This window comes from Oerskovia sp. NPDC057915, assembly GCF_042887685.1.
Taxonomy (GTDB): domain Bacteria; phylum Actinomycetota; class Actinomycetes; order Actinomycetales; family Cellulomonadaceae; genus Oerskovia.
The window spans coordinates 1-57,000 of record NZ_JBHVOS010000030.1 but is presented as its reverse complement, the minus strand read 5'-3'; the positions used below and the strand labels follow the sequence as shown (position 1 = coordinate 57,000).

General features: G+C 73.4%; 43 protein-coding genes and 1 pseudogene. 6 read left to right on the top strand and 38 right to left on the bottom strand.

Features of this window, described 5'->3' with window-relative positions; genetic code table 11:
* Positions 1-59: 59 nt before the first annotated feature.
* From ACFVQ3_RS17400 to ACFVQ3_RS17380, 5 genes are all read right to left on the bottom strand, one after another.
* A complete protein-coding gene (locus tag ACFVQ3_RS17400) occupies positions 60-860 on the bottom strand; it encodes an ABC transporter permease (RefSeq protein WP_387641703.1) in 801 nt (266 codons plus the stop codon).
* Positions 857-1,825, bottom strand: a complete 969-nt coding sequence (locus ACFVQ3_RS17395) for an ABC transporter ATP-binding protein (protein WP_387641716.1) — start codon at positions 1,823-1,825, stop codon at positions 857-859. The genes ACFVQ3_RS17400 and ACFVQ3_RS17395 overlap by 4 nt, the downstream gene beginning before the upstream one ends.
* Before the next feature lie 95 nt (positions 1,826-1,920).
* The gene (locus tag ACFVQ3_RS17390; RefSeq protein ID WP_387641701.1) at positions 1,921-2,226 is read right to left on the bottom strand and encodes a transcriptional regulator; all 306 of its coding nucleotides are present in this window, start codon (positions 2,224-2,226) and stop codon (positions 1,921-1,923) included.
* Positions 2,219-2,956 (bottom strand): hypothetical protein, encoded by a 738-nt coding sequence (locus ACFVQ3_RS17385; protein ID WP_387641699.1) that lies wholly within the window; start codon positions 2,954-2,956, stop codon positions 2,219-2,221. The genes ACFVQ3_RS17390 and ACFVQ3_RS17385 overlap by 8 nt, the downstream gene beginning before the upstream one ends.
* Before the next feature lie 194 nt (positions 2,957-3,150).
* Positions 3,151-4,281, bottom strand: a complete 1,131-nt coding sequence (locus ACFVQ3_RS17380; RefSeq protein WP_387641697.1) for a hypothetical protein — start codon at positions 4,279-4,281, stop codon at positions 3,151-3,153.
* Positions 4,282-4,487: 206 nt separating this feature from the next.
* Between ACFVQ3_RS17380 and ACFVQ3_RS17375 the strand changes: the two genes are divergently transcribed.
* On the top strand, positions 4,488-5,321 hold the full coding sequence (locus tag ACFVQ3_RS17375; protein ID WP_387641694.1) for a CPBP family intramembrane glutamic endopeptidase: 834 nt from the start codon (positions 4,488-4,490) through the stop codon (positions 5,319-5,321).
* A gap of 175 nt (positions 5,322-5,496) precedes the next feature.
* Here the strand turns inward: ACFVQ3_RS17375 and ACFVQ3_RS17370 are convergent, their stop codons facing one another.
* The 4 genes from ACFVQ3_RS17370 to ACFVQ3_RS17355 all read right to left on the bottom strand — a co-directional run bounded on the left by ACFVQ3_RS17370 (position 5,497) and on the right by ACFVQ3_RS17355 (position 11,266).
* Positions 5,497-7,230: a dipeptide ABC transporter ATP-binding protein gene (locus tag ACFVQ3_RS17370; protein ID WP_387641714.1), complete on the bottom strand. Its 1,734-nt coding sequence runs from the start codon at positions 7,228-7,230 to the stop codon at positions 5,497-5,499.
* A 17-nt stretch (positions 7,231-7,247) separates the two neighbouring features.
* Entirely contained in the window at positions 7,248-8,297 is a 1,050-nt protein-coding gene (locus ACFVQ3_RS17365; protein WP_387641690.1) for an ABC transporter permease, read from the bottom strand.
* A gap of 1 nt (position 8,298) precedes the next feature.
* On the bottom strand, positions 8,299-9,411 hold the full coding sequence (locus ACFVQ3_RS17360) for an ABC transporter permease (RefSeq protein ID WP_387641688.1): 1,113 nt from the start codon (positions 9,409-9,411) through the stop codon (positions 8,299-8,301).
* A 214-nt stretch (positions 9,412-9,625) separates the two neighbouring features.
* Complete coding sequence (locus ACFVQ3_RS17355; RefSeq protein ID WP_387641685.1) at positions 9,626-11,266, bottom strand: ABC transporter substrate-binding protein; 1,641 nt, start codon at positions 11,264-11,266, stop codon at positions 9,626-9,628.
* Positions 11,267-11,938: 672 nt separating this feature from the next.
* Between ACFVQ3_RS17355 and ACFVQ3_RS17350 the strand changes: the two genes are divergently transcribed.
* Positions 11,939-14,797 (top strand): flippase-like domain-containing protein, encoded by a 2,859-nt coding sequence (locus ACFVQ3_RS17350; RefSeq protein ID WP_387641683.1) that lies wholly within the window; start codon positions 11,939-11,941, stop codon positions 14,795-14,797.
* Positions 14,798-15,011: 214 nt separating this feature from the next.
* Here the strand turns inward: ACFVQ3_RS17350 and ACFVQ3_RS17345 are convergent, their stop codons facing one another.
* The 11 genes and pseudogenes from ACFVQ3_RS17345 to pdhA all read right to left on the bottom strand — a co-directional run bounded on the left by ACFVQ3_RS17345 (position 15,012) and on the right by pdhA (position 29,048).
* Positions 15,012-16,172: an acetyl-CoA C-acyltransferase gene (locus ACFVQ3_RS17345; RefSeq protein WP_387641680.1), complete on the bottom strand. Its 1,161-nt coding sequence runs from the start codon at positions 16,170-16,172 to the stop codon at positions 15,012-15,014.
* Positions 16,169-16,915, bottom strand: a complete 747-nt coding sequence (locus ACFVQ3_RS17340; RefSeq protein ID WP_387641677.1) for a 3-oxoacid CoA-transferase subunit B — start codon at positions 16,913-16,915, stop codon at positions 16,169-16,171. The genes ACFVQ3_RS17345 and ACFVQ3_RS17340 overlap by 4 nt, the downstream gene beginning before the upstream one ends.
* A gap of 1 nt (position 16,916) precedes the next feature.
* Positions 16,917-17,657 carry a CoA transferase subunit A gene (locus ACFVQ3_RS17335; protein WP_387641711.1) on the bottom strand — a complete coding sequence of 247 codons (741 nt, stop codon included), beginning with the start codon at positions 17,655-17,657 and terminating at the stop codon, positions 16,917-16,919.
* Between the two features lie 128 nt (positions 17,658-17,785).
* On the bottom strand, positions 17,786-18,691 hold the full coding sequence (locus ACFVQ3_RS17330; RefSeq protein WP_387641675.1) for an HpcH/HpaI aldolase/citrate lyase family protein: 906 nt from the start codon (positions 18,689-18,691) through the stop codon (positions 17,786-17,788).
* Between the two features lie 212 nt (positions 18,692-18,903).
* Positions 18,904-19,371: pseudogene (locus ACFVQ3_RS17325) on the bottom strand (MaoC family dehydratase); the annotation flags it as partial.
* Between the two features lie 100 nt (positions 19,372-19,471).
* Positions 19,472-20,653 carry an acyl-CoA dehydrogenase family protein gene (locus ACFVQ3_RS17320; RefSeq protein WP_387641673.1) on the bottom strand — a complete coding sequence of 394 codons (1,182 nt, stop codon included), beginning with the start codon at positions 20,651-20,653 and terminating at the stop codon, positions 19,472-19,474.
* Positions 20,650-22,926 (bottom strand): acetyl/propionyl/methylcrotonyl-CoA carboxylase subunit alpha, encoded by a 2,277-nt coding sequence (locus ACFVQ3_RS17315; protein WP_387641709.1) that lies wholly within the window; start codon positions 22,924-22,926, stop codon positions 20,650-20,652. Before ACFVQ3_RS17315 ends, ACFVQ3_RS17320 begins: the two co-directional genes overlap by 4 nt.
* 53 nt (positions 22,927-22,979) lie before the next feature.
* Positions 22,980-24,608, bottom strand: a complete 1,629-nt coding sequence (locus ACFVQ3_RS17310) for a carboxyl transferase domain-containing protein (RefSeq protein WP_387641706.1) — start codon at positions 24,606-24,608, stop codon at positions 22,980-22,982.
* 59 nt (positions 24,609-24,667) lie between these two features.
* Positions 24,668-26,857: a dihydrolipoamide acetyltransferase family protein gene (locus tag ACFVQ3_RS17305; protein ID WP_387641670.1), complete on the bottom strand. Its 2,190-nt coding sequence runs from the start codon at positions 26,855-26,857 to the stop codon at positions 24,668-24,670.
* Positions 26,857-27,885, bottom strand: coding sequence for an alpha-ketoacid dehydrogenase subunit beta (locus ACFVQ3_RS17300; RefSeq protein ID WP_387641667.1), 1,029 nt, complete (start codon positions 27,883-27,885; stop codon positions 26,857-26,859). The genes ACFVQ3_RS17305 and ACFVQ3_RS17300 overlap by 1 nt, the downstream gene beginning before the upstream one ends.
* Positions 27,882-29,048, bottom strand: coding sequence for a pyruvate dehydrogenase (acetyl-transferring) E1 component subunit alpha (gene pdhA, locus ACFVQ3_RS17295; protein ID WP_387641665.1), 1,167 nt, complete (start codon positions 29,046-29,048; stop codon positions 27,882-27,884). Before pdhA ends, ACFVQ3_RS17300 begins: the two co-directional genes overlap by 4 nt.
* A gap of 159 nt (positions 29,049-29,207) precedes the next feature.
* Here pdhA and ACFVQ3_RS17290 point away from each other — a divergent pair, with 159 nt between their 5' ends.
* Positions 29,208-29,681: an Lrp/AsnC family transcriptional regulator gene (locus ACFVQ3_RS17290; RefSeq protein ID WP_193719117.1), complete on the top strand. Its 474-nt coding sequence runs from the start codon at positions 29,208-29,210 to the stop codon at positions 29,679-29,681.
* 99 nt (positions 29,682-29,780) lie between these two features.
* Here the strand turns inward: ACFVQ3_RS17290 and ACFVQ3_RS17285 are convergent, their stop codons facing one another.
* The 7 genes from ACFVQ3_RS17285 to rpmB form a co-directional block, all read right to left on the bottom strand.
* Complete coding sequence (locus ACFVQ3_RS17285; RefSeq protein WP_387641662.1) at positions 29,781-33,938, bottom strand: SCO7613 C-terminal domain-containing membrane protein; 4,158 nt, start codon at positions 33,936-33,938, stop codon at positions 29,781-29,783.
* Between the two features lie 62 nt (positions 33,939-34,000).
* Positions 34,001-35,215, bottom strand: a complete 1,215-nt coding sequence (locus tag ACFVQ3_RS17280; RefSeq protein WP_387641659.1) for a YibE/F family protein — start codon at positions 35,213-35,215, stop codon at positions 34,001-34,003.
* 255 nt (positions 35,216-35,470) lie between these two features.
* The gene (locus ACFVQ3_RS17275; protein WP_030150363.1) at positions 35,471-35,752 is read right to left on the bottom strand and encodes an HU family DNA-binding protein; all 282 of its coding nucleotides are present in this window, start codon (positions 35,750-35,752) and stop codon (positions 35,471-35,473) included.
* Between the two features lie 298 nt (positions 35,753-36,050).
* Positions 36,051-36,356, bottom strand: a complete 306-nt coding sequence (locus ACFVQ3_RS17270) for a type B 50S ribosomal protein L31 (RefSeq protein ID WP_138822198.1) — start codon at positions 36,354-36,356, stop codon at positions 36,051-36,053.
* 23 nt (positions 36,357-36,379) lie between these two features.
* A complete protein-coding gene (gene rpsN / locus ACFVQ3_RS17265; protein ID WP_387641656.1) occupies positions 36,380-36,685 on the bottom strand; it encodes a 30S ribosomal protein S14 in 306 nt (101 codons plus the stop codon).
* Positions 36,686-36,695: 10 nt separating this feature from the next.
* The gene (gene rpmG, locus ACFVQ3_RS17260) at positions 36,696-36,863 is read right to left on the bottom strand and encodes a 50S ribosomal protein L33 (protein ID WP_387641654.1); all 168 of its coding nucleotides are present in this window, start codon (positions 36,861-36,863) and stop codon (positions 36,696-36,698) included.
* Positions 36,863-37,099: a 50S ribosomal protein L28 gene (gene rpmB, locus ACFVQ3_RS17255; RefSeq protein WP_387641651.1), complete on the bottom strand. Its 237-nt coding sequence runs from the start codon at positions 37,097-37,099 to the stop codon at positions 36,863-36,865. Before rpmB ends, rpmG begins: the two co-directional genes overlap by 1 nt.
* 117 nt (positions 37,100-37,216) lie before the next feature.
* On the opposite strand from rpmB, the gene ACFVQ3_RS17250 reads away from it, so the two are divergent.
* Positions 37,217-38,479 (top strand): CobW family GTP-binding protein, encoded by a 1,263-nt coding sequence (locus ACFVQ3_RS17250; protein WP_387641648.1) that lies wholly within the window; start codon positions 37,217-37,219, stop codon positions 38,477-38,479.
* Between the two features lie 128 nt (positions 38,480-38,607).
* Here the strand turns inward: ACFVQ3_RS17250 and ACFVQ3_RS17245 are convergent, their stop codons facing one another.
* From ACFVQ3_RS17245 to ACFVQ3_RS17225, 5 genes are all read right to left on the bottom strand, one after another.
* The gene (locus ACFVQ3_RS17245) at positions 38,608-42,942 is read right to left on the bottom strand and encodes an endo-alpha-N-acetylgalactosaminidase family protein (RefSeq protein WP_387641646.1); all 4,335 of its coding nucleotides are present in this window, start codon (positions 42,940-42,942) and stop codon (positions 38,608-38,610) included.
* A gap of 51 nt (positions 42,943-42,993) precedes the next feature.
* Positions 42,994-45,003 carry a beta-galactosidase gene (locus tag ACFVQ3_RS17240; protein ID WP_387641643.1) on the bottom strand — a complete coding sequence of 670 codons (2,010 nt, stop codon included), beginning with the start codon at positions 45,001-45,003 and terminating at the stop codon, positions 42,994-42,996.
* The gene (locus ACFVQ3_RS17235; protein ID WP_387641640.1) at positions 45,000-45,947 is read right to left on the bottom strand and encodes a carbohydrate ABC transporter permease; all 948 of its coding nucleotides are present in this window, start codon (positions 45,945-45,947) and stop codon (positions 45,000-45,002) included. The genes ACFVQ3_RS17240 and ACFVQ3_RS17235 overlap by 4 nt, the downstream gene beginning before the upstream one ends.
* Positions 45,944-46,897: a carbohydrate ABC transporter permease gene (locus ACFVQ3_RS17230; RefSeq protein WP_387641637.1), complete on the bottom strand. Its 954-nt coding sequence runs from the start codon at positions 46,895-46,897 to the stop codon at positions 45,944-45,946. Before ACFVQ3_RS17230 ends, ACFVQ3_RS17235 begins: the two co-directional genes overlap by 4 nt.
* Positions 46,898-47,048: 151 nt before the next feature.
* On the bottom strand, positions 47,049-48,356 hold the full coding sequence (locus ACFVQ3_RS17225; RefSeq protein ID WP_387641634.1) for an ABC transporter substrate-binding protein: 1,308 nt from the start codon (positions 48,354-48,356) through the stop codon (positions 47,049-47,051).
* A 314-nt stretch (positions 48,357-48,670) separates the two neighbouring features.
* Here ACFVQ3_RS17225 and ACFVQ3_RS17220 point away from each other — a divergent pair, with 314 nt between their 5' ends.
* Entirely contained in the window at positions 48,671-49,735 is a 1,065-nt protein-coding gene (locus tag ACFVQ3_RS17220; RefSeq protein ID WP_318244081.1) for a LacI family DNA-binding transcriptional regulator, read from the top strand.
* Between the two features lie 142 nt (positions 49,736-49,877).
* On the opposite strand, the gene ACFVQ3_RS17215 is transcribed toward ACFVQ3_RS17220, so the two are convergent.
* From ACFVQ3_RS17215 to ACFVQ3_RS17190, 6 genes are all read right to left on the bottom strand, one after another.
* Positions 49,878-50,891, bottom strand: a complete 1,014-nt coding sequence (locus ACFVQ3_RS17215; RefSeq protein ID WP_387641630.1) for a nucleotidyl transferase AbiEii/AbiGii toxin family protein — start codon at positions 50,889-50,891, stop codon at positions 49,878-49,880.
* The gene (locus ACFVQ3_RS17210) at positions 50,872-51,438 is read right to left on the bottom strand and encodes a type IV toxin-antitoxin system AbiEi family antitoxin domain-containing protein (protein ID WP_387641627.1); all 567 of its coding nucleotides are present in this window, start codon (positions 51,436-51,438) and stop codon (positions 50,872-50,874) included. Before ACFVQ3_RS17210 ends, ACFVQ3_RS17215 begins: the two co-directional genes overlap by 20 nt.
* A 352-nt stretch (positions 51,439-51,790) precedes the next feature.
* Positions 51,791-53,083 (bottom strand): Dyp-type peroxidase, encoded by a 1,293-nt coding sequence (locus tag ACFVQ3_RS17205; RefSeq protein WP_387641625.1) that lies wholly within the window; start codon positions 53,081-53,083, stop codon positions 51,791-51,793.
* Positions 53,076-53,657, bottom strand: a complete 582-nt coding sequence (locus ACFVQ3_RS17200; protein ID WP_387641623.1) for a copper chaperone PCu(A)C — start codon at positions 53,655-53,657, stop codon at positions 53,076-53,078. The genes ACFVQ3_RS17205 and ACFVQ3_RS17200 overlap by 8 nt, the downstream gene beginning before the upstream one ends.
* 147 nt (positions 53,658-53,804) lie before the next feature.
* Positions 53,805-54,539 carry a copper resistance protein CopC gene (locus tag ACFVQ3_RS17195; RefSeq protein ID WP_387641620.1) on the bottom strand — a complete coding sequence of 245 codons (735 nt, stop codon included), beginning with the start codon at positions 54,537-54,539 and terminating at the stop codon, positions 53,805-53,807.
* A 95-nt stretch (positions 54,540-54,634) separates the two neighbouring features.
* Positions 54,635-55,297 (bottom strand): hypothetical protein, encoded by a 663-nt coding sequence (locus ACFVQ3_RS17190; protein WP_387641618.1) that lies wholly within the window; start codon positions 55,295-55,297, stop codon positions 54,635-54,637.
* A gap of 357 nt (positions 55,298-55,654) precedes the next feature.
* Here ACFVQ3_RS17190 and ACFVQ3_RS17185 point away from each other — a divergent pair, with 357 nt between their 5' ends.
* Complete coding sequence (locus ACFVQ3_RS17185; protein WP_387641616.1) at positions 55,655-56,893, top strand: amidohydrolase; 1,239 nt, start codon at positions 55,655-55,657, stop codon at positions 56,891-56,893.
* Positions 56,894-57,000: the final 107 nt, after the last annotated feature.

Here is a 57,000-nt window from a genome sequence, read left to right as displayed (position 1 = left end):
GACTCCCTGGGCTGGCCCCCCCCAAACCGCATGCTCGGCACCGAGAGGAGGGGAACCAGCTACTTGAAGCGGCGGCCCTCGTCGCGACGGTACGCCCACACCGCCAGGACCGCGAACACCACGGTCCACCCCAGCAGCACGACCCACGCGAGCCCGTACGCCGGCTCGCCCGTGAGCGCCTGGACCAGCAGGTCACGACCGGCGCGCGTCGGGGTGGCCATCGAGATCGCGTCGAGCCACGGCGGGAACAGGAACGGCGGCAGGAACAGCCCGCCCGCGAACGCGAGCGGGAACAGGATGACCTGCACCACCGGCAGCGCGGCCTTGGCCGAGAGCGAGTACCCGATCGCGATGCCCAGCAGCACGAACGGCACCGACACGAGCAGTGCCGTCCCGACGCCGGCGAGCAGCTGCGGCCACGTCACGGAGGCCGCGGTCAGCAGCCACCCGATGAGGATGAGCGGCACGAGCCCGAACAGCGAGAAGATCCCGCCGTTGAGGATGCGCGCGATCATGCGCGGCGCGGGACCTGCGGGCAGCGAGCGCAGGAACGGGTCGAACGGCAGCGCCCGGTCCTCCGCGACACCCAGCCCGTAGGTGAACAGGCTCGCGGAGCAGATCGCGAAGAGTCCGAGCGACGCGACGGCCGTCGTCGCCGCGACGGGATCGCCCGCGACCTCCTTCTGCGGCACGACGAAGAAGAACATCGCGAGCGCGGGGAACAGCAGGTTCCCGAGGACCGCGATGGGCACGCGCACGGTCTCGAGGAACTGGTACTTGAGGTGGATCCAGGTGAGGGTCGCGGCGCTGGGCGGGCGCCCGCTCACGCCGGGGGTCGTGGTGGTTGCGTGGGTGCTCATCGCGCGCTCTCCTCCTCGGAGGCCTGCTGGCCCGGGGTGCCCGACGACGTCGCCCCCGTCGGGGGTTCCGCGTCGCCGTGGTCGGTGGTCGCGGTCCGCGAGACCATCTGCTCGAAGGCCTCCTCGAGGCTCGCGCCCCGGATCTCGAGCCCGTGGAACGGCAGGCCCGACGTCACGAGCGTGCGGACCAGCTCGTCGGCGTCGGCCGTGAACAGCTCGTAGCGCCAGGTGCCGGACGCCCCCGCGTCGCTGTCGGCCGCACGCTCGGAGCGCACCACGCCCGGCAGGTCGGACCCCAGGTCCGCGGTGCTGCGCACGACCACGCGCCGCAGCCCGACGCGGCGCAGGATCGCGTCGAGCGTGTCGTCGGCCTTGACGACGCCCTGGTCGATCACCACGACGCGCTGCGCGAGCACCTGCACCTCCTCGAGGTAGTGGCTCGTGAGGAGCACGGTCCCACCACCCGCGTGGTACTCGCGGATCGCGGCCCACAACGCCTGGCGCGCGCTCACGTCGAGCCCGGTCGTGGGCTCGTCGAGCAGCACGACCCGCGGGCGCCCGACGAGCGAGAGCGCGACCGCGAGGCGTCGCTTCTGCCCGCCGGACATGGCCCCGGTCTGGCGCCCGGCGAGGTCGGACAGCCCGAACTGCTCGAGCAGCTCGCCCGTGGGCACGGGGTTCGCGTAGTGCTTGCCGACGAAGTCGACGACCTCGCGCACCTTGAGGGTCGCGGGCAGGCCGGTCTCCTGCGGTGTGAGGCCGAGGCCCTGCCGGGACGAGGCGTCGCGCGGGTCGCCGCCGAAGAGGCGGACGACGCCCGTGTCGGGCTTGCGCTGCCCGCTCACGAGCGAGAGCAGCGTCGACTTCCCTGCGCCGTTGGGGCCCAGGAGCCCGACGAGCTCACCGGCCCCGACCTCGAGGGTCACGTCGTCGAGCGCGACGACCTCGCCGAAGCGGCGGGTCACGTGCTGCACGGACACGAGCGACCCGTGCGGTACGGCGGGGCCTCCTCGTGTCGCGGCGGCCGCGCGCCCCCGACTGACGGCTGAGTGCTGGCTGGTCACGATCCGGCTCCTCTCAGGAGCATGCTCAGGGACTCGGTGTAGACCTCGAAGGCACGGCGCCCGCGAGGGGTGAGGCTGATGTAGGTGGCCGGGGTGCGGCCCTCGTGCGTCTTGGTGACGGTCACGTACTCGGCGTCCTCGAGCTTGCGCAGGTGCGTCGAGAGGTTGCCCGCGGTCATGTCGAGGAGCTTCTGGAGCCTGGGGAACGTGATCTGGTCGCCTGCGCCGAGCGCCGAGAGCGTCGCGACGACGCGCAGCCGCGCCTGGGCGTGGATGACCGGGTCGAGCTCGACGTCAGGCACGGGCACCTCCCGCGATCCGGCGACGGGTCCGCAGGCGCAGCACCTGCTCGACGAACGCCATGAGGAGGAAGCCACCTCCACCCGCGACCGCCATGACGAGGTAGAGGCCGGGCAGGCCCACGATCGTCGCGGCCCCGGCGACGATCAGGATCCACACGCCCAGGACGTACAGGCGGCTCTCCTGCCACATGGCGCCGCCCGCGAGGTACATGATCCCCACGACCAGGCACGACAGCGAGTTGCTCGCGAGGGCCATGATCTCGGGGCTCGCGTCCGCCCGGGCGAGCCCGCCGAGCACCATGCTCATGGCCGCGAACGAGATGAACCAGGCCCAGCCGTACAGCGCACCCGACCGGGCGCTCGTGCCGCGGAGCCCGCTCGTGCGGGTCATGATGTGCACGATCGTGATCGCCACGGCCCCGACGATGAGGAACGTGAACGCGAGGAAGGCCCAGGGCTCCGGCTGCCCGACGGCGGCGCTCGACCCGATCTCCAGGGTCGCCGTGGCGGGAGGGGCGGCCGAGCGCAGCGAGCTCAGGTAGAGCGTCGTGTAGCCCAGGAGCCAGGCCAGTCCCCAGACGCCGTAGAGGACCCGGCCGTCGGGTTCGACGTCCTTGGCCTTCTCCTGCTGGGCCGCGATGAGGCGCAGGCTCGCGGCGGGGTCGAGCGGCCGGTCGTCGTCGGGCCCCTGGGCGGGTCCGGCGGGCAGGTCGGGCGTCTGGTCCGGCACAGGGGCTCCTCCTCCACCACGACGATCGTGGTTTGTGTTGCAAACTACTTTGTAGCCTGCCAGGAGGAAGGGGGCGCGCGCAAGGGGTCCCGGGTGGAGGCTCCTGCACCGAGAACGAGCAGATGCCCCTGATCCGCGTGGATCAGGGGCACCTGCTCACTTCTCGGCGCCGGAAGGTGCCGACCTGCTGCGTGTCAGGACGTCGCGGATCCCGAGGTCCCGGTCCCCGGGACGCCCTCGGCCCCCGCACCGCCCCCGCTGCCCGTCCCCGTGCCGGGCAGCTGCTCGAGGTCGGTACCTCCCGAGCCCGAGCCCGCACCCGAGCCACCGGTTCCGCCCGCGCCACCGCCGTCCCCGCCGGAACCCGGCGTCGGGTTCGGGTCAGGGGTGACCGGCGTGGTCGGCTCGGGCTCGGGGACCGTGGTCGGCGGATCGGTCGGCGCCGGGGTCGGGACCTCGCTCGGCGCCGGGCTGGGCGTCGTGCCCGTGGCCGGGGTGTCGGTCGTCGTGCCGCCGGTCGTGTCTCCCGTGTCCCCGGTCGTCGCGGGCTGACGGGACACGACGTGGCTGATCGACGTGCCCGACCCCTCCTCGCCGCGCAGGATCTCGCTCAGCGGTCGCCCGGCGACGACCTCGACGAGCGTCACGCCCACGATGAGCACCAGGAAGACACCGACGGCCGAGAGGATCAACGTCTTGCGGCTCGGACGACGGGACGTCGTGCCGTCGCCCTCCGCAGCGTCTCCGTCCGTGCCGTCGCCGTCCACCGCCCCGCCCGAGGCGCCGCCGCTCGCGGGACCGGCCGTGCCGTCGTCGGGCCCGTCCACGGCTGCGGTGCGCAGGTCGTCGAGGCGCGTGCCGCCCACGTCCTCGGCCGAGAGGACCGCGGTGTCCGCAGCCTGCCCGCCCGTGCCGGCCGCGGGCAGCACCGCGGTGGTCTCCGTGGTGTCCCCGGAGTCCTCGCCGCTCGCCGAGGCCGACCCCGCGAGCGTCGGCAGCAGGACCTTGCGGCCGTTCTTCCCCACCGGCAGCACCACGCCCGCCTTCATCGCGGCCTTCATCTGGCGCCGCGTCTTGAGGATCGAGCGCGTGTACAGGTTGTTCCCGACGACCGTCAGGACCGACGCCACACCCGCACCGATGATCGTCCCGGCGACACCCAGGTACGACAGCAGGACCGTCGAGCTCACGGCAGCGAGCGCGCTCGCGACGACCTGCGTGACGGAGAGGCCTGGCGGCTTCTCGTCGAGGTCGTCGTCGGTCGCACCCTGCGCAGGGGTGTCTCGGGCGGTCGGGCTGATGGAAGGGGGTCTGTTCGAAGTCACGGTCCTCCCAGCGTAGGAAACCCGTCTGCACGCCCCCAGGACGCCTGTTGACCAACCGACGAGGATTGTGTGAAGACCGCACAGCACTCCCCCGCAGCGGGTGCTATAACGGCCAGGTGACCACTCCTCCCGGCACTCCCTCCGGCTCCGAGGCCGAGCCAGCATCGTCCGGCGCACCCCGAGCGCCCGGTGCATCAGGAGCCGCCGTGGCGACGGCCGGCCGGGCCGAGGGCGGGAAGCACTCGCGCTGGGCCCCGACGACGGCCGACCACCCCGAGACGCGACGCAGGATCGGGGCCGAGATCTGGATCCTGCTGGGCCTGAGCCTCGGCCGGTCGGGCGTGTACGCGATCGTCAACATCGTCGCGCGCCTGACCGAAGGCACCCCGCTCGCCGAGCAGAGCACGAGCCTCAACAACTCCCAGTCGCCCCGCCCGTACCTCGACCTGACCTATCAGATCCTCAGCATCGGCTTCGCGCTCATCCCGGTCGCGCTCGCGCTCTACCTGCTCTCGGCGCGCGGCCGGTCGGTCACGCGAGCCATCGGGCTCGACGGCAGCCGCCCGTGGCGCGACACCGGGTGGGGGTTCGCGCTCGCCGCGGTCATCGGCATCCCGGGCCTGGGGCTGTACGTCGCGGGGCGTGCCCTGGGGATCACGGTCGAGGTCAACCCCGCCAACCTCGCCGACTACTGGTGGACCGTGCCGATCCTGATCCTCGCGGCCCTCCAGAACGGCCTGCTCGAGGAGGTCGTCGCGGTCTCCTACCTGTTCGAGCGCACCAAGGACCTCGGCTGGGGCCGCGTGAAGTTCGTCGTGTGGAGCTCCCTGCTTCGCGGCTCGTACCACCTGTACCAGGGCATCGGCCCGTTCGTCGGGAACGTGGTCATGGGCGTCGTCTTCTCGTGGTTCTACACGAGCAGGTGGGGGCGGAACCGCGTCGTGCCGCTCGTGATCGCCCACACGATCCTCGACGTCGTGGCGTTCGTGGGCTACGCCCTGCTGCCGCGCGAGTGGCTGGAGGCGCTGGGCGTCGGCTGACCGCCGACGCCCGGCCCCGGCCCCGGCCCCGGTCACCGGCGCCGTCACCGCCACCGCCACCGCCACACCGTTGAGTGCGGAGCAGTTGTCGCCAGAACCGTGAGTGCGGAGCAGTTGTCGCCAGAACCGCCGTTCGGCAGCAACTGCTCCGCACTCAGCGGACCGGGCCGTCCCGTCAGACCCGCAGCGCCCTCAGCTCCTCCCGGCGTTCCGCCTGGAGCACCGGGTCCGGGACGGGCAGCGACGCCAGGAGCTGCTTGGTGTACACGTGCTGCGGCGCGCCCAGCACCTCGGCCGACGTGCCCTCCTCGACGAGCCGACCCCGGTAGAGCACCGCGATCCGGTCGGCGAGCAGGTCCACGACCGCGAGGTCGTGGCTGATGAACAGGCACGCGAACCCGAGGTCGCGCTGGAGCTCGGCGAACAGGTCGAGCACGCGCGCCTGGACGGACACGTCGAGCGCCGACGTGGGCTCGTCCGCGACCAGGAGCTCCGGGTCGAGCGCGAGGGCCCGGGCGAGGCTCGCACGCTGACGCTGCCCGCCGCTCAGCTCGTGCGGGTACCGGTCCCCGTACGAGCGCGGGAGCTGGACCGACTCGAGCAGCTCGTCGACCCGGCCGCGCGCGTCGCCCGCGTCGGCCGCGCGCCCATGCACCACGAGCGGCTCGGCCACGCACTCGGCGATCGTGAGCAGCGGGTTGAAGCTCGACGCAGGGTCCTGGAACACGAACCCGATGCGCGGCCGCACGGGCCGCACGTCGCGCTCGCGTGCACCCCGCATCTCGACGCCCAGCACCGACAGCGACCCGCCCGTCACGGGCGTGAGCCCGCCGATGGCCCGGCCGATGGTCGTCTTGCCCGACCCCGACTCGCCCACGAGCCCCAGCACCTCGCCCGGCCGGATCGACAGGTCCACGCCGTCGACGGCCACGAACGCGGGCTTGCGGAAGCGGCCCGGGTACTCGATCCGCAGCCCCTCGGCGACGACCACGGGCGCACCCTCGGCCCAGCCGTCAGCACGTGCCTCGACCCGTGCGGCCGCGTTGACGACGCCCCCGCCGACCCGCGGAACGGCCTCCAGGAGCGAGCGCGTGTACCCGGCCTGCGGGTTCTCGAACAGCGACCGGACGTCCGCCTGCTCGACGACCTTGCCCTGGTACATCACGGCCACGCGGTCCGCGAGGTCCGCGACCACGCCCATGTTGTGCGTGATGAGCACGATCGCGGTCCCGAACTCGTCGCGGCACCGCCGCAGCAGGTCGAGGATCTCGGCCTGCACGGTCACGTCGAGCGCGGTCGTCGGCTCGTCGGCGACGATCAGCCCGGGGTCGAGCGCGAGCGCCATCGCGATGACGACGCGCTGCTTCTGGCCGCCCGAGAACTGGTGCGGGTACTTGTCCACGGCCGTCTCGGGGTCGGGGATGCCGACCCGGCGCAGGACGTCGATCGCCTGCGTGCGACCTTCCGCGCGCCGCACGCGCCGGTGCGCGCGCAGCCCCTCGACGATCTGCCACCCCACGGTGAAGACCGGGTTGAGCGCGGCCGACGGCTCCTGGAAGACCATCGCGACGTCCGTGCCGCGCACGGCCCGCAGCTGGGACCGGCTGAGGGAGACCACGTCGGACTCGCTCGTCCCCGCCTTGTTCGCCAGCACGACGGCGCCTCTCGCCGTCGCGGTCTCCGGCAGCAGGCCGAGGATCGTCTTGGCGGTCACGGTCTTCCCGCTGCCGCTCTCCCCCACGACCGCGAGCACCTCGCCGGGGGCGACCTCGAGGTCCACCCCGTCGACGGCGAGGATCGGTCCCGCGTCGGTCGCGAACGAGACCGTGAGGTCCCGGACGGTGACGACCGCGCCCGAGGTGCGCGACGCCGTCGGGCGTGAAGCCTGTGCCGGTGCCGAGCCCGGCACCGCGTCCTGCTGCGCGCTCACGGGCGCACCTCGATTCCCTCGTCGCCCAGCGTCCCCGAACCTTCCAGCCCGCCCAGCCCCGCGGGTCCCGCCGCGAGCGTGCCGCCCGGCACGACCGACGTCTCCGCGACCTCGCCCGCCCCGACCGCGGCCGCCCGGCGGCTGCGCAGGCGCGGGTCGGCCAGGTCGTTGAGGCTCTCGCCCACGAGCGTGATGCCCAGGACCGCGAGCACGATCGCGAGCCCCGGGAACAGCGCGGTCCACCAGATGCCGCTCGTGACGTCGGACAACGACTTGTTGAGGTCGTAGCCCCACTCGGCCGCGGCGGTCGGCTCGATGCCGAAGCCCAGGAAGCCGAGCCCCGCGAGCGTGAGGATCGCCTCCGACGCGTTGAGCGTCACGATGAGCGGGAGCGTGCGCGTCGCGTTGCGCAGCACGTGCCGCCCCATGATGCGCCGGTGCGGCGTCCCGATGACGCGCGCCGAGTCGATGAACGCCTCGGCCTTGATCCGCACCGTCTCCGCGCGGATCACGCGGAAGTACTGCGGGATGAAGACCACGGTGATCGAGAACGCAGCCGCGAGGATGCCGCCCCACAGGTCCGACTGCCCGCCGCTGATGACGATCGCGAGCAGGATCGCGAGGAGCAGCGACGGGAACGCGTAGACCGCGTCGCACACGACCACGAGCACGCGGTCGAGCCAGCCCCCGAAGTACCCCGAGACGAGACCCAGCAGGACGCCGATCACGATCGACGCCGCGATGGCGACCACGATCACGAGGGCCGCGGTGCGCGCCCCCCAGATCACGCGGGACAGGACGTCGTACCCGCCCACGGTCGTACCCAGCAGGTGCTCGGCCGAGGGCGGCTGCTGCGCCCCGAACAGCACGTCGCCGCTGCGCAGCTGGCTGAACCCGTACGGCGCGAGCCACGGCGCGGCGAGCGCCGTGAGCAGGAAGAGCGCCGTGACGACCAGGCCCGCGACGAGCATGCCGCGCTGGAGACCCACGCTCTGACGGAGCTGATGGACCACGGGCAGACGGCCCCAGGAGAGTCGGCGTGCCATGTCAGTACCTCACCCTCGGGTCGATGAGCGCCGCGAGGACGTCCACGAGGAAGTTCGTGACCGCGACGATCACGGCCAGCAGGACGACGATCCCCTGGACCGCGACGAAGTCCCGGGCCTGGAGGTACTGCGCGAGCATGAATCCGAGACCCTTCCATTCGAACGTCGTCTCGGTCAGGACCGCCCCGGCCAGGAGCATCGCGATCTGCATGCCCATGACCGTGATGATCGGGATGAGGGCCGGGCGCCACGCGTGCGTGCGCACCAGCCGGTGCTCGGAGACGCCGCGCGAGCGGGCCGCGTCGACGTAGTCGGTCGCGAGGGTCCCGATCACGTTGGTGCGCACGAGCCGCAGGAACACCCCGGCCGTCAGCAGGCCCAGGGCGACGCCCGGCAGGACCGCGTGCATCAGCACGTCGCCCAGGACCGCGGGGTCGCCCGTGCGGATCGCGTCGACGACGTAGAAGCCCGACGGGTCGGGCAGGGCCATCATCTGCAGCTCGGCCCCCGTGGACGCACGCCCCGCGACGGGGAACCATCCGAGACCGACGGAGAAGATCAGCTTGAGCAGGAGGCCCGCGAAGAACACGGGTGTCGCGTAGCAGAGGATCGCGAAGACCCGCAGGAACGCGTCGGGGATCCGGTCGCGGTGGTGCGCCGCGAGGAGCCCGAGGGGCACGCCGACCAGGAACGCGATGATCAGGGCGTAGACGGCGAGCTCGAGCGTCGCGGCACCGTAGGTCGCGAGGACCTCGGACACCGGGCGGTTGTCGCTGATCGTGGTGCCGAAGTCGCCGCGCACGATCCCGCCCAGGTACTCGAGGTACTGGACGATGATCGGCCGGTCGTAGCCGGCCTCGTGGATGCGCTCGGCCAGCTGGTCCGCTCGCAGGCGCCCACCGAGCGCCGCCGTGATGGGGTCGCCGGTCGAGCGCATGACGACGAACACGGTCGTCACGAGGATGAAGACGGTCGGGATGATGAGGAGGAAGCGGACCAGGACGTACCGTCCCAGCCCACCACCTCCTGACGTCTTCTTCCGCGGGGGTGTGGAGCGGGAGTTCCCGGTGCCCGGCGGGTCGGCCGTGGTCACCTGGTCGGTCGTCGTGGTCATGTCGTCCGTTCGTCGTGGTCCGAGCCGCGCTGCTCGGTGGCCTGCGGTGCTGCTGCGCGGGCTCGGGGCCGGCCCGAGCCGGCTGTGCGGGGGCCGGCCCGAGCCGGTGCCGCGCTCGGGGCTGTCCGAGCAGCCTGTGCCCGAGGTGGTCCGAGCCGCCGTGCTCGGGGTGGTCCGGACGTCGTCGGCCGGACCACCCCGAGCGCCTGTGGGGTCAGCCCTTCGAGAGCGCTCCGTAGCGGAACTTGAAGGACGCGTCGAGCGTCTTCTCGGTCCCCTCGACACCCGTGCCCACGATCGCGACCTGCGCGCCCTGGAGGTACGGGACGGTCGAGAGGTCCTCGGCGACCTTGCCCTGGATCTCCTCGATGAGCGCCGTGCGGGCCGCCGGGTCGGGCGTGGCGGCCTGCTGGAGGATCAGGTCGTTGACATCCTGGTCGTCGTAGTGGTTCGCGAGGAAGTTCTCCTGGAGGAAGAACGGCGTGAGGTAGTTGTCGGCGTCGGAGTAGTCCGGGAACCAGCCGAGCTGGTACGCCGGGTAGACGTCGGCCGTGCGGTCCTTGGCGTACTGGACCCACTCGGTCGTCTGCAGGTTGACCGTGAACAGCCCGCTCTGCTCGAGCTGGTCCTTGATGAGCGCGTACTCCTCGCCCGAGGACGGGCCGTAGTGGTCGTTGCTGTACTGCAGGTCGAGCACGACGGGGACCGTGACCCCGGCGGCCTCGAGGGCAGCCTTGGCCTTGTCGGCGTCGGGTCCGCCCTGGCCGTCGCCGTAGAGCTCCTTGAGGGGCTCGACCGCGCCGGTCAGGCCAGCGGGGACGTACGAGTACAGCGGCGTGTAGGTGCCCTTGTAGACCTGGCTCGCGATGGCCTCGCGGTCGATCAGGTCCGCGACGGCCTGGCGCACGGCGAGGGCCTTGGCCGGGTCGGCCCCCTCGGCCTTGGCGCCGTAGGGCTGGGAGTCGAAGTTGAACGTGATGTAGCGGATCTCGCCGCCGGGGCCGTCGACGACCTTGACCTTGTCGTTGCCTCGCAGGTCGTCGATGTCGGTCGCAGACAGGCTGCGGAAGGCGACGTCGATGTTGCCCTCCTGGATGTCCAGCTTCAGGTTCGACGCGTCGGCGTAGTACTTGGTGTTGACCTTGGCGGTCGCGGCCGGGCCGAGGACCCCCTGGTAGTCGGGGTTGGCCTCGTAGGAGATGAGGTTGTTGAAGTCGTACTTCGCGATCGAGTACTGGCCCGCGAACGCCTTGCCCGAGACGATGTCGGCGTCCGGCGTCAGCGCGTCGGCCGCGAACACCTCCTCGTCGACGATGGGGCCGGCCGGGCTCGACAGGATCTGCGGGAAGACCTGGTCGTCGGGGGACTTGAGCGTGAAGACGACGGTCGTGTCGTCAGGCGCGGCGACCCCGCTCAGGTTGTAGAGCAGCGAGGCAGGGCCGTTCTCGTCGTTGATCGCGACCTGCCGGTCGAACGTGAACTTCACGTCGGAGGACGTGAGGTCGTTGCCGTTGGCGAACTTCAGGCCCGGCTTGAGCTTGACGGTGTACTCGGTGGGACCGGTGAACTCGGCGGACTCCGCGATGTCGGGCTCGACGTCGGGGCTGCCGTAGGGGGTGTTCAGGAGGAACGGGAACACCTGGTTCATGACCGCGAAGGACCCGTTGTCGTAGGAGCCCGCGGGGTCGAGGGTCGTGACCTTGTCGGTCGTGCCGATGGTCAGCGCGCCTCCGGCGCTCGCGCCGCCACCGCCGTCGTCGTCGTTCCCGCCGCTGCCGCATGCCGTGAGCGTCAGCGTCACGACGGCGATGCCCGCCGTTGCGGCGAGGAGCCGCTTCCTGGAAACGGTCGTCATCCGTCACACCTCTTCTTCGGGGTCGTCAGGTGGGTGCGCGGTGGCGCTCCCACGACCTGGCGCTGTGACCAAGGTGCGTGATGTCTAACACATCGTTGTTTCGGTCAAGCACCTCGGAAGGGCGAGATGGTGCGGTTCCGGTCATGTTGTTACCGGGTCGTAACTCCGGCCTCCACATGGTGAGACAGGTCACACGGGTGAAGTTACCGAGGGGTACGTTCCGGTGCGTCACGGCTGTTTCGCGGCGCGTCGTGTCATGCGTGGCAGCGCTGTCATCCGTGCCGCTCCCCAACGGGCCACCCCTGCCCGACGTCGGAGCCCGGCTCCCGCGGCCAGGTCGCCCGACCGGGACGCCGGCGGGGGCGCGTGGCCGGTCGGCGCGGCGGGCGCGGGTGCCACGCCCGGGCCTGGGCGTGGGCGTCGTCGCACGTCGTCGTCGCACGTCGTCGTCGCACGTCGTCGTCGCACGTCGTCGCACGTCGTCGTCGCACGTCGTCGTCGCATGTCGTCGCCCCCGGTCAGGTGGGAGCGCTACCTGCGTTCGCCGTGGTGGACGTTGGTCACACTCGCTCGTCGAAGCACCCCGGACACCGGGACCAAGCGGGCAAATCACCCGGCCGAGAATGGCGTAATACCGCGCCTCGCGAGGCCCCCAGCCCTAGACTCGCAAGCATGTCTGCGCGCGCTCACGACCCGGCCGGTCCTCCGGCGACGGCCGAGCCGCGCCCGCAGGTGCACGAGGTCGGGTCACGCTCCGGCGGCGAGCATCCTGTGACGGACCCCCGCTCGTTCCGCTCGTTCCTCGCGACGCCCCGCCCGGTGGGCGACGGCACCGACCCGACCGTCATGGTCGTCGACACCCCCGAGGCGCGCGTCCGCCATCCCAGCGACCTCGTCGGGATCGTGCTGTGCGCGCTGGGCGTCGCGCTCGTCATGTTCATGTCCGTGTACGCGCACGGCACCACCGCGGGCGTCGCCGAGGACGTCCAGGGGTTCTCCGACCTCCTCGCGCGGATCCTCTTCATCCCGGTCGCGGTCCTCGAAGGACTCGTGACGCTCGCGATCCCGACGGCCGTCCTGATCGAGCTGGGCATCCGCAAGCTCGGGCGACAGGTCGTCGAGTCGATCGCCGCCGCCGCGCTCGGCATGATCCTGGGCATCGCCGTCACCTTCTCGGTGGTGACGTTCGGCTCCGACGACCTCATCCAGGGACTGTCGGTACGGATCCGGGGCGAGTGGCACCTCAGCATCCCCGGTTACGTCGCCGCGATCAGCGGGCTGCTCACCGCGGCGGGACCGCGCACCAGGCGGCGCACCGTGGCCTGGTCGTGGAACCTGCTGTTCATCGCGCTCGGCGTCGTCCTCATCACCGCCCAGGTGTCTCTGCCCGGTGCGATCATCACGCTCCTGCTCGGCCGCATCGCGGGCAACACGGTGCGCTGGGTGTCGGGCGTCCGCAGCGAACGGGCCTACGGCCCGCACCTGGTCGACGGCGTGCGCCGGGCCGGCTACTCGCCCACGGCTCTCGTGCGCGTCCGCGACGTGTCCCAGCCCGCGGAGCTCGCCGAGGCGGCCGAGGACCCCATCACCGAGGTCAACGCCGACGGCGAGATCACGGCCGAGGTGCACGTCGGCGTGGTCCGTGTCGCCGGGTCCGACGAGGACTCCGCGCTGACGGCTGACGCGCGGATCACGGGTGACCACCTCTCGGGCGCGCTCGGAGAAGGGGTCCGCGAGCCCGCCGAGGCCCCCTCGGACCCCGCGGCCATCGCCCTGACCCGCTCCGGGGACAACCGCGTCTACGCGATGTTCACCGAGGACGGCGCGCGCCGCGACGTCGTCGTGCTCGACGGCGACCGGCAGGTCGTCGGCTTCCTCACCCGGCTCTGGCGCTCCCTCCGGCTGCGCGGCATCGAGGGCCGCGCCGCGATCTCGCTCAAGGCCGTGGCCGAGCGCACCGCCCTCCTCGCCTACGCGGCCCGCGCCGCAGGCGTCCGCACGCCACGCCTGCTCGGCGTGGCCGAGGCCGACGACTCGATGATCCTCGTGCAGGAGCACGCGGTGGGTGCGGTCTCGCTGCGCGACCTGCCCGACGACGAGGTCACCGACGCCGTCCTCACCGAGGCCTGGCACCAGATCCAGCTCGCGCACGACGCCGGGCTCTCGCACCGTGCCCTGACCTCCGACGTCATGCTCGTGAGCCGCGGCGAACCGGGCGGGGCCTCGACGCACCCCGCCGGGACGGGCCCGGGCACCGGGTCCGCGACCGTCGACCTGAGCCCCCGGAACGGCCCGGACGACTCCGAGGTCAAGGTCTGGCTGACCGGCTGGGAGCAGGGGGACATCGCGTCGTCCGAGCTGTCGCGCCGCATGGACCTGACGCAGATGGTCGCTCTGCTCGCGCTGCGCGTGGGCGCCGAGCGGGCCGTGGCCTCGGCCGTGAACGTCCTGCCCAACGAGGACATCGCGGCGATCGGGCCGCTGCTCCAGTCGATCGCGCTGCCCGTCAGCACGCGTGAGGAGATGCGCGCCAACAAGGCGCTCTTCAAGGACCTGCGCGCGGCGCTCGTCGAGCGGCTGCCCGAGACCGACGTCGAGCCCCAGCGCATCACGCGCTTCGGGGCCCGGACGATCATCACGCTGACCCTGACGATCGTCGCCGTGACCGTGGTCGTCACGACCATGAACTTCCAGCAGATCACCGAGGCCGTCTCCCAGGCGAACCCGTGGTGGGCGGTCATCTCGTTCGCGCTGGGCATCCTCACCTGGTTCGGCGCGGCCCTGACGTTCGTGGCGTTCTCGCCCGTGAAGCTCCCCATGATCCGGGCGACGCTCACCCAGATGGCCGGGTCGTTCGTCGCCCTCGCGGCTCCCGCCGGGATCGGGCCGGCTGCGCTCAACCTGCGCATGCTGACCAAGCGCGGCGTCTCGGCCCCCATGGCCGTCGCGACCGTCGCCCTGGTGCAGGTGTCGCAGTTCGTCATCACGATCCTGCTGCTCGTCGTCCTGTCCATGACGACCCGCTCGGGCGGGCTCATCAGCCTGCCGTCGACGACCGTCCTGCTCGCCATCACGGGCGTCGCCCTCGCGGTGATCGCGACCCTGCTCGTCCCGGCCGTGCGGCGCTGGGTGCTCGCGAAGATCCGGCCGACCGTGCAGCAGGTGTGGCCGCGACTGTCCGAGATGCTCAGCCAGCCGGGCCGACTGGCCCTCGGCTTCGGCGGGAACATCGTCATGACGCTCGGGTACGTGCTCGCCTTCGACGCGGCCCTCGCGGCGTTCGGCCAGGAGCTCGCGCTCGTCGACGTGGCCGTGATCTACCTCGTCGGCAACGCGGCGGGGGCCGCGGTCCCGACCCCCGGCGGACTGGGCACGATCGAGATCGCCCTGACCGCCGGCCTGACCGCCGCCGGGATCCCGCCCGCGATCGCTACGTCCGCCACGATCCTGTTCCGCGTCGCGACCTACTGGGCCCGTATCCCGATCGGCTGGGGCGCCATGCGCTACCTGCAGCGCAAGGGCGACCTGTAGGCCGCACGACGCGCGGGCGCCCGTCCGCTGCTGCCCGCACGACGCGCTGCAGCCCGTCCGCTGCTGCCCGCCCGCCGTGGCCCGGACGCCCTCCTCGTCGAGTGTGCAGTTCGGGTCGTTCGCAACGGCCGCTGACCACCCGAACTGCACACTCGGCGGGGCCGGCACCCGGCCGGCGGCCGCCCGGCCCCGCCGGCACCCCGGGCGCCGGGCCCTACCCCTGCAGCACCACCGCCGAGCCCTGTCCCCCGCCGCCGCACAGCGCCGCCGCGCCCACGGCGTCGCCGCCCAGCGCTGCGAGCCGCCGCGCCAGGTGTCCGACGATCCGCGCCCCCGACGCACCGATGGGGTGCCCGAGCGCGATCGCGCCGCCGTGGGCGTCGACGATCGCGGGGTCGACGCCCAGCAGGTCGATCGACGCGAGGGCGACCGCGGCGAAGGCCTCGTTGATCTCGATCGCGGACAGCTCGCCGACCGCGAGGCCGGCTCGCCCGCAGGCCGCGAGGATCGCGTTCGCGGGCTGCGCGTGCAGCGAGACGTCGGGCCCGGCGACGAGCGCGTGGCCCAGGAGGCGGGCGCCGGTGAGCCCGCGTCGCGCGGCCTCCTCGTCGCTCACGAGCACGAGGGCGGCGGCGCCGTCGGAGATCTGCGAGGCGTTCCCGGCCGTGATGGTGCCGTCCTCGCGGAAGGCCGGGCGAAGCCGCGCCAGGACCTCGACCGTGGTGTCGGCGCGCACGCCGTCGTCCGCGTCGACGAGCCGGCCGCCGCGCCCCGGTGTCTGGAAGGGGGCGATCTCTCCCCGCAGGAAGTCCGCGGCCGCGACGGCCCGGGCGTGCGACGCCGCAGCGAACGCGTCCTGCGCCTCCCGGCTGATCGCGAGCCCCTCGCCGTGCCGCTCGGTGCTGAGTCCCATCGAGTCCCGTTCGAACGCGTCGCGCAGCCCGTCGTGCGCGAGTGTGTCCACGAGTGTCACGTCGCCGAACTTCTGGCCCGACCGCGACCCGACCCACGCGTGCGGCGCGAGGCTCATCGACTCCTGCCCGACGGCCACGACGACCTGCGCCTCGCCCGCGGCGATCAGCCGGTGCGCCTGCACCACGGCCTCCATGCCCGACAGGCACACCGCGTTGAGCGTCATCGCGGGCACCGAGAAGGGCACGCCCGCGCCGACGGCGGCCTGCCGTGCGGGGTTCTGGCCCGCCCCGCCCTGGAGCACCTGCCCGGCGAGGACGAGCTCGACGTCGTCGGGCGTGATGCCGGCGTCCGCGAGCGCCGCGCCCAGCGCGTGGGCCCCGAGGACCGCGGCGGGCACGGTCGCGAAGGCGCCGTTGAAGCGGACGAACGGGGTGCGCGCGTATCCCACGACGACGGTCATGACTCCTCCTGGTGCCCGGTGAGGGTCGCCCCCGCGTGGGCGTCGGGTTCCTCCAGCCCGACGGCGTAGCTCGCCTCGGTCGCGGCACGCACCTCGTCGAGGGTCACGCCTGGTGCGACGGCGCGCAGCACGAGGTGCCGCCGCGAGCTGTCAGGACCGCCGTGATCTCGCGTCCCCGCTGGCCCTGACCCGGCGCCGGGCTGGACGTCGAAGACCGCGCGGTCCGTGATGATGCGGTCCACCACGCCCTCGCCCGTGAGCGGCAGACCGCACTCGTGCCGGAGCTTGGGCGACCCGTCGCGCGCCACGTGGTCCATGAGGACGACGATCCGGGGCGTGCCCGCGACGAGGTCCATGGCCCCGCCCATGCCCTTGACGAGCCTGCCCGGCACGGTCCAGTTGGCGAGGTCTCCCGTCTCGGAGACCTCCAGGGCCCCGAGGATCGCGATGTCGACGTGACCGCCACGGATCATGGCGAACGACGTCGCGGAGTCGAAGTAGCTCGCGCCCGGCAGGGCCGTGACGGTCTGCTTCCCCGCGTTGACGAGGTCTGCGTCCTCGTCGCCCTCGACCGGGAACGGCCCGATGCCCAGCATCCCGTTCTCGCTCTGCAGCGTGATGGACACGCCGGGCGGCAGGTGGTTGGCGACGAGCGTGGGGATGCCGATCCCGAGGTTCACGTAGTCGCCGTCGTGCAGCTCGGCCGCGGCGATCGCGGCCATCTCGTCCCGGTCCCAGGGCATGTCAGGCGTCCTTTCCTGCGGTGGCGGGCGTGGGCAGGGGCGCGGGCGGCGCGGCGCCGCCGGCCGCTCCGGCGCCGCCGGCCGCTCCGGCGCCGACCTCGCCCGGACGCGGCCGCACCGTGCGCTGCTCGATGTCCTTGACCCGGGGCCGTGCGGGCACGAGCCGGTCGACGAAGATCCCGGGCGTGACGACGACGTCGGGGTCGAGGGGTTCCCCGGTCAGGATCTCGGCCTCGACCACCGTCACGCGCCCGGCCGTCGCGACGAGCGGGTTGAAGTTGCGGGCGGTGAACCGGTAGGTGAGGTTGCCGTAGGGGTCGGCGCGGTGCGCGTGCACCAGGGCCAGGTCGGCGACGATGCCGCGTTCGAGGACGTAGCGCCTGCCGTCGAACTCCTCGACGGGCTTGCCCTCGGCCACCGGTGTCCCGACGCCCGTGGCGGTGTAGAACGCGGGGATGCCCGCGCCGCCTGCGCGCAGCCGCTCGGCGAGCGTGCCCTGCGGCACGAACTCGACCTCGAGGTCGCCGTCGAGGTAGCGCTGCGCGAACAGCTTGTTCTCGCCCACGTAGGACGACAGGACCTTGTCGACCTGGTCGCTCTCGAGCAGCAGCCCGAGCCCCTTGCCGTCGACGCCCATGTTGTTGGACACGACGGTGAGCCCGCGCACGCCCGAGTCGCGCACGGCCTCGATGAGGTCCGACGGGATGCCGCACAGGCCGAACCCGCCGACGGCGATCGTCATGCCGTCGCGCAGCAGGCCGTCGAGCGCGCTGGCGGCGTCGTGGTGGTGCTGGACGCCGGGCGCGCGCGGGGTCGTCCCGGGGGCGGGGGCGGGGGCGCCGTCGCTCGTGGGCCGGGTTCCGTCGGTCGTCATGTCGGCCTGCTTCCTGTGCGGAGGGCTGGGGACGGGGTGGGGGCGGTCGTGCCGCCGGGCTGGGTGGTACCGGCCGGGGGCGCGTGGGTCCCGGCAGCCGCGCGCGCCCGTCGCAGCACGGCCTCGGCGTGCCGCAGCGAGGGGCCGTCGATCATCACGCCGGCGTGCACGAACACGCCGTCGTGCCCGGTGGCTGCGGCGAGCAGCGCGCGGGCGGCCGCGACGGCGTCGGGCGAGGGTGCGTACGCGGCCCGGACGACGGGGACGTGCGAGGGGTGGATGCACGCGGTCGCGGCGAACCCGACGGCCGCGGCGTCGAGCGCCTCGTCGCGCAGCCCGTCGAGGTCGTCGATCGCGAGGTGCACCGCGTCGATCGCGGCGATGCCTGCCGCCCCGGCCGCGAGCAGCACCGCCGACCGGGCGGCCCGCGCGACGTCCCGGTAGGTCCCGTCGGGGAACCGGCTCGACGTCCCGCCGAGCGATGCGACCAGGTCGTCGGCGCCCCACATCAGTGCGACGACCCCCGGCCGCCGGGCCAGCGCGGGCGCCGCCAGCACACCCGCGGCCGTCTCGCACAGGGCGACCACGCGCAGCCCGCCCAGGTCGAGCGGCAGCCGCTCGTCGGCCTTGGGGACCATGACGGTCCGGTACGCGGTCCGGGCGAGCGCGGCCAGGTCGGCGGCGTGCTCCCGGGTCCCGACCGCGTTGACCCGCACGATCGTCCGTGCCGGGTCGAGGGGCTCGGCGAGCAGCGCCTCGCGGGCCGCTGCCTTGCCGTCGGGCGCGACGGCGTCCTCGAGGTCGAGGATCACGGCGTCGGCACGGTCTGCGGCCTTGCGGTACCGGTCGGGCCGGTCGGCGGGGCAGAAGAGGAGCGCGGGGCCCAGGTCGAAGGTCGTCACGGTGCACCGCCCTCCTGCCCGACGGCGCCGCGCACCACCGCGTCCGGCTCACCCTGCGCGGTGGCCTCGGGTGCGGGCGCCCCGTGCGCGACCGTTCCCCGCGGGTGCCCGCCCGACGAGCACGCGGGGTGGGCGCCGTCGTCGGGCGTGCCGGTGACGGCCGGTCCTGCGGGCGTGCCTCCCCGCGACGAGCGGCCCGCGAGGGAGTCCTCGTGGCCGGACCGCATCCACACGAGCGTGGACCGCACGGCGCGCGCCACGAGCACGCCGTCCTGGTTGTGCCCACGGTGCTCGAGCGTCACGATGCCCTGCCCGGGCCGCGACGCGGACGGCCGCTTCTCCAGGACGACGGTCGAGGAGTACAGGGTGTCGCCGTGGAACACCGGGTGCGGGAACGCGACCTCGGCGAACCCGAGGTTGGCGACGATCGTGCCCTGCGTGAGCTGCGCGACCGAGGCCCCGACGAGTGTCGAGAGCGTGAGCATCGAGTTGACCAGGCGCTGCCCGAAGGGCTGGTCGGCGGCCCACGCGGCGTCGAGGTGGAGCGACTGGGTGTTCATGGTCAGCGTCGTGAACAGCACGTTGTCGGCCTCGGTCAGCGTGCGGCCCGGGCTGTGGACGTAGCGGACCTCGGTCTCGAGCTCGTCGTAGTAGAGCCCGCGCTGCTCGATCTCCCGCATCCTGCACTCCTTCCGTCTGGTCGTCCTTGGTCGCGGTCGAGAACGAGGCTGCGGTCGTCCTGGCCGGTGTGTCGGCCTCGACCTCGTTCTCGACCGCGGCTCACGCCGAGAGCCCCAGGCCCCGCGCGATGATCATGAGCTGCACCTCCGTGGTCCCCTCCCCGATCTCGAGCACCTTGGAGTCCCGGTAGTGGCGGGCCACGGGGTTCTCGTTGAGGAACCCGTACCCGCCGAAGATCTGCGACGCGTCGCGCGCGTTCGCCATGGCCGCCTCGCTGCCCACGAGCTTCGCGATGGACGCCTCGACCTTGAAGGGGAGGTCGTTCGCGAGCCTCGACGCCGCGTCGTAGTAGCAGAGCCGTGCCTGGTGGACGCGGGCCGCCATGCGCGAGAGCGTGAACGCGATGTGCTGGTTCGAGCCGATGTCGCGGCCGAACACGTTGCGGGTCCGCGCGTACCGCAGCGCCTCCTCCAGGCAGCCCTGGGCGGCCCCCGTGGCGAGCGCCGCGAACGCGATGCGCCCCTCGTCGAGCGCGTGCAGGAAGTTCGCGTAGCCGCGGCCCAGCTCGCCCAGGAGGTTCTCGGCCGGGACCCGGACGTCCTCGAACGTCAGCGGGTGGGTGTCGGACGTGTGCCACCCGACCTTGTCGTACGCCGGGCCGACCGTGAACCCGGCCGTCCCGGACGGCACCAGGATCGACGACAGCTCCTTCTTCACGGTCCCGTCGTCGCGCACCTCCTCCGCGGTGACCGCGGTGACCGTGACGACGCTCGTGATGGGCGTCCCCGAGTTCGTGATGAACTGCTTGCTGCCGTCGATGACCCACACGCTGCCGCCGTCCGGTCCGGGCTCGTGGCGCGCCGTCGTGCGCGTGGCCCCCGCGTCCGAGCCCGCCTCCGCCTCGGTCAGCCCGAACGCCGCGAGCGCCCGGCCCGTGACGAGGTCCGGCAGCCACCGCTCGCGCTGCTCGGCGGTCCCGTGCCGCACGATCGGCATGATCCCCAGCCCCACGCCGGCCTCGAGCGTGACCGCGATGCTCTGGTCGACGCGCGCGAGGGCCTCGACCGCGAGGCACAGCGACAGGTAGTCCTTGCCCTGGCCGCCGTGCTCGACGGGGAACGGCAGGCCGAACAGCCCCAGGTCGCCCATCTCGCGGATGATGTCGAGCGGCAGGCGGCGCTCGGTGTCGTACTGGTACGCGGCGGGCGCGACGACGGTGTCCGCGAACTCGCGCACGGTGTCGCTGAGCTTGCGCTGCTCGTCGGTGAGCTCGGTGTTCATGGCGCTCCTGGGGTGTGGGAGGGGACGGGGACGGCCGGGATGTCGGCCTGGGGTCGTGGCATCGGGGGCGGGCCGGGCGGGTCCGCCAGGTCGTCAGGGGCGGGCGCCTCGTCCGACGCGACAGCCTCGTCCGCCGGGGCGGGCGCGGCGGCGTCGTCGGGCTCCGGTTCGACGCGCGCGACGACCTCGTCGCGCCGCACGAGGTCGCCCGGGCGGGCCGTGAGCCGCACGACGCCCGCGTGCGGGGCCGTGAGCGCGTGCTCCATCTTCATGGCCTCGACCACGACGAGGACGGTCCCTGCGGCGACGGTCTCCCCGTCCGCGACGGCGACCGCGACGACCGTCCCGGGCATGCCCGCGCGGACCTCGGGGCTCACGGGGCCGTCGGTGCGGTCGGAGGCGTCGCGGCGGGCGGCAGCGCTCCGTGCGAGGCGCTCGGCGCGCGTCGGGACGGCGACCTGCACCACCCGGTCGCCACGCGCGAGCCAGACGCTCCCGTCGGGGTCGCTCGCGAGGTGCACTGCCTCGCCCACGCCGTCCACGACCAGCCGCCACGCGTGCCCCACGACCGGCATCAGCGCGGCCCGCCGGGCCGCACCCGGTCGTGGCCCCCCGTCCACGTGCACGACGGCGTCGCTCACGTCCCCCGTCACGGTCACCTCGTGGGGCTCGTCGGTCGGGGCGAGCAGCACGACCCGGCGCGGGCGCGGCGCGGCGTTCAGGCGCCAGCCGTCGTCGGCACCCCACGGGCCCGTCGCGCGCGGCGCGACGCCGTGAGCGTCCGACCTCGCGAGAGAGAACAGGGCGACGGCGACGAGGTCGCTCTCCGTCACGGCGTCCGACGGCACGCCCCCGCCCGCGACGAACCGCTCGACGAGCCCCGTGTCGAGGTCGCCGGACCGGACGTCCGCATCCGCGAGCAGCGCCCGCAGGAAGCCGATGTTGGTCTCGACCCCCAGCACGAGCGTCTCCGCGAGCAGGCGGTCGAGCCGGTCGAGCGCCTGGGCCCGGTCGGCGCCGTGCGCCACGGCCTTCGCGAGCAACGGGTCGTAGTCGCCCCCGACGCGCAGGCCCTCGGTGAGGCTGCTGTCGAGACGCCACCCGGCGCCGTCGGGCTCGTGGAGCGCGAGGACCTCGCCCGTCGCGGGCAGGAACCCGCGTGCCGGGGACTCGGCGTAGACCCGGGCCTCGACCGCGTGGCCCCGCAGGACGACGTCCTCCTGCGCGAACCCCAGCGCCTCGCCCGCCGCGACGCGGAGCTGGGCCTCGACCAGGTCCAGGCCCGTGACCATCTCCGTCACGGGGTGCTCGACCTGCAGCCGCGTGTTCATCTCGATGAAGAAGAACGTCTCCGGGTCGTCGGCGGGCACGAGGAACTCGACGGTCCCCGCGCCCTCGTAGCCGACGCTGCGCGCGACCTCGCACGCGGCCTCCCCGATGCGGGCGCGCGTCGCGGCGTCCAGCAGCGGCGAGGGCGCCTCCTCGACGACCTTCTGGTGGCGCCGCTGGAGCGAGCACTCGCGCTCCCCCAGGTGCACGACGGCGCCGCGCGAGTCCGCGAGCACCTGCACCTCGATGTGGCGCGGCCGGGCGACCAGGCGCTCGACGAGCAGCGTGCCGTCGCCGAACGACCGGGCCGCGACGCGCCGGGCGCTCGCGAGCGCAGCGGGGAGGTCCCCGGCCGACGTCACGACCTGCATGCCCTTGCCACCGCCACCCGCCGAGGGCTTGACCAGCAGCGGGAAGCCGACGTCGCGCGCCGCCAGGGCGAGGGCGTCGTCGTCGAGCGCCCGGCCGGTCGCAGGGTCGCGCCCCGTGCTGCCCGGCACGACCGGGACCCCGCGCGCCGCGACGATCTCCTTGGCCGTGATCTTGTCGGCCATCGCCTCGAGCGCCGCGACGCTCGGCCCGACGAACACGATGCCCGCGTCCGCGCAGGCCCGCGCGAGCCCGGGGTTCTCGGACAGGAAGCCGTAGCCGGGGTGGATCGCGTCGGCCCCCGTCGCACGGGCCGCGTCGAGGATCGCGGGCACGCTCAGGTACGACTCGGTCGCAGGGGCCGGACCGATGCGGACCGCGACGTCGGCGAGGGACACGTGGCGCGCGCCGGTGTCGGCGTCGCTGTGGACCGCGACCGAGCGGATGCCGAGGCGGCGCAGCGTCGCGATGATGCGGCACGCGATCTCGCCACGGTTGGCGACGAGGACGGTGCCGAACGGCCGCGCGGCGTCATGGCCGGCGTGACCCGGGGTGCTCGCTGGTCCTGACGACAGCGGGGCGGGGTGCGGGGCGGCAGGCGGGGCGGGGTGCACGGTGTCCACGGCCCTCACATCCTGAAGAGCCCGAAGCGCGGGCCCTCGGTCGGTGCCAGCGGGATGCGGGCGCACACGTCGAGCGCGAGCCCCAGCACGCGGCGCGTGTCGGCAGGGTCGATGACACCGTCGTCCCAGAGCCGGGCCGTGGCGTAGTACGGGTCGCCCTGCTCCTCGTAGCGCGAGCGGATGTCCTCGCGGAAGGCGGCCTCGTCGTCGGGCGCCCACCGCTCGCCGCGCGCCGCGAGCTGGTCGGCCTTGACCGTCGCGAGCACCGACGCGGCCTGCGGGCCGCCCATGACCGAGATCCGGCTCGCGGGCCACGACCACAGGAAGCGCGGCGAGTACGCGCGCCCGCACATCGAGTAGTTGCCCGCGCCGAACGACCCGCCGACCACGACCGTCAGCTTGGGCACGCGCGTCGTCGCGACGGCCGTGACCATCTTGGCGCCGTCCTTGGCGATGCCCCCGGCCTCGGCGTCGGTCCCGACCATGAACCCCGAGATGTTCTGGAGGAACACGAGCGGGATGCCGCGCTGGTCGCACAGCTCGACGAAGTGCGCGCCCTTGAGCGCCGACGGGCTGAACAGCACGCCGTTGTTCGCGACGATCCCCACCGGGTGCCCGTGCAGGTGCGCGAACCCCGTCACCAGGGTGTCGCCGTACTCGCGCTTGAACTCGTGGAACACGCTGCCGTCGACGAGCCGCGCGACGATCTCGCGCGCGTCGTACGGCGCCTGGACGTCGACCGGCACCGCGCCGTACAGGCTCTCGCCCGGTCCGCCGGGCTCGTCCTGCCCGACGACGGGCGGGGCGCTCCGCTCCACGGCCCACGCGGGTGCGGGGTCGGGCGGGAGCGTCGAGACGATGCGTCGCACGATCGCGAGCGCGTGCTCGTCGTCGTCGGCGAGGTGGTCCGTGACGCCCGAGCGGCGCGCGTGCAGGTCACCGCCGCCGAGCTCCTCGGCCGTGACGACCTCGCCGATCGCGGCCTTCACGAGCGGCGGGCCACCCAGGAAGATCGTGCCCTGGTTCCGCACGATCACGGTCTCGTCGCTCATCGCGGGCACGTACGCACCGCCCGCGGTGCACGAGCCCAGGACCGCCGCGATCTGCGGGACGCCCGCGGCCGAGAGCCGGGCCTGGTGGTAGAAGATCCGCCCGAAGTGGTCGCGGTCGGGGAACACCTCGGCCTGGAGCGGGAGGAACGCGCCGCCCGAGTCGACCAGGTAGATGCACGGCAGCCGGTTCTCGAGCGCGATCTCCTGGGCCCGCAGGTGCTTCTTGACCGTGAGCGGGTGGTACGTGCCGCCCTTGACGGTCGCGTCGTTGCACACGACCAGCACCCGCCGCCCCTCGACGACCCCGATCCCCGCGATCACGCCCGCCCCGGGCCACTCGCCGCCCAGCATCCCCTCGGCCGCGAGCGGCGCGATCTCCAGGAACGGGCTGCCCTCGTCGAGCAGGTGCTCGACGCGCTCGCGCGGCAGCAGCTTGCCGCGCGCGACGTGCCGGACGCGGGACGGCTCGGGGCCGCCGAGCGCTGCCCGTGCCGTGCGCTCTCGCAGCCCGGCGACGAGCGCGCGCTGGGCTGCGTCGTTCGCGCGGGCCGCCGGCGAGGACGGGTCGACGGTCGTGCCCAGGACGTCGCCGACGCCCGGGTCGCCGGGGCGGGCCGCCCCGGTGGCCGGCAGGGTCGTGGTCACGAGGTCGCCCCCGTCCGGGAGGTGCCGGGGGTGTCGGGGGTCGCGGGGGTGCCCGGGTCGCCCGGGTCGCCCGGGTCGCCCACCAGGAGCAGCGCGAGCGCGGGGTCCGCGAGCAGCGCCCCGAGCTCGGCGAGGAAGCGGGCGCCCTGCTCGCCGTCGACCACGCGGTGGTCGAACGACAGGCTCAGCGTCAGGACGTCGCGCAGCGCGACCTGCCCCTCGTGCTCCCAGGGGCGCTTGCGCACGGCTCCGACGCCCAGGATCGCGGCCTCGCCCGGCACCAGGATCGGTGTACCGGCGTCGACGCCGAACACCCCGACGTTGGTGATCGTGATGGTCGCGCCCGTGAGCCGCTCGGGCGCGGTACGTCCGCTGCGGGCCGTCGCGGTGAGGTCCGCGAGCGCCTGCGCCAGCCCCGTGAGCCCGAGCGCGTGCGCGTCGGGCACGTGCGGCACGACGAGCCCTCGCTCGGTCGCGACCGCTATCCCCAGGTGGACGCGCGGGCTGTGGACGATCTCCGCACCCCCGTCCGGCAGGTCCTCCCACCGGCTGGCGAGCGAGGGGTGCCGCGGGAGCACGACGCACAGCGCCCGCGCGACGAGCGCCAGGACCGTGACCCGGGTCCCGCGGGCGAGCGGGTGGGTCCGGAGCCGGTCGAGGAGGTCGGTCGAGGGCGTCACGTCGAGCGTGAGGAACACGGTCGCGTGGGGCGCGGTGAACGCGCTCGCGACCATTGCGGCGGCGGTGTGCTTGCGCACGCCGCGCACGGGCGTGCGCGTCTCGCCCCTCGACGGCGTGGCGTGCGTCGAGCGACCGGCGTCGCTCGTGCTCTCCCCGCCCGACGGCGCCTGGACCCTCCCGCTGCCGGGTTCGGCCGGCGTGGCGCTCGTCCCGGGCAGCGGGAACCCGCCGGCGCGACGGGAGGCCGCGCGGGCCAGCCCGGACTGACCGAGGAGGTCGCGCAGCGAGGTCGGTGCGTGGCGGCCCGTGGTGCGGGGCGTGGGCTCGTCGGCGTCGGCACCTTCATCGTCGTCCCACCCGTCGGCCGGGCCCGCGGTGCCGAAGCCTCGGGACGCCGGTCCCCTCGACGCGTCGCTCGGGAGACCGTGGACGCCGTTGCGCTCCCGGCCCGTGCCTGCGCGTCGACCGCCTGCGGACCCCTGCCCGGTCCCGGTCTCGGTCCCCTCGCGGGACCCGTCCTGCGCACAGCTCACGGCCGCGAGGACGTCCTCGCGGGTCACGAGGCCGCGAGCGCCGGTCCCGACGACCCGTTCGAGGTGGACCCCGAGCTGCTTGGCCAGCCGGCGCACGGGCGGGGTCGAGCGGGGGCGCTCGATGGGGGGCGTGCCGGGGCTCGCGCCCGCTGCTGCGCTCGCACCGCCCCCCGTCCCCGGACCGCTACCGGCAGCGGCTCCGGCTCCGGCTCCCGCTCCGGCCATGTCGTCGTCGGAACGCTGCCCGTGCTCGACCCCGTCCGCCGAGATGCGGCCATCTGGGGTGCTGCCCCTGCTCTCGACCCCAGCTGGCCGCATCTCGGCAGTGGCCGGAGCCGGGGACCGACGTGCTCGCCGCGTGGGTCGGCCCGAACGTTCCGGTCGCGCGCCGTACCCGACGAGGTTCGGCTGGGGCGCCTCCTCGGCCGCGTCCTGGCCGCCGCCGGCCGTGAGACCACCGGGCGTGGCGCCGTCGGGCGTGGCGACCACGGCGGACGCGGCCGCCGACGAACCCGCGGGGGCGACGCCGTCGCGCGTGAGACCGCTGGCGTCGAGCCCATCGGGCGTGGCGCCGTCGGGCACGGCGACCACTGCGGACGCGGCGGCCGACGAACGATCGGGAGTGGCGCCGTCGGGCGACGGGTTCCCGGCACCGCCTGCCCTACGTCCCGCACGAGCACCGCCGGCCGACCGCCCGGCGGCGGGCACTGCGCCCGGCCCCCCGGCCTCGTCCGGGACCTCGAACGTCACGAGCGGCTCGCCGACGTTGACCGTCTGCCCCGGCTCGGCGTGCAGGACCGTGACGACACCCGCATAGGGCGACGGGAGGTCGACCAGGGCCTTGGCCGTCTCGACCTCCGCGATGACCTGGTTGAGCTCGACCCGGTCGCCCGCGGCGACGTGCCAGCTCACGAGGTCGGACTCGGTGAGACCCTCGCCGAGGTCGGGCAGGAGGAACTCGCGGATGCTCATCACCGTGCCGCCCCCTCGAACGACGCGTACTCCGACGCGTACGCCCCGCGCCCCAGGACCCGGTCGACGCCGTCGAGGATCCGGTCCAGGTCCGGGACCTGGTGCTGCTCGGCCTTCGCGGGCGGGTACGGGACGTCGTGCCCCGTGACCCGCACCGGAGCGGCCTCGAGGTGGTCGAAGCAACGCTCGGTCGCCGCCGCGGCGACCTCGGCACCCAGGCCCACCTGGTGCGGGGCCTCGTGCGCGACGACCAGGTGCCCCGTCCTGCGGACCGACGCCGCGACCGTCGCGTGGTCGATCGGCGAGAGCGAGCGCAGGTCCACGACCTCGACCGACACGCCCTCGTCGGCGGCCGCGAGCGCGGCGTCCCGGGCCGTCGTGACGAGCGACCCGAACGTCACCAGCGTGACGTCCGTGCCCGGCACGACGACGCGCGCCGCGTCCATGGGGTCGGCCGAGCGCAGGTCCGCCGCCTCGTTGACCTCGCCCTTGAGGTGGTAGCGGCGCTTGGGCTCGAAGAAGACGACCGGGTCGTCGCACGCGATGGCCTGCTGGAGCACGGTGTACGCGTCCTGCGGGTCCGAGACCGTCACGACCCGCAGGCCCGCGGTGTGCGCGAAGTACGCCTCGGGCGACTCCGAGTGGTGCTCGGCCGCCCCCAGGCCGCCGCCCACGGGGATGCGGATCGTGATCGGCAGGCGCACCGCGCCGCCCGTGCGGGCGTGCATCTTGGCGAGCTGGGACACGATCTGGTCGAACGCGACGTAGACGAACCCGTCGAACTGGATCTCGCACACCGGCCGGTAGCCGCGGTACGCGAGCCCCACGGCCGTGCCGAGGATGCCCGACTCCGCGAGCGGCGTGTCCAGCACGCGACGCGGGCCGAACTCGGTCTGGAGGCCGTCCGTCACGCGGTAGACGCCGCCGAGGCGGCCGACGTCCTCGCCCATGACGACGACCTTGTCGTCGTTCGCGAGCGAGCGGCGCAGGCCCGCGTTGAGGGCCTTGGCGAGCGTCAGGGTGGTCATCGGGCACCGTCCTTCGCGTCGGGAGTGCTGGGGGCGCCGGGCTCCGGGGAGTCGGCGAACCCCTCCAGGTACTGCGCGTACGCGGCGCGCTCGGCCGCGAGCGCCGCGTGCGGCTCGGCGTACACGTGGTCGAAGATCGAGAGCGCCGACGGGTCCTCGAGCCCGATGCACCCCGCACGCAGCTCGGCCGCGGCCCGGTCCGCCACGCCCTGGACGCGCGTCTCCTCGGCCTCGGTCAGCAGGCCGCGGTCGGTCAGGTAGGCCCGGTAGCGGGAGATCGGGTCGCGCCCCGCCCACGTCTGGAGCTCGGCGGGGTCGCGGTAGCGCGTGGGGTCGTCGGCCGTGGTGTGCGGGCCCATGCGGTAGGTCACCGCCTCGATGAACGTCGGCCCACCGCCCGTGCGGGCCCGGTCGAGGGCCTCGTGCGTCACGGCGTGCACCGCGAGGACGTCGTTGCCGTCGACGCGCACGCCCGGGAGACCGAAGCCCGCGGCGCGGTCCACGAGCGGCACGGGCGACTGGAGCGTCACGGGCTCGGAGATCGCCCACTGGTTGTTCTGGCACAGGAACACCACGGGCGCCCGGTAGGTCGCGGCGAACACGAACGCCTCGTTGACGTCTCCCTGGCTCATGGCGCCGTCACCCAGGTAGGCGACCGCGACGGCGTCGGCGCCGTCGTTCTGGATGCCCATCGCGTAGCCCGTCGCGTGCAGCGTCTGGGCGCCGATGATGACCTGCGGCGTCGCCATGTTCACGGCGTACGGGTCCCAGCCCGACGCCGTCACGCCGCGCCACACCCGCACGAGGTCGACGAGCGCGACGCCCCGCGTGTACGCCACGGCGTGCTCGCGATAGCTCGAGAACACGAAGTCGTCGGCGCGCAACGCCCGGCCCGAGCCGATCTGCGCGGCCTCCTGCCCCAGGAGCGGGGGCCACAGCGCGAGCTCGCCCTGCCGCTGGAGAGCCGTGGCCTCGGCGTCGATCCGACGCACCACGACCATGTCCTCGTACAGTCGAAGGGCCGCCGCGGGGTCTGCGTCGAGTCCTTCCAGCCACCGGTCCTGCTCCGCCGATCCGTGGCGTGCACCGGCCTCGTCGAGCACCTGGACGACGTCCTGTGTCGTCCGCGGCTCGACACGGCTGTCCACCTTGCTGGGCGTCATCGCGTCACCTCGCGTCTGCTCCCGTGCTCGTCGTCGAGCACCCCGCCGCTCACCGTCGAGCACCGGATACCGCGAACGTAACCCCGCCCCGCACATGGCTCCAGTCATTGCGGAAAGGCTGCGCGGTCTGCTCCCGGATGTCGGGCTAGGCTGAACAATGTGCGCAGCTACGATGCCGTCGACCTCGATCTCCTCGTCGCGCTCGCGAAGGACCCGCGCGGCACGATCGTGGCGCTGGCCGAGCGCCTGCGGCTCTCACGGAACACGGTGCACGCGCGCATGGCCCACCTCGAGGAGGCCGGGGCGTTCCTCGACTTCGACCGGCGCATCAGCCCGGAGTTCCTGGGCCACCCGCTGACCGCGTTCATCGAGGTCGAGGTCAAGCAGAAGGAGCTCGGTCGCATCGTCGCGACGCTCGCGGAGATCCCCGAGGTCCTCCAGGCGCACGGGCGCAGCGGAACCTCGGACCTGCGGGTCCTGGTCGCGTGCCGCACCACGGACCACCTGTTCCGCATCGACGCGGCGATCCTCGCGATCGACGGGGTCGAGCGCACCGAGACGTCGCTCTCGATGGGCGAGCTCATCCCGTACCGGGTGCGCCCCTTGATCGAGCGGGCCCGCAAGACCCTCTAGGGCGGCCCCGGGGACGGTCCGCGCCGGGCCCCGCCAGGCCGGGCCAGGCCGCGCTGGCCCCGCCGAGCCCCGCCAGGCCGTGAGACGGGTGGCCCTCCCCTACCGCAGGTCGCGCAGGTATGCCGCGGCGCCGTCGAACGCGGCCATGCGCCGCTCGTAGTACACCGCGATGATGAGCAGCAGCCCGCCGGCGGCCGTCAGGGTCAGCATCCACGGCCCGGCCGAGACGGCCGTGCCGAGCTGGCCGACGAACACCACGAGGATCTCGATCGGCAGCACCACGACGCCGAGCACGAACGGCGCGGCGAGGTGGAACCGCGTCCCGACCAGCACGGCCGCGAGCGCGAGCCCGATGACGAGCACCGCCCGCCACGTCCGGGCATCGGTGGAGGTCGCGAGGACGGACGGCCCGAGCGTCGCCGCGATCCCCACGGCAAGGGTGCGCCACGACCCGGCGTACCCGACCGGCCAGTCGGCGAGCCGGGGCCGCGTCACGACCGGCACCCCGACCGGCCCACCGGCCCCCGCCGCAGCCGCAGCCGCAGCCGCCCCACCTTCCCCGGAGTCCCCGCCTCCCGCCAGGGCGACCGCCCGCGTCGTCGCCGCGAACGCCAGGTACCCCGCGACGAGCAGGCCTGCACCGAGCGGCAGCGAGAAGACCTCGACGCGCAGCTCGCGCGGGCTCCACGCACCGATCGCGGCGGTGAGCGCGAGCGCCCACACGAACCACGTGGGCGGCCACCGCAGGTCCTCGCGGCGGCGGGTCGCCACGGCGCGGCGCACGGTGTGCACCACGAGCACGAGCAGCGCGACCTCGACGAGCCACGCGAGGGCGATCACGGTCCAGCTCTGCCCCACGGCACCGACCGGCCCGACGACGGCGAGCACCAGCGCGGGCGCGGCCCACCACCGGCGAAGGGTCGGGTCGAGCGGGTGGGGAGCGGCGCCGTCGGGCTCCTCGGTCTCCCGGCGGGCATCACCCCAGGGCGCGACCGCGGCGACGAGGCGGTCACCTGCGAGCGCCGAGAGCGCGGCCCCCGCCGCGGACCAGGCGAGCGCGACGAGGTAGACGCGGGTCGGGTCGGCGTCCCCGGCCGCCTGGGTCGACTGGAGCGCCGCGACGAGGCCCGCGACCGACGCGAGGATCGCGGCGAGCGCGAGGCGCGACGCGGCGTCGGCCGCCCAGGTGGCGCTCACGCGGGTGCCCCGCGCCGCGAGGCGGCGAGCCGTCTCACCGGCTGCGACGAGGAGCAGGCCGAGCGCGAGGATCGTGGGGTTGCGCCACGCGTCCCCCTCGGGCACGAGGATCGACACGAGCAGCGAGGGCAGGACGAGCAGCCCGAGCCCGCACGCAGCCAGGTGCCTGCCCGTGGGGGAACGCCGGGCCAGGAGCCCGCCGACGACCACGGCCGCGAGCGCGGGCGGTGCCGTGTACGCCTCGACGAGCCCGACGTCGAGCAGGGCGAGCAACGACCACAGGGCACCGACCCACAGCCCGCCCGCGACCCACCACGCCCAGCGGCGGGACGGTCGTCCGGCGACGACCGCAGCCCCCGCCCCGAGGACGAGGAGCACGACGGCCGCGGTCTCGGGTCCTGCCGCGACGCGCACCAGGGCGAGCACGACCGTGAGGGACGCGGTCACGAGCACGCTCACCTCGACCGCACGTCCGGCGTCGAGCACGTGCCGGTCCGGGAGCCCCCGCGCGGTCAGGTACGCCTGGGCGGACGGCACCCCGACCACGGCCGCGGCGGTCAGTATCGCGACGAGAGGCAGCACCACGGGCGACGCGCTGCCGGGCACGAGCTCGGCGCCGAGGCAGACCAGGACGACCGACGCCGTCGGGAGCAGGAGCCCCGCCGCGGCCACGCGGACCGCGCGCGCCATCTCGGACCGACGGGTCAGGACGAGCACGCCCTCGAGCGCGAGCATGGTCGCCGCAGCGGTGGCGGACCACCAGCTGCGCTCGTCGAGCACGGTCGCGACGCCCATCAGGAAGGGCACCGACGTCGTGACGAGCACGGCCCACCACGACGGCTGCCCCACCGCGCGGACCCGCGTGACGACGATCGCGACGACCGAGGCCGTGACCGACACGACCGCGACGGCCTCCGTCGTGCCGAGGCCCGCCCAGCCGAGCGTCGTCCCGAGGACCAGCAGCGCGTACGCGTAGCCGCCCCCCACGAGGAACGGGTGCGCCGGGGCGGGGACCGTGCGGCGCGCGAACAGCAGCAGCGCGAGCACGACGGCGCCGCTCAGCACGACGGTCGGGCGCGCCGCCCAGGACACGAGGGCCGCGAGCCCCGTCGCGACGAAGGCGCCCGTGAGCGCGGCAGCGGCCCAGGCCCCCAGGGGCCACGGGGCACGGGTCCTACGGGCGGGCGTCTCCTGGGTCGCGGTCGCGGGCGCGGACGGCGACGCGGCGACGGGCGTCGCGACGGTCCGAGTCGCGACGGCCGGAGTCGCGACGGTCGATGCCCGCCGCGCCTGCGCGAACCGGCCCGCCACGACGAACAGCGCGAGCGCGAGGACCGCGAGGGCCACGAAGCTGGTGACCGCGGCCCAGGCCGGGTGCAGCGCCACCCCGAGCACGAGCACGAGAGCGGTCCACGGCGCCGCCTCCCCTGCGGCGCCCACGAGACCCGTCCGGGCAGAGACCGTCGGCGCGGTCGCCGTCGGAACGGTCGTCGTCGGCGCCGACGGTGCGGTCGCCACCGAGGAGGTCGCCACCGACCCGGCCTCGCGCGCCTCGTCGGGGCCCACCGGGCCGGTCGGCTCCGATCCTGTCGTCCCCAGCCTCAGGCGGCCGACCCCGAGCATCGCGAGCAGCAGGGCCGCGACCCCGACGAGCGCGGCCGTGGACGCGGCGTCGTCGAGCGTCCCGACCTCGGCGAGGCGGTCCGTCGTGAACGACCACGTGGTGCCCGTGGGCCGGATCGTCGAGACCGGCACGAGCAGGCCCGTCAGCCCGTACGCCGCCGCAGGCAGCGCGGCGAGGCCGAGCACGGCCGCCCCTCCCGCCACGAGCGCCGCTCGGGTCCGACGGGCCGTCCGGGCCCGCGTCGCGACGCCGACCAGGACGACCCCCGCGAGCAGCCCGGCGACGGGCGCGGTCCCCAGCCACGCGGGATGGGAGCCGATACCGAGGAGAACCCCCGCGAGGACCGTCGCCCCTCCCGCCGCGCACCACCACACGCGCTGTCCCGTGGAGCGGGCCAGCACGCACGCCGCGCCCGCAGCGACCAGCACGAGCAGGGCGGCACCGCTCCAGCCCGGGACCCCCGGGACCGGGGGCACGAGCAGCGCCAGGCCGACGGCGGTGGGGAACGCGAGGAACCGCACGACGTCGAGCACGGTCTGCTCGAGGGTCAGGGGCGACCCGAGCCGCTCGCGCGAGCGGCGCAGGAACGGCAGGTCGAGCACGGTCACGAGCGAGGCGGCCAGGAGGGCGACCGAGTAGGCGGCGAACGTCGACGCGGTCAGGCCGTCGAACGCCCCCGCGAGGATCACGGGCACGACCGGGCTGAGGATCAGCCCGGCCGCGACCCAGCTCCGCATGCGGACCCGGTGACCGGCGGCCAGGAGGCCGACGACGACCAGGAGCAGCAGGACACCCCGCACGATCGCCGGGTCGGCCCCGCCCAGCAGGCGCGCGCTCACGACGAGCTCGACGTCGACGAGGAGCAGCACGACACCGAGCGCACCGATCGACTCGGCCGACGCACCCATCCCGCGCGTGCGCAGGAACGCGGCCGTCGAGAGTGCGAGGAGCGTCACGACGCCCGTGACGAGGGCACGGACCGCGAGGTCGTCGGCAAGCGTGAAGAAGACGAACACGATCGTGGCGACCGCGAGCAGGCCCGCCCCGGCGCTCGCGAGGATGGGCTGGAGCCCGAGGCTCGAACGGGCCGGGGACGAGACCTCGGCCCTGCCCATGGCGGCGGTCGGCGTCGCGCCACCGGCGTGCACGGGCGTCAGCGGCCGCGGCGCGATGGGGCGCGGGCGTCCGGGCCCGACCGGCGCGGGCCCGCGCTCCTCGGCCGTGCTCAGCGCGCGCAGCGCACCCAGCGCCGAGGCCCGACGCTCGAGCGCGAAGGCCGCCTCACGGGACGCCCGGAGCACCTCGACGGCCCAGGGGCCCGTCAGGGCCAGACCGCAGTCACCGCAGCGGGCCGACGTCAGGACGGCTCCGCAGCCCGGGCAGGCGTGCTGGTCGCGAAGCCGCGACGTCGCGACCTCGACCCACTGTTCGCTCATGGGCACATCATGGCGAACTCCCAGGTCGGGCGCGGGATCGTCCGGTGGGGCGCCGGTGCGGATCAGGTGAAGGGCGCGCTCCGGGCCAGGTCGTCGTCCTGCCCGGCCTGCACGACGGGTGCCCGGGACGCGGCCGGGTCGGTCGGCACGGTCACAGCCGCGATGGCCGTGGTGAGCGGGATCGCGAGCACGAGCCCGATCGACCCGACGAGCGTGCGCACGACCTCCTCCGCGATCTCCCCCGACGTGAGGTTCACGCCGAGCGCCTGGTCGGACAGCCAGACCGCCATGAGCAGCGGCAGGGCCGCGCCGACGTAGGCGAACGCGATGGTGTAGACGGTCGAGGCGATGTGGTCGCGCCCGATGCGCATGGCCCGCGTGAAGAGCTCGCGTCGTGAGGCCCAGGGGGCGAGGGCGCGCAGCTCCCACACGGTCGAGGCCTGCGTGATCGTCACGTCGTTGAGCACGCCCATGCCCGCGAGGACGATCCCGCAGATCGCGATGCCCTGCAGGTCGATCGCCGGTGCGTAGGACGGGAGCCACAGCGCCTCCTCGGACGTGAGCCCGGTGATGTGCGAGGTCGAGGCGCCCCACCACGCGAGCACCGCGGTGAGGACGAGGCCCACGAGGGTCCCGACCATCGCGGTCGAGGTCCGGACCGTGAACCCGTGCGCGACGTAGAGCACCACGAACATGACGGCCGACGACGTCACGAGGGCCACGGCCAGGACGTTCTGGCCCGCGAGGAGCGCGGGCAGCGTGAACTGGCCGATCGTCACGAGAGCGACGACGAGTCCCGCGAGCGCGGCCAGCCCTCGGAGCCGGGCGACCGCGAGCACGAGCGCCGCGTACGCGATGGCGAGCACGGCGATCGGTACCCCGCGCTCGAAGTCGAGGAAGGCGTAGGGGGTGCTGCCGTCGCCCTCGGCCTGGGAGATGTAGAGCATCCGGAGGCGGTCGCCGACGTCGAAGCCGTGATGGACGTACTCGGGCGGGGCCACGACCTCGGTCTCGGTGCCGTCGTCGAGGCGGACGGGCACGAGCCCCGTCTCGACCTCGGCCTCGCCCGTGACGACTCCGCGCACCACGTGCGTGCCCTGGGCCGTGAACGGGACCTGGTCGGGCAGGTCGGCCGCGCGGGGCCAGAGCGTGACGAGCCCGACGATCGTCAGGAGGAGGGCGGGCACGAGGATCGACGCGAGCACGATCCGGACCCGTCGTGTCGCGGGCAGCGCCGGGCCGCTTCCGTGGGAGTGCCCGTGGGAGTGGTGGCTCATGACGCCCTTCGGATCAGCCGGTCGGGCGCACGCCCTGGGACCCACCCACCCTAGAGAATGAGAACGGTTATCGCTGCAAGCGACGCGCCGGGCCGACCCGCTTCGCGCCGGGCCGCTCCGCTACAGACCGGCCCCATCCCCTTCGGCACGGGGACGACAGAGGCCCGGGTGACCGACGTCGTCGGGCACCCGGGCCTCTGCACGGGGTGCGGGGCGTGGCCCCACGGTGCGACACGCCTCAGCGTGCCGCGAAGATCACTTGGTGACGGCCTTCTTCAGGAGGCTGCCGGCGCTGATCTTGACACCGAAGCCGGCGGGGATCTGGATCTCCTCGCCGGTGCGGGGGTTGCGGCCCGTGCGAGCGGCACGCTCGACACGCTCGACCGAGAGGAGGCCGGTGACCTTGACGGCCTCGCCCTTGCCGAGCGACTCGACGAGGACTTCCTGGAACGCGTTGAGGGCGTTCTCGGCCTGAGCCTTGGTGAGGTCGGACTTTGCGGCGATGGCCGAGACGAGCTCAGACTTGTTGAGCGACATGCGGATCCCTTCATCGGTTCACGCCCCGCGGTGGGCACCGCGCGACGTTGAGGTCTCAGTTTGCCAGCCCTGAGGCGGGACTTCGTGGACAACACTAAGGAATCTACGGGGTTCTGCGCGCGTTTCCGCGCCGAAACGGTTCCTCTGAGCGCAGAATCTTGTCCGATCCGCGCCGAATGTGACCTACTGGGCGCCTCCTGACCTCCTCGGGGCGCCCTCCCGGACGTGCGACGAGCCGCCCACCCCGCAGGGTGGACGGCTCGTCGCAGCCCCGGCTCGTCGGCCGGGCGAGGGCGGTTCAGCGACCGTCGCTCTTCGCCGCGCCTCCCGTGGCGCCCTTGCCGTAGCGCTGACGGAACTTCTCGACGCGCCCGGCGGTGTCCACGACGCGCGCGGTGCCCGTGTAGAACGGGTGGCTCGCGCTCGAGATGTCGACGTCGACCACCGGGTAGGTGTTGCCGTCCGTCCACACGATCGTCTTGTCGGGGCGCCCCGGACCGGAGGCCGAGCTCCCGGCGAGGGTGGACCTGGTCAGGAACGCGAAGTCGGCCGAGATGTCGCGGAACACGACCGGCCCGTACTCGGGGTGGATGTCCTTCTTCATGGGTGCTCCTCTGCGTGTCTCGACTACCAGCTGGACTTGGTGACGCCCGGGAGCTCGCCGCGGTGCGCCATGTCGCGCAGCCTGATGCGGGAGAGCCCGAAGCGCCGGTTGTACGCGCGCGGCCTGCCGTCGACGACGTCGCGGTTGCGCAGGCGGGTGGCGCTCGCGTCGCGCGGCTGCTTGCGCAGCTCGGTCGTGGCGGCATCCTTCTCGGCGTCCGACGCGCTGGGCGACGCGATGATCTTCTTGAGCTCGGCGCGGCGCTCGGCGTACCGGGCGACGATCACCTCGCGCTGGGCGTTGCGTGCGATCTTGGACTTCTTGGCCATGCGGCTCCCCTTACCGTTCCTCGCGGAACGCGACGTGTCGTCGCGCCACCGGGTCGTACTTGAGCAGGGTCAGCCGGTCCGGGTCGTTGCGGCGGTTCTTGCGGGTCACGTAGGTGTACCCGGTCCCTGCGGTCGAGCGCAGCTTGACCACGGGACGCAGCTCGGTACGTGCTGCCATCAGACCTTCTCCCCTCGAGCGATGATTGCGGCGACGACCGCGTCGATCCCTCGACGGTCGATCGTCCTGATCCCCTGGGCGCTCACTCTCAGCCTGACATGCCGGCTCAGGGACGGCACCCAGTAGCGCTTGTGCTGGATGTTGGGGTCGAAGCGTCGCTTGGTCCGCACGTGCGAGTGCGAGATCGAGTGGCCGAACCCCGGCGAGGTGCCGAGCACCTGGCAGACGGCGGACATGACGAACTTCCTTTCGGTGGGTCGCGGAGACCCGACACTAGTTATTGAGAACCGTTCTCGTCAAGAGGTATGCTCCCAACTGATGAGAACCGTTCTCTGTAGAGGTGGAGCGTCCGCATGCCCGCAGATATTCCCGGGAACCCCCGCACGTCCGGGACCCGCGTCCCGCTCAGCGTGCTCGTCACGATCGACCCCGTGCTGCGCGACACCGCGATCTTCGGGCTCGTGACCGACACGCCACGGTCGGTCGCGCTGCGCCACGACATCCACGCCGAGGACGGCACCCTGCGGCGCCTGGTCGTGGACGCGACCGGGGTCGTCGAGGACACGCTCGTCGACCTCGAGCACGCGTGCCTGTCGTGCGCGGTGCGCGAGGACGCGATCCCCACGCTCCACGACCTCGCGCGCGACGGCCGCTGGGACCAGGTCCTCCTCGCGCTGCCCGTGTCCGCCGAGCCGCTCCCCGTCGCGCGCGCCCTCGACGCGGCCGCACGCCCCGGCGGCGCGCTCCACGGGCTGCGGCTCGCCACGGTCCTCACGGTCGTCGACCTCGCCGCGGTCGAGACCGACCTCCTCGACGACGACCTCCTCGAGGAGCGCGGGCTCGCGCTCACCCCCACGGACCACCGCTCGGTCGGCGAGGTGCTCGCCGCCCAGGTCGAGCACGCCGACCTCGTGGTCACGACCGGCGCCCCGCCGGCGCCCGACCTCGGCGACGCCGGCGGCCCCGGGCTCCCGTCAGCGCCCCGCACGCCCGACGACGTCACGCGCCCAGGCGGGCACGCGGCGGTCCAGGCCGCGTGGGACGGACGCCGCGCGAGCGCACGCACCGGATCGGGTCTCGTGGACCGCCTGCGGCCGCACGCCTCGACGCGGGTCGACGGCCTCGAAGGGCTCCGCTTCTCCGACCTGTCCGCAGCCTCGCACGACGCGGCCGCCGCCGAGCAGCGCGCGCACCCGCTCGGGGTGCGCGCCGCCGTCGGGCAGGACCCCGCGACCGGGACCTGGACCCTCGAGCTCGCCTCCGACCTGCCCTTCGACCCCGAGCGCCTCCTCCACCAGGTCCGCCGCCTGGGCACCGGACGCCTGCGCAGCCGCGGCGTGTTCTGGGTGCCCAACCGGCCCGACTCGATGTGCGCGTGGGACGGCGCGGGCGGGCAGCTCAGCATCGGGGCGGTCGGGACGTGGGACGACACCGTGCCGCGCACGCGGCTGGTCATCACGGGCGCGGCCGACTCGGCCGACGACCGCGCGGCGCTGGCCACCGCGTTCGACGAGATCCTCGCGACCCGCGAAGAAGTCGCCGACGGCGGCCTGCGGTGGCTCGGCCGCGAGGACGTGCTCGCGCCGTGGCTCGGGGAGCGCAGCGACGCCCTCTGACACAGGTGCCTGCCGAGGGGACGACGGACGCCCCGGGACTCGTGGTGAGTCCCGGGGCGTCCTGGTCGCGCTGCGGCCGGCCCGAGGGGGCCGACCCGGGGCCGACCCCGGAGGGTCGGCCCCGTCGCCTAGCGGCAGCTCGTGGCCTCGAACTGCCTCTCGGTCGTGGTCGTGACCTCCTTGCCGTCGACCGTGGCGGTCGCGGTGAACGTCACCGTCCCCGCCTCGATCGCCTCGCTGCGCGAGTTGAACTTCTGGCTCGCGCTCTTGCCGGGCTGGACGTTGTTGAAGGTCTTGGTGCCGTAGGGCGTCGTGACCTTGACGTCGACCGCGAAGTCCTCCTCGTTGACCGCGCGCGCCGTGACCTGGGCGCGGGCGCCCGTGCACTGCGCCACGGCCGTCGTGGTGACCTCGAGCACGGGCTCGGGCTCGACCGGGTCGGCGCAGGACACCTTGGCGGAGCCCCAGTCGGCGTGGTCGTTGCCGTTGCCGTCGCCGCCGTCGGTCACGATCAGGTCGAGGTAGCGGACACCGGTGACCGGGACGTCCAGGTCGACGGTCTTGCCGCCGCCCTTGAGCACCTCGGTCTGGGCGAGCTGCGTGCCGTCACCCAGGACCTTGAACTGGACCGTGCCCTTGGTCGCCTGGACGTCGTCGACGCCCACGGTCGCCGTGAAGGCCTCGCACTGCCCGGCGAGGAAGACCCGGACGGACGCGTTCGCGTGCGTGCCGAGACCCTTCTCGTGGACGACGCCGCGCAGCGTGAGCGGCTTGCCGTCCTTCTCGCCCTGCTCGCCGTTCGACAGGTCGCGCTCGACCGGTCCCCACCCGTTGGTCGTCGAGACGAAGGGCAGGTCGCTGACCCAGTTCTCGCCGCCGTTCGGCGGGACGACGACCCACACCGACTGGCCGGCCTCGACCGACCGCTTCCCGACGGGGGCGGCCGTGGTCGTGTACGTGCCGCCCGACGTGAGCGTGTAGGCGTCGGCCGTGATCCTGCCGTGCGGCGTGACCTTCCACGTCGTGGTGAGGACGCCGCCCGCGGGGAGCGTGGCCGCGGTCGCGGCGTTGGTGGCCTCGACCTCCCAGCCCTCGGGCACGTCGAGCGTCACGGCGACGTCCGCGACGGCCACGGGCTCGTGGACCGTGAGGCGCGTCGTGACCGTGCTCGCGACGTCGGGCTCGAACGCGACGGGTCCCGGGGAGACGGTGAGCGACGCGCACGCAGGGGTGGCCTCGGCCGGGCCCAGGTCCACGACACGGAAGTCGTCGAGGATCAGGTCGGACTGGTTGCCGCCCGCAGTGAGCTTGCGCAGCCCCACCCAGGTGTCGCCGCAGCCGCTCGCCACGACGTCCTCGGAGAACGTCGCGGTCGTGCGCTGCTGCCCCAGCGGGGTCGCGTGCGTCTCGACCGACGACGGGGCGCCGCTCGCGACCGAGTCGTAGCCCGTGACCCACTGGTACTCGCCGCCGTTGCCCGACTGGTAGTCGAAGGTCACGCGGTACTGACGGCCCGCCTCGAGCTTCACCGTGCTGGGCACGGTGCGGTAGACGAGGCCCTTGTTCTCCTCGTGCGCCTTGAGCGACCAGTCGCCGGACAGCGCGTCGTCGACGAGCTTGCCGTTCCAGCCGGCCTGCGTGTAGGGGGCGTTGCGCTTGGCGATGTGCGTGCGCGGGTCGGTGACGCCGCCCGCGTCGCCCTTGACGAACGGTCCCCAGCCCTGGGGCACGTTCTCGAAGTCGTCGAACGCGACGACCGTGCCCGTCTCGCCCTCGACGGCGGGTGCCACCGAGCGCGTGGCGCTCACGACGCGCAGGTCGTCGACCCGCACGACGGCGTCGCCCGCCGAGGCGGAGACCGTCAGCGTCGGGCGGGCCGAGCCCGTGACGTCGACGAGCACCTGGACGCGCTGGTAGTATCGGTTGTTCTTCTCGTCGGCCGCGACGAGGTTCTTCGCGGTCGAGCGCTCGACGACGGTGCTCGCCGTCTGCGCGACGCCCTCGCCCGAGACGGACAGGGTGGTCGTGCGGGACTTCCCGGGCTGGACCTCGACCCACGCGCTCACGGCGTAGGTGCCCGACGGGAGCTCGCCGAGCTGCTGGCTCAGCGACGAGGCGCCCGCGCCGAGCGTCGCGACGCGCTGACCGTTCGACAGGGTCTCGATGCCCGTGGTGCCGGTCGTCTCGTACGCGTCGAGCGTCGCGGCGTTGAAGCCGGGGTCGACGATGCCGCTCGCGGTGCCCCACGCGACGTCGGCGGCCGAGGGCGTCGTGACGCCCTGCGGGTACAGGACGTACGGCTGGCCCGCGGTCGCCTCGACCGTGACCTTGCCGTCCGTGACCGGGACGTCCGCGACCTTCTCGCGGCCCGTCGTCGTGAGCTTGTAGAGAGTCAGGCTCGTGGCCCCGGAGAACTCGTCCGTGAGGGTCCACGTGGTCGAGCCGCCGGTCGGGTTGTAGTGGTAGAGCTTGCCGCCCTCGGCGGCCTCTCCCTCGAGCCCGGGGGCGTCGGACGCGTTCCACGGCAGGAGGTAGGTACCACCCTTGGCCACGACGGCGTCGCCGACGAGGATCTGCCGGTCGGCCGCGGTCGTGCCACGCGCCGAGACGTCGCCCGTGAAGTCGATCCGGTCGGTGCCCCAGCGCACGATCTCCTGGTGCTGGAGGAACTTGGTCGGGACGTTGGTCGTCCAGACGTTCTTGTAGAACGCGTTCCAGTCGGTCTGCCCGGTCCAGCCCTCGAACTCGACGAGCCGCGCGTTGCCGAGCAGCGGGTGCGGGTTCCAGGTGTCCTTCTCGGCGTTGTCGATGAAGCGCACGATCTGGGAGTTCAGGCCCTTGTTGGCGGCGCCGCCGTAGTTCTCGTCCGCGGACCAGTGGCTCCACAGCGAGTTCGCCTCGAACTTGTCGGACCACTCGGTCGCGATCTGCAGGTCGTTCGCGCGGGCCGCCTCGGCCAGGGCGCGGGCCTGCCAGCCGAAGTTGTAGTAGACGTCCACGTAGAGCAGGTCCAGGTTGCCCCGGGTCTCGTCGGCGAGCTGACCGATGCGCGCGGCCAGGTCACCGCTGTTCACGTCGCGGCGCTGGTCGATGTAGTACGACTGGCCGAGCCAGTTCCAGCCCTTGGCCGACGGGTCGACGAGCTCGTCCGAGAAGGCGTTCGCCTCGGCGTAGGCCTCGGTCGCGTTGATGTGGACGCCGAAGTCGGCGTTCCAGTCACCGCCCTGCTCGAGGAGCGTGTTCATGTCCTCGAGGCCGCCCGCGCGCTCGTTGTAGTTGCCGCCGTAGTCGGGGTGCGCGGAGTCGTGGCCCTCGGAGCCGTAGCCCTTGAGCAGCGCCATCTGGCCCAGGCCGTCCGTCGCGAGCGAGATGCGCTTGACGTCGTCGAGCGTGCGCAGGAACGGGTGCGTGGCCTGCGAGGCGAAGTTGAACGGGATGTGGGTCACGACGCGGTCGGCGACCTGGTCGGCGCCGAGCGCCTTGGGGGCGGTCGCGCGGAACGCGATCGCGCCGTCCTGCCAGTCGACCTTGTCGTCGGCGTTGGCGTCGGCCGTCACGACGACGGTCGCGTACGGCAGCTCCTCGGTGACGGGCGAGCCCTGGGCCCGGTAGGTCCACGCGCCGCTCCAGACGCCGACGCGCACGCCGCCGTCGGCCGCGCGGGCCTGGCGCTGCAGGCGGTTGCCGTCCGCGGCCGCCTTGCCGCTCGCCTCGTCGTAGACGCTGTTGGTGACGATCGTGGCCGACAGCGCGCTCGTGCTGACGATCGCGTACGCCGACCCCACCGGGTTCGCGTTGACGGGGGTCTGCCCCGTGACGGTCGTGAACGTGTCACCGACCTTGCCGCGGTCCGGGCTGATGACGGCAGAGGCGACGACGGCCGACGGGTCGGCCGACGAGACGGAGAGCAGGTCATGGCCGGGGACCTCGATGGTCCCGACGCGGAAGGCCTCGGTGTCGGTCACGCCCGTGACGCGGAACGTCACGGCGCTGCCGTCTACCTCGAGGCGCGTGTCGATGCTGACGCCCGCGAGGTCGGGGAACGACAGCTGGTAGTCGCGGCTCGTCTCGCCGGGCTCGCCGGCCTCGACCGCGACGGTGCGGTCGGTGCCGTTGAGGCGCACCTTCGCCACGGTCGCGGTGCTGCCCGCGAGCGAGGCTCCCGACGCGCGGTCGGTGTAGCTCAGGACCCGCGGGAAGTCCGCGGCGACCTGGACGTCGAGCTGGGCCGAGCGCAGCGTCGCCGCACCCTCGACGCTCGCCGCCGCGACCTGCTCGGCCGTCAGGCCCAGGGCCGAGAGCTGGGTCGTGCTGCTCGCCGGGGTGTGGCTCGCCGCGGCTGCGGCGGGCAGCGCCGCGAACGGCACCACGACCGCGGTGGCGAGCGCCACGAGCCGGCGGGCGCGGCGCGAGCCGCCGCCCGGGAGGGAACCGGCCCGGGGGCCAGGGGAATGTCGAACCATGTGCTGTCTCCTTCGATAGCAGTTCATCGGCCGTCCCCCGACCGACGGGCGTCACAGCTCTTCGACGTACTCCTCGGGCTCGCCGAGGACGGCCTCGTCCTTCAGCTCGAGGTCGGAGCCGACCGCGTGCAGCTCGAGGACCGTGACGGTGTTGCTCCCCGCGCGCAGCAGCGGCGCGGGGACGTAGAGGGTGTGCTGCGGGCCGCGCTCCCAGTAGCGGCCGAGCAGCACGTCGCCGACCCAGACGAACCCCTTGGTCCAGCCGGGCAGGACCAGGAAGGTGTCGGCCGGCTCGTCGACGTCGAGCGTCGTCCGGGCGATCACGCCCTGCGGCCCGACGGCGCCGGCTCCGTCGGGGTCGGCAGCGTCGACGGCGGCACCAGGGTCGCCGGGTGCCCCGGGCTCGCCGGTGGCACCGGGCTCGCCGGGGGCCCCGCTCGCCCACAGCCCGTCCACGGGCAGCAGGTCGAGAGGCAGCGAGCGTGAGGTCCAGCCGTGCACGATGCGCCGCTCGACCAGGACGTCACCGAGGATGCCCTTGTGCTCGCCGAGGCGCGGCCCGTAGTTGATGCGACCGAGGTTCTCGACGAGGATCTCGAGCCGCACGGGCACCCCTCGACCCACGACCGTGAGCCCCAGGTGGGAGGTCTCGCGCTCCAGGACGCCGACCTCGTGGCCGTCGACGTAGACGGTGGCGCGGTCGTGCAGGCCGAGGACCGAGAGCGTGCTGGCGCCCGGCGGGAGGATGGGCGTGGCGGTGTGGAGGACGAGCCCGGCGTTCTGGCCGAGCTGCTCGAACGTCAGGGGCGACGAGGCGACGGTCTCGGTGCCGAGCACCCGCAGGGCGGGCAGCAGCGGGCGGGTCGAGACCGGAGGCAGGGCGCGCGCCGGGAGCCGGACGGGAGGCTGGACCCACCGGTCGTCCTGGGTGTCCCCGACGTCGCCCCGGTACTCGGTGAGCACCTTGCGCAGCGCGAAGAACTTGGGCGTCACGGTGCCGTCCTCGGCCACGGCGGCGTCGGAGTCGTAGCTCGTGACGGTCGGCTGGAGCCGCGTCCCGTCGTGGTTGGCGCCCGCGGTCAGCCCGAAGTTCGTGCCGCCGTGCGCCATGTACAGGCTCACGGAGCCGCCGAGGTCGAGGAGGTCGCGCACGTCGGACGCCGCGCTGTCGGCGCCGCGCACGTGGTGCGGGTCGCCCCAGTGGTCGAACCAGCCGTTCCAGAACTCGGCGCACACGAACGGCTGCTCGCCGCGACGGGCCGTGAGCTTGTCGAGCGCCTGCCCCGGGCGGCTGCCGAACGTGGCCGCGGCCAGCACGCGCGGGAGCGTGCCGCCGTCGAGCATGAGGTCGGTGGGGCCGTCGGCCGTGAAGAGGAGCTCGTCGATGCCGCGGGCCACGAGCGCGTCGTGGACCCAGGCCATGTAGGCGTGGTCGTCGCCGAAGCTGCCGTACTCGTTCTCGACCTGGACGGCCACGACGGGCCCGCCGTGGCTCGCCTGGAGGGCCGCGAGGCGTGGGACGAGCTCGTCGAACCAGGCCGCGACCGCGGCGAGGTAGGTCTCGTCGCTGCACCGCAGGCGGATCCCGGGCGTCGCGGTGAGCCAGGCGGGCAGGCCGCCGTTGTCCCACTCGGCGCAGATGTACGGGCCGGGGCGCACCACGACGTCGAGCCCCAGGTCGCCCGCGAGGCGCACGAACCGCTCGACGTCGCACCACCCGGTGAAGTCGAACGTGCCCCGCTCGGCCTCGTGCCAGTTCCACGGGACGTACGTGTCGACCGTGTTGAGGCCCATGGCGCGCAGGCGCAGGAGGCGGTCCTCCCACTGGTCGGGGTGCACGCGGAAGTAGTGGATCGAGCCCGAGAGCAGGCGGTGCGGCGCCCCGTCCCGCAGGAGGTGCGAGCCGTCGGCGCGCAGCCTGGGCGTGGTCGCGCCGTCGGCGCGCAGGGTCGGCCGGTTCGCGCCGTCGGCGCGCAGGGTCGGCCGGTTCGCGCCGTCGGCGCGCAGGGTCGGTCCGCCGGCCGGGCGCGAGGCCTGGCCGGCCGGGTGCTGCTGGTTCACTTGATGGCCCCCGCTGCGAGTCCGGAGCGCCAGAAGCGCTGGAGGGAGAGGAACGCGACGATGAGCGGGACGACCGCGACGAACGCGCCGATGATGACCATGTGCCGCTCGATCTGACCGGCCTGGACCAGGGCGTTCCAGCTCACCAGCCCGACCGTGACGGGTCGCAGGTTCTCGGAGATGAGGACCTGCGAGGGGAGCAGGAAGTTGTTCCAGATCTCGACGAACTGGAAGAGGAAGATCGTGACGAGCGCGGGTGCCATCATCTTGAGGCTGACCCCGAAGAAGATGCGGCCCTCGCTCGCGCCGTCGAGGCGGGCGGCCTCGATGACCTCGTCGGGGACCGAGCTCGCGGCGAAGATGCGTCCCAGGTACACGCCGAACGGGCTCACGATGCTGGGCAGGAGGACCGCGAGGTACGTGTTGACGATGCCCGTCGCGGAGAACATGAGGAACAGCGGCAGCGTGAACAGGACCTTGGGGATGAGGACCGCGCCGAGGACCACGCCGAACAGGACGCCCTTGCCGCGGAACTCGTACTTGGCCAGGGCGTATCCCGTCGAGACGGCGATGAGCGTCCCGAGGCCCGCGCCGACGATCGAGTAGAGCGCCGAGTTCGCCATCCAGACGGCGAAGATGCCGTCCTTGTAGGCGAACAGGTCGCCGATGTTGCCGAACAGGTCGAAGTTCGAGAACCACAGGGGGCTCCCGGCGAACGTGTACCCGGCGTCCTTGGTGGCGGCGACGAACAGCCACCACAGGGGGAACAGGAAGTAGACGGCGGTGAGCGCGAGGACCGCGGTGACCGCGATGCGGCTCGTGGCGGTGGTCTCGATCGAGTCGCCGCGCAGGCTGCTCGTGCGGCCCTCGGGGGCGTTGCGCTTGCGGCGCGGGCGGTTGCCCGCGGTCTTCTCGGCCCGGGCGGGGGCGGTGCTCGTGGTCACGAGGACCTCCTGGACGTCAGACGGAAGAAGAGGACGGACAGCACGGCCACGCCGACCGCGAGCAGCACCGACTGGGCCGCGGCGTACGGGTAGTTGGCCGACTGGAGCGAGGCCTGCGCGGCCATGATCGGCGTGTAGCTCGCGTCGATCGCCCCGGTGCTCTGCTTGAGCACGAACGGCTCGTTGTAGAGCTGCGCGGAGCCGATGATCGAGAAGATCGTGGTGAGGAGGATCGCGGGCCGCACGAGCGGGACCTTGATGCTCCACGCGGTGCGCCACGGCGAGGCGCCGTCGAGCTTGGCGGCCTCGAGCACCTCGCCGGGGACCCCCTGGAGCGCGGCGTAGATGATGATCATGTTGTAGCCGGTCCAGCCCCAGGTCACGACGTTCGCGACGGCCCACAGGGCGAAGTCCTGGCTGAGGAAGTTGATGTCGAGACCGAACAGCCCGAGCAGCTGGTTGAAGGGGTTGTTCGTGGGCGAGTAGAGGAACGACCACATGAGCGCCGAGACCACGGTCGGTACCGCGTAGGGCGCGAAGCTCGAGAGGCGGAAGAAGCCCTTGGCCCGCGCCGAGGCCGAGTCGATGAGGAGCGCGATCCCGAGCGCGAGGCCCAGCATGACGGGCACCTGCACGACGCCGAACAGGAGCACGCGGCCGATCGAGGTGATGAACGTCGAGTCGCCCAGCGCGTACGCGTAGTTGAACAGGGGGTCGAAGATCTCCTGCGTGCCGCCCAGCCCGAGCGCGTCGCGCTGGATGCGGAACATGCTCTTGTAGATCGCGAACAGGATGGGCGCGACGTACATCCCGACGAACAGCACCACGAACGGGCCGACGAACCAGATCGCGTACCGGCTGGTCCGGCTGCGCGGTCGCTTGGGCGGCGTGGCCGCCGCGCGCTTCGTCTCGACCGGCGGCGGTGCCGCCGACGTCAGGCTCGTGGTCATGGTGGGTTCCTCAGGGGGATGCGTCGTGGTGCCCGACGACGTCACGCGCCCAGGTGCACCGGTGCTCCCAGGTGCGTGGCGTCGTCGGGCCTTGTGCTGCTCGTGCGCGGCGAGAACCGCGCGGGTGGTGCTGGTCGTGCCGGACGTCAGGTCACTCGTTGACGGCGATGCCCTGCTGCTTGAGCTCGGAGACCGTGGCCTCGCGGGCTCCGGTGAGCGCGGTCGCGACGGTCGCGCCGCCCTCCTTGGCGTAGGCCTGCTTCATGCCCGTGCCGAGCGTGCCCACGAGGGTCGAGACGCCGGGGCCCCAGGCCCAGTCCTCGTTGACCTGGCCGGACGCGGTCTTGAACACGTCGCTGATGACCTGGCCGCCGAAGTACTCGTCGCCCGTGGCGAGGAGCTCGGACTCGAGGCCCGCGACCGAGGCCGGGTAGACGCCGCCGCCCTTGACGAGCTCGTCGACCGACGCGGGGTCGGTGCTGATCCAGTTGGCGACGGTCCACGCCGCCTCCGGGTCGTCGCAGCCCTTGAGGACCGCGGAGAGGCTGCCGCCCACGTTGCCGGTCTTGGCGTCGCCCGCCTCCCACTGCGGGAGCTCGGCCACGGCCCAGTCGCCCGACGAGGCCGCGGCGGAGTCCTTGAGGATGCCCGCGAACCAGGCGGCGCCCACGATCGTGGCGATCGAGCCGTCACCGAGGCCTGCGGCCCAGTCGTCGCTCCAGATGCCTGCACCGATCACGTCGGCGTCGATGAGGCCCTGCCAGTAGTCGGCGACCTCGAGGTTGGCCGGGGAGTCGGGGGTGATCGACCAGGCGCCGTCCTTGATCTCGTACCAGGGGGCGCCGGCCTGCCAGGCGAAGCCCGAGTAGTCGTAGTCCTCGTAGGTGCCGGTCAGCTTGATGCCCGCAGCCTTGAGCTTCTCGCCCGCGGCCTGGTACTCGGCCCACGTGGTGGGGACGGCGATGCCGTTCGCCTCGAACACGGTCTTGTTGTAGAAGAGCACCATGGGGCCCTGGTCCTGCGGGGCGCCGTAGGTCTTGCCGCCCACGTTGACGCCGGCCCAGCCCGCGGGGGCGTAGAGGTCCTTGTCCTTCCCGGCGAACTCGGTGACGTCCACGACGTTGCCCTCGGCGACGAAGCTGGGGAGCGTCTCGAAGCCGACCTGGGCGATGCAGGGGGCGTTGCCCGCGGTGATCGAGTTGCGGATCTTGTCGTAGCCGCCCTTGTTGCCGGGCTCGATCTGCGTGTACTTGATCTTGATGTCGTCGTGCGTGTCGTTGAAGATCTTGGCCGACTCGTCGTAGCCCGCGGCCCAGGTCCAGACCTCGATCTCCTTGACCTTGCCGTCCCCGTCTGCCGAGCCACCGGACGTCGTGTCCGACGAGCAGGCGGTCAGGCCGCCCGCAGCGAGTGTGAGGATCGACGCGACCCCGACTGCCTTGACGATCGATGACTTCATGACTCTCCTTCTGACCACACTGTGCTGAGGATGGAGCGGCGACGGCGCCGCGGTCTGCGTGGAGCACACTCTGACACACGTTGATATGGATCACAACCCACTCACCAAGACGCGCCATCACTTGCGCAAACCCGTCACTTTCGGCTGCATGTTCTGGCTGTTATGGTCAACACTGATAACAGAAGGGTGACGATGACGCGGGCCTGGCAGGCTCGCGCTGTTGACGTCCACTACGCTGCGGTGCACACCCGCGGCCCCGCACACCGAGGTGCCCGACGACCCACGCCGGACCCTCACCGCCCGAAGGAGAGCACGTGGAACGACCGTCACCGCCCGCACGGACGGAGCCGGCGCAGGGGAAGACCACGGCCGTTCCCGCCCGGGGCCGCGGCCCCGCGATGGCCGACGTCGCCCGCGTCGCCGGCGTGTCCGCCCAGACCGTCTCCCGCGTCCTGTCGGGGCACCCCAACGTCAACGAGACCACCCGCAACCGGGTGCGCGCCGCCGTCGAGCAGACCGGATACCGTCGCAACAGCCTCGCCCGCGCGCTCGTGACCGGACGCAGCAAGACCATCGGCGTCATCACGCACGAGACCGACTTCTACTCGGGCAGCGCCATGATGCTCGGCATGCAGCGGGCGGCCCGCGACGGCGGCTACTTCGTGAGCACGGCGAGCACCGCCTCGCTCTCCCCCGCGTCGATCGCCCAGGCCGTCGACCGCCTCCTCGACCAGGGCGTCGACGGGCTCGTCATCGCCGTCCCCGTGCGCGACGACGAGTCGCTCGGCGACCTCATCCACGGCACCCCGACCGTCGTCGTGGACGGCATGCAGTCGTCGGCGACCGAGGTCGTCGCGGTCGACCAGGTCGCCGCGGGGCGCGTCGCGACCGAGCACCTCCTGGAGCTGGGCCACGAGACCGTGTGGCACCTCGCCGGACCCGCCTCGTGGAACGACGCCAACGGCCGCACCGCCGGGTGGCAAGCCGCGCTCCACGACGCAGGACGCACCGAGCCGCCCGTGCTCTACGGCGACTGGAGCCCCGAGTCCGGCTACCGCAACGGCCTGGTCCTCGGCCGCCTGCCCGAGGTCACCGCCGTGTTCGTCGCGAGCGACGAGATGGCGTTCGGGCTGATCCGGGGACTCACCGAGAGAGGGCGGCGCGTCCCGGAGGACGTCTCGGTCGTGGGCATGGACGACATCGCCCTCGCCGAGTACTGCTCACCCCCGCTCACCACGGTCCGCCAACCGTTCCACCTGACCGGACGCCTCGCGGTCGAGCACGTGATCGCGCTCATCGCCGACCCGACGACCGTGCACGAGCCCGAGGTCGTGCTGCCCGAGCTCGCGGTCCGCCTCAGCACGGCGCCTCCGCGCTGAGCGGCGCGGGCGCGGGGCAGGCCTGGCCCACCGAGCCCACATGGAGAGCACGGCCTGCCATGCCCCCTCCGTCGGAGGCGACACCCTCAGCCTCGCCGCGTGAGGTCGACGTTGCTGCTGGTGCCGGCGCGCCCGCTCTCCCCTATCCTGCTTCGCCGTCGCCTTCGCCCTCTTCGTCATGCGCAACGTCGTCGTCATCGTCCGCACCTCTGATCGGCAGCACGGCGGCGTCGATCTGCGCTAGCCACGCGTTGAGCTGTGCGACCGCCTCGTCGAGCTCGATGTCGATCTGCGCATCGGCCGCAGCGCGTGCGTAGTCGGTCGGCCAGTGCGGGTGGGCGACCACGACGCATGGCCATGTCCGCTCAGCGCGACCAAGCGCCTGGGCGTCGCGCGCACGCGCGTCGAAGACGTCCATGACGGCTGCACGGACGCCAGCCAGGTTCTGACCGATTACTGCGAGGTCGCGAAGCAGCAGCAGGTCGACGAGGTCGCGCGCCCGATCATTGGTCGCAGTCGGCGGGTCGTGGGGATCGGTACAGGCGTGGATCTTCTGCGCGACCTGATAGCGCATCGCGATGCCCACCATCACACCGGGGCCCGGCAGCCCGAGGCCCGCCAGCGTAGGCGGTGCAAACGGTTCAGGCGTGGCTCCGGCGCCACCTTCGTCCGGCGCGATCTCGACCTGGACCCTTCGCCACGTCTTGCCTCTGAGCTCGACGACGACGTCGAAGCGGCGCGGCTTGATGACGCGAGCAGGGATCTGGATGACCTCGACGGCGTCCCGCCGTAGCGTCAGCGGGCCCCAGGGCTCGGCGAGCTCGTCATCGAGCTTGGCGAGGAAGTCGTCGATGTCACCGCGGATGAGCCCGTCCACGTCCTTCGTCGCACGCGTGGGCACGCTGGGGAGCCGGTGCTGCAACAGAGTCCCGCCCTTGAGCAGGAAGTGCGGCTGCCCGGTGGCATCGAGGGCTCGCTGCAGTGCGGCGATGACGACCGTGGACGCAACGAGCCATGCCAAGCGTCCGCCGCGGCTGCCCAAGCGTCTCTCGGCCTGCTGGAGCCAAGAGTTGAGCATGGCGACCGACGCCGGTTCCTTGGTCTTCTCGGGCAGGTCGGCCAGACCAAGGGGCACATCAACATTCGGGTGTGTCACGGTTCGTCAGCTTCCTCTGCAGATCGGCGCTCTCGCTCGCGGTGATGCGCCCGGTCTTACGAGCCGTCGTGAGGGCCTGGCGGAGAAGATAGGTCGGGGTGCCGGTCTCGATGCACTGCGCGATCCCAGTCGCGGGTCTCACCGTCGGGATCTGTTCGAACCACCCGATATGGCGGGGATCGAGGTCTTGGTGGTGGACCTCGATCCCGTCGGCGCCGGCACGTCGGATTCGGTGGCGCCGGGGAACGGTGACGTGGATCCGGTCGGGGTTGACATCGCCGAGCCCGTAGAGAGCCAGGGCGGTCTCATGGGACAGAGCGGCCTTGTCGACACCGGTCCACAGCACGGCCAGGTGCAGATCGTCGTACTCACTGACGGGGACGACGTTCACGCGGTAGACGCCGTGAGCAACCTTCTCCAGGTAGCCGCGCGCGACGAGCTGCTTGAGTGCGTGCGGACTGTGCCCTTCACGCAGCGCGTCGGCGCGGCGGATGAACCCGTGGCGGTCGAAGGCCTCTTCGAGCAGGCGGTCGCGAGTGTGCGGCATGTCAAAAGGGTACCGCCAGTGGCACCCTTTTGACACAGTCTGGCGGCGAGAAATCTTGGTCAGGGATCAGAGGAAGAGCGCCATCGGCCTGCCCCGGACGCGCCGGAGGCGGCCCGTCGTGTGAGCGCCCCCCTGCAGGGCTCACACCACGGGCCGCCTCCGACCCTCACGCCCGTCACGACCCCCATCGACGACCGAGCGTTCACCTGAGCAGAGGAGGGTGGCGCTCGTTTGATACACACAGTTGCCGTGACCCCCGTCACATTCTGACATCGGGTGCCACCGGACGCAGCAGGACGGCCCGCCCGGAGCGCTCGAGCACCCCGTGCGAGCCGTCCGGCCCTCGTGCCCGTCAGCCCAGCAGCGCCTGCCCCAGGAACTCTCCCTCGGCACAACCCGGCGGCACCGCGAACACCGCCGACCCGATCGGTGTCGTCCACTCGTTGAGCAGGTCGACCTCGTCGAGCCGCCGCTGGATCGGCACGAACTGACGGTCGACGTCGGCCTGGAACGTCACGAACACCAGGCCCGAGCTGCTGAGCGCCCCCGGATCCACCCCGACGTCGGGCGCGTCGTCGTAGCTGTACGCGCGCCGCAGGAACCGCTCGGCCTGGTCGTCGGTCCGGGCCCGCCGTACGTGCGCGGCCGGGCCGATCACGGTCAGCCCGTGCGGCCCGACCGCGTCGAGGTCCGGCTCGTCGTGCTCACGGTCCCCCGTCAGCGGGGCTCCGTCCACGAGGCGACGTCCCATGACGGCCTCGCGCGTCGACCGGTCGACCTCGTCCCACGTGTCGAGCTCCATGCGGATGCGCCGCACGACCATCGACGTGCCGCCCGCGAGCCACCCGTCCGTGCCGTCCGACCACACGAGCGGGGCGTCGGCGACGGGGTCCACGTTCCGGGTCCCGTCGATCTGCCCCATGAGGTTGCGCATGGTCCGCCCCGCGGTCTCGCTCCCGACCGACCGCCGGAACCCCTTCTGCAGCCACCGCACCGACGCGAAGTCGCGCGCCTCGCGGAGCAGCATCCGGACGGCGTGCGAGACCGTGACCTCGTCGTCGGCGCAGACCTGGAGCACGAGGTCGCCGTCGTTCCAGCGGTCCTCGAGCCGGTCCACGGTGAACGCCGGCAGTGGCCGGAGCCACGGCGGGCGCCTGTCGTCGAGCCCCGCGGCCGTGAAGACCGCGGGGCCGTAGCCGACCGTGACCGTGAGGCGCGCGGGCACCTCGGCGAGCTCGGGCTCGGTGTCGGTCAGGCCGGGACGTCCCTGCGTGAGGCGCGCGACGTCGTCGGTCCAGATCCGCATGAGCCGCACCAGAGCGTCCCGGTCCGTCCCCGGGGCCAGGGTCAGCGCGACGAGCGTCAGGTACGCCTGGGGAGGCGTCTCGACGCCCGCCTGCCGCGGGCCGTGGAAGGACACGCGCCGGTCACCGTGCAGCGAGGCCTCTCCCGCACTGCCCGACGGCGCCGCTCCCGCCGCGGGGGCCGTGGCCCTCCCGGCCCACGCACCTCCCGCACCGGCGACCGCCACCGCGCCCGCCGCAGCCCCGCCGACCAGGAACGCGCGACGCGAGACCCGGGCCCGGGCGGCCGGGACCTCCCCGGCGCCCTCGCCTGTGCCGGGACCGGGCCCGACGTCAGCCATCGTGGCTCATGTCGTGGCCCTCGTCGTGGCCCTCGTCGTAGCTCTCCTTGGCGCCCGCGAACGTGCGCGCGGGGGCCGTGACCACGAGCGTGGACCCGTCGCTCAGCTCGAGCGTGACGTCGTACTCGGCCCCGGCCTGGACCGGCGCGGACAGCTCCATGAGCATGAGGTGGTCGCCGCCGGGCTCGAGCGCGTGCTCGCCGCCCGCGGGGATCGTGAGCCCGCCCTCCTTCTGGCGCATGACCATGGCACCCGAGTCGTCGGTCGCCATCTCGTGGAGCTCGACGCGAGACAGGTCGGACGTCGCGCCGACGACCGTGACGTCCTGGTCGCCGTCGTTGTGCAGGACGGCGAAGGCCGCGGTCATGCCGGACTCGGCCGCCTTGATCCAGGGGTCGGTCGCGGTCAGGTGGTCGGCCGCCGCGCCCGACGAGGCGCCGGACGACGCGTCCGACGAAGCAGTGCCGGACGGGATGCCGGACGGTGAGCCCCCGCAGCCCGCGACAGCGAGGAGAGCGAGCGTGACGGTCGCGCCGAGCACGGTCGCGCGGCGGGTGGTGGTGCGTGCAGACATGGTGGGTCCTTCGGTTCGGGACCCGGCGTCGGGGCGCGCGGGGACGACCCGCGCCGCGGGAGCGGCCGGCCCAGGGCAGGACCGGGGCTCCGCGGGGTCGCGGGAACGCCCGGGCGACGACGTCGCCGGGAAGGTGGTGGGGAGGAATCAGTCCTGCTGCTGGCGGCGACGGACGATCAGCACGGCGACGACCACGACCGCAGCCGCGAGCATCGCGAGCCCGACGAGCAGCGGCACGATCGATCGCGCCTCGTCGGTCGAGTCGGCCGTGTCGGTCGCGTCGGTCGCGTCGGTCGCCGCTTCCGTGGTCGCCTCGGTCACGCCCTCGGTGGCCGACGGCGTCACGACGGTGGCCTCGTCGGTCGCCACGGGTTCGGCCGGCGCGGGAGCCGCCGCGACCGCGAACGAGAACGTGCCCTCGATGGGGTGGCCGTCCGAGGAGACGACGCGCCACGCGATCGTGTACGTGTCACCGGTCAGCTCGGCGGGCCACGGGAACGTCGCAGAGGTCCCCTCGATCGTGGGGCTGCCCTGCGCGACGACGGTACCGGCCGTGTCGGTCACGACGACCTGGGGCTCGACCGCGAGGGGCTCGGTGCTGAACGTCATGGTCAACGCGGCGGGTGCGGCGTCGAGCTGCGCGCCGTCCGCCGGGTCGGTGCTGATGATGCGGTCGTGCGCCTGGGCGGGGGCGGCCCCGCCGATGCCGAGCAGCAGGGTCGCTGCCAGCGTCGCGAGGGCCGCGAGCACCGCGACCAGGCGACGGGCCGGGGCGGGGCGGGACGCGGGGTGCGCGAGGGCGACCGCTCGGCCGCGGCGGTCGGCGGCTGCGGACAGGGCGGACGGGTGGGAGTGGTGGGACTGGTCGGTCTGCACAGACATGGAAGACGCTCTCGATGAGGCGCGGCACGAGCTCGCGCGGGGGTACCCGGGGACGGCCGGCCTCGTCGATGGTCCGCGCGCGAGCGCGGACGGGGTCAGGAAGGAAGGGCGACGGGCCGGGCGAGCAGCGGTGGTCCGCGCGTCGTCGGGGTCCGCAGGTGGACGGTCGCCGTCAGGGACGGCGCGGCGACCGGAGCGAGGAGCCGGTGCGCGACCGGCAGCGCGGGCAGCAGGTCCGCGAGCGCCCGTCGCGGCGCGAGCCACGTCAGCAGCAGGCCGAGCGCGCGCTCGCCGTGCGCGACGACCAGGGCCACGACCAGGGTCGCGACCAGGGTCGCGACCACGTGCGCCAGGACCATCCACGCTCCCGCGGGGGTCTCGTGCGGGAGGTGCGCGACGCCGTCGGGCACGGGTGTGACGCCCGCGCACGAGGCGACCTGGCCCGCAGCGGCGAGCCCGGCGTGGCCCGCGTGGGGGCCGCCGACCGGCGCGCACGACGCGGTCGCGGAGAAGCCCAGGCCGTAGTGCAGCGCGACCTGGCCCGTGCCGAGGACCGCGACCAGCCGACCGAACGTGAGGCGGAACCGGGCCGCGAACGTCGCGCCGGCCATCGTGAACGACGCCAGGGCGAGCAGGATCAGCGGGTGCGGGAGCGTGCCGCCGCCGACGCGGTGCGCGAGCGCCGCGAGGGCCAGCACCAGGGTCGCGACGAGACCGGCGCGCGCGACGCGCAACGGACCGGCGACCTGGGTGAGCACGGAGACCACCCTAGCGGGACATGACGCGGCGTCGGATCCGGTTTCCGGCGCCCGGCGGACGGGCCCGCGAACGCGCTCGGACGACACCCCACGCCACCAGCACCCACCCGGCAGTCCAGGACGCGCCGACGACCAGGACCGTGCGCGACTCGTCGACGCTCTCCCCCGTCAGGGCCTGCTCGAGATCCCCCGACGACGCCGACGAGCACGCCGATCCCCAGCGCCGTCCGCAGCCAGGTGTCCAGCCAGCGGGCGCGCCGTCGCCGGAGCTGCTCGGCAGACGAGGCACGGTGCGCCGCGCGGCTCATGTCGGCACCCTGATGATCGTCACGCCCGGTCGGGGAGAGGATAGGGCTCATGACCACACGCAACAGCATCGCCATCACGAACGGCTACGTCGTCCCCGTCGCCTCCGCACCCCTGGAGAACGCGACCGTCCTCGTCGAGGACGGCGTCATCACGGCCGTCGGGCACGACGTCGTCGTGCCCGAGGGGGTCCGCACGGTCGACGCCGGGGGCCGCTGGGTCCTTCCCGGCTTCGTCGAGGCCCACGGCCACATGGGCGTCATGGAGGAGGCCGAGGGCTGGGCCGGCAACGACACCAACGAGATGACCGACCCCAACGGTGCCGCGCTGCGCGCCCTCGACGCCATCAACATCGAGGACGAGGGCTTCCGCGACGCGCTCGTGGGCGGCGTGACGTCGGCCGTCATCAAGCCCGGCTCGGGCAACCCGATCGGCGGGCAGACCGTCGCGATCAAGACCTGGGGCGGACGGACCGTCGACGAGCAGGTCATCCGCGAGGCCGTGTCGGTGAAGTCGGCGCTGGGCGAGAACCCCAAGCGCGTCTACGGCGACCAGAAGAAGCTGCCGTCCACGCGCCTCGGCGTGGCGAACGTTATCCGCAAGGCGTTCGTCGACGCGCAGAGCTATGTCGCCAAGCGCGACGCGGCCGAGGCCAAGGGCGAGCCGTTCGACCGCGACCTCGCCAAGGAGACCCTGGGCCGCGTGCTCGCGGGCGAGCTCTACTGGGACCAGCACACGCACCGCGCCGACGACATCGCGACCGCGCTGCGCCTCGCGGACGAGTTCGGGTACAAGCTCGTCATCAACCACGGGACCGACGGCGCCGCGGTCGCCGACGTCCTGGCCGAGCGCGACGTGCCGGTCATCTTCGGACCCCTGATCACGTCGCGGTCCAAGATCGAGCTCCGCAACCGCGACATCGCGAACCTCGGCGCGCTCGCCCGCGCGGGGGTGCGCGTCGCGATCACGACCGACCACCCCGTGGTGCCCATCAACTTCCTGGTGCACCAGGCCTCGCTCGCGGTCAAGGAGGGCCTGGACCGCGACGTCGCGATCCAGGCGCTCACGACCAACCCGGCCGCGTTCCTGGGCCTCGACGACCGCGTCGGGTCGCTGCGCCCCGGTCTCGACGGCGACGTCGTGATCTGGTCGGGCGACCCGCTGGACGTGACCTCGCGCGCCGAGAACGTGTTCGTGACCGGCACCGAGGTCTACACGTGGGACCGCGCGGCGGCTGGCGGGCGCGGTGCGGGCACGGTCGTCGAGCGCGGGGAGCGCTTCGCGGACTGATCAGGCCGGGCTCGCCGGGCCGGGTCCGCCGGGCCCGGCGAGCCCGGCCCCCGAGCCCCCGGGTCCGCGGGTCCGCGGGCCGGACGCCGAGTGTGCAGTTCGGGTCG

Excerpts from the sequence above, each read along its gene's own strand:
- ACFVQ3_RS17400 (WP_387641703.1), bottom strand. The coding sequence starts at position 860 with ATGAGCACCCACGCAACCACCACGACCCCCGGCGTGAGCGGGCGCCCG.
- ACFVQ3_RS17365 (WP_387641690.1), bottom strand. The coding sequence starts at position 8,297 with ATGGCACGCCGACTCTCCTGGGGCCGTCTGCCCGTGGTCCATCAGCTC.
- ACFVQ3_RS17360 (WP_387641688.1), bottom strand. The coding sequence starts at position 9,411 with ATGACCACGACGACCGACCAGGTGACCACGGCCGACCCGCCGGGCACC.
- ACFVQ3_RS17355 (WP_387641685.1), bottom strand. The coding sequence starts at position 11,266 with ATGACGACCGTTTCCAGGAAGCGGCTCCTCGCCGCAACGGCGGGCATC.
- ACFVQ3_RS17350 (WP_387641683.1), top strand. The coding sequence starts at position 11,939 with ATGTCTGCGCGCGCTCACGACCCGGCCGGTCCTCCGGCGACGGCCGAG.
- ACFVQ3_RS17345 (WP_387641680.1), bottom strand. The coding sequence starts at position 16,172 with ATGACCGTCGTCGTGGGATACGCGCGCACCCCGTTCGTCCGCTTCAAC.
- ACFVQ3_RS17340 (WP_387641677.1), bottom strand. The coding sequence starts at position 16,915 with ATGCCCTGGGACCGGGACGAGATGGCCGCGATCGCCGCGGCCGAGCTG.
- ACFVQ3_RS17335 (WP_387641711.1), bottom strand. The coding sequence starts at position 17,657 with ATGACGATCGCCGTCGGCGGGTTCGGCCTGTGCGGCATCCCGTCGGAC.
- ACFVQ3_RS17320 (WP_387641673.1), bottom strand. The coding sequence starts at position 20,653 with ATGAACACCGAGCTCACCGACGAGCAGCGCAAGCTCAGCGACACCGTG.
- ACFVQ3_RS17305 (WP_387641670.1), bottom strand. The coding sequence starts at position 26,857 with ATGAGCATCCGCGAGTTCCTCCTGCCCGACCTCGGCGAGGGTCTCACC.
- ACFVQ3_RS17300 (WP_387641667.1), bottom strand. The coding sequence starts at position 27,885 with ATGACCACCCTGACGCTCGCCAAGGCCCTCAACGCGGGCCTGCGCCGC.
- pdhA (WP_387641665.1), bottom strand. The coding sequence starts at position 29,048 with ATGACGCCCAGCAAGGTGGACAGCCGTGTCGAGCCGCGGACGACACAG.
- ACFVQ3_RS17285 (WP_387641662.1), bottom strand. The coding sequence starts at position 33,938 with ATGAGCGAACAGTGGGTCGAGGTCGCGACGTCGCGGCTTCGCGACCAG.
- ACFVQ3_RS17280 (WP_387641659.1), bottom strand. The coding sequence starts at position 35,215 with ATGAGCCACCACTCCCACGGGCACTCCCACGGAAGCGGCCCGGCGCTG.
- ACFVQ3_RS17275 (WP_030150363.1), bottom strand. The coding sequence starts at position 35,752 with ATGTCGCTCAACAAGTCTGAGCTCGTCTCGGCCATCGCCGCAAAGTCC.
- ACFVQ3_RS17270 (WP_138822198.1), bottom strand. The coding sequence starts at position 36,356 with ATGAAGAAGGACATCCACCCCGAGTACGGGCCGGTCGTGTTCCGCGAC.
- rpsN (WP_387641656.1), bottom strand. The coding sequence starts at position 36,685 with ATGGCCAAGAAGTCCAAGATCGCACGCAACGCCCAGCGCGAGGTGATC.
- rpmG (WP_387641654.1), bottom strand. The coding sequence starts at position 36,863 with ATGGCAGCACGTACCGAGCTGCGTCCCGTGGTCAAGCTGCGCTCGACC.
- rpmB (WP_387641651.1), bottom strand. The coding sequence starts at position 37,099 with ATGTCCGCCGTCTGCCAGGTGCTCGGCACCTCGCCGGGGTTCGGCCAC.
- ACFVQ3_RS17250 (WP_387641648.1), top strand. The coding sequence starts at position 37,217 with ATGCCCGCAGATATTCCCGGGAACCCCCGCACGTCCGGGACCCGCGTC.
- ACFVQ3_RS17245 (WP_387641646.1), bottom strand. The coding sequence starts at position 42,942 with ATGGTTCGACATTCCCCTGGCCCCCGGGCCGGTTCCCTCCCGGGCGGC.
- ACFVQ3_RS17230 (WP_387641637.1), bottom strand. The coding sequence starts at position 46,897 with ATGACCACGAGCCTGACGTCGGCGGCACCGCCGCCGGTCGAGACGAAG.
- ACFVQ3_RS17225 (WP_387641634.1), bottom strand. The coding sequence starts at position 48,356 with ATGAAGTCATCGATCGTCAAGGCAGTCGGGGTCGCGTCGATCCTCACA.
- ACFVQ3_RS17210 (WP_387641627.1), bottom strand. The coding sequence starts at position 51,438 with ATGCCGCACACTCGCGACCGCCTGCTCGAAGAGGCCTTCGACCGCCAC.
- ACFVQ3_RS17205 (WP_387641625.1), bottom strand. The coding sequence starts at position 53,083 with ATGGCTGACGTCGGGCCCGGTCCCGGCACAGGCGAGGGCGCCGGGGAG.
- ACFVQ3_RS17200 (WP_387641623.1), bottom strand. The coding sequence starts at position 53,657 with ATGTCTGCACGCACCACCACCCGCCGCGCGACCGTGCTCGGCGCGACC.
- ACFVQ3_RS17195 (WP_387641620.1), bottom strand. The coding sequence starts at position 54,539 with ATGTCTGTGCAGACCGACCAGTCCCACCACTCCCACCCGTCCGCCCTG.
- ACFVQ3_RS17185 (WP_387641616.1), top strand. The coding sequence starts at position 55,655 with ATGACCACACGCAACAGCATCGCCATCACGAACGGCTACGTCGTCCCC.